52 protein-coding genes, 1 tRNA gene and 2 pseudogenes (1 of these 55 running past the window's edge) are annotated in these 57,671 nt (G+C 68.2%); 33 read left to right on the top strand and 22 right to left on the bottom strand.

All coding sequences use genetic code 11. The features are described from left to right. Together A5659_RS25950 and A5659_RS25945 are read right to left on the bottom strand one after the other, a co-directional pair. On the bottom strand, positions 1-874 hold the 5' portion of the coding sequence (locus A5659_RS25950) for an acyl-CoA dehydrogenase family protein (protein ID WP_067185265.1). The gene continues 275 nt to the left of window position 1, outside the view; only the first 874 of its 1,149 coding nucleotides appear in the window; the start codon lies at positions 872-874; the stop codon falls past the left edge of the window. Continuing rightward, positions 871-2,601, bottom strand: a complete 1,731-nt coding sequence (locus A5659_RS25945) for an acyclic terpene utilization AtuA family protein (RefSeq protein ID WP_067185261.1) — start codon at positions 2,599-2,601, stop codon at positions 871-873. Before A5659_RS25945 ends, A5659_RS25950 begins: the two co-directional genes overlap by 4 nt. Positions 2,602-2,887: 286 nt before the next feature. Between A5659_RS25945 and rpmF the strand changes: the two genes are divergently transcribed. The 5 genes from rpmF to A5659_RS25920 all read left to right on the top strand — a co-directional run bounded on the left by rpmF (position 2,888) and on the right by A5659_RS25920 (position 7,609). Further along, complete coding sequence (rpmF, locus tag A5659_RS25940) at positions 2,888-3,061, top strand: 50S ribosomal protein L32 (RefSeq protein WP_003872812.1); 174 nt, start codon at positions 2,888-2,890, stop codon at positions 3,059-3,061. A gap of 115 nt (positions 3,062-3,176) precedes the next feature. Beyond that, positions 3,177-3,863 (top strand): two-component system response regulator MprA, encoded by a 687-nt coding sequence (gene mprA / locus A5659_RS25935; RefSeq protein ID WP_067185258.1) that lies wholly within the window; start codon positions 3,177-3,179, stop codon positions 3,861-3,863. 16 nt (positions 3,864-3,879) lie between these two features. After that, positions 3,880-5,448: a HAMP domain-containing sensor histidine kinase gene (locus A5659_RS25930; protein ID WP_067185253.1), complete on the top strand. Its 1,569-nt coding sequence runs from the start codon at positions 3,880-3,882 to the stop codon at positions 5,446-5,448. A gap of 71 nt (positions 5,449-5,519) precedes the next feature. Continuing rightward, the gene (locus tag A5659_RS25925; protein ID WP_067185249.1) at positions 5,520-7,052 is read left to right on the top strand and encodes a S1C family serine protease; all 1,533 of its coding nucleotides are present in this window, start codon (positions 5,520-5,522) and stop codon (positions 7,050-7,052) included. 59 nt (positions 7,053-7,111) lie between these two features. Continuing rightward, on the top strand, positions 7,112-7,609 hold the full coding sequence (locus A5659_RS25920) for a molybdenum cofactor biosynthesis protein B (protein ID WP_044487196.1): 498 nt from the start codon (positions 7,112-7,114) through the stop codon (positions 7,607-7,609). A 34-nt stretch (positions 7,610-7,643) separates the two neighbouring features. On the opposite strand, the gene mscL is transcribed toward A5659_RS25920, so the two are convergent. The 4 genes from mscL to A5659_RS25900 form a co-directional block, all read right to left on the bottom strand. Then, entirely contained in the window at positions 7,644-8,102 is a 459-nt protein-coding gene (gene mscL / locus A5659_RS25915) for a large-conductance mechanosensitive channel protein MscL (protein WP_066871946.1), read from the bottom strand. Between the two features lie 66 nt (positions 8,103-8,168). Next, complete coding sequence (locus tag A5659_RS25910; RefSeq protein ID WP_067140216.1) at positions 8,169-8,849, bottom strand: SAF domain-containing protein; 681 nt, start codon at positions 8,847-8,849, stop codon at positions 8,169-8,171. A 64-nt stretch (positions 8,850-8,913) separates the two neighbouring features. Beyond that, positions 8,914-9,252 carry an FmdB family zinc ribbon protein gene (locus A5659_RS27505; RefSeq protein WP_082976187.1) on the bottom strand — a complete coding sequence of 113 codons (339 nt, stop codon included), beginning with the start codon at positions 9,250-9,252 and terminating at the stop codon, positions 8,914-8,916. A gap of 88 nt (positions 9,253-9,340) precedes the next feature. Then, positions 9,341-9,940: a 5-formyltetrahydrofolate cyclo-ligase gene (locus A5659_RS25900; RefSeq protein WP_067020403.1), complete on the bottom strand. Its 600-nt coding sequence runs from the start codon at positions 9,938-9,940 to the stop codon at positions 9,341-9,343. 76 nt (positions 9,941-10,016) lie between these two features. Here A5659_RS25900 and A5659_RS25895 point away from each other — a divergent pair, with 76 nt between their 5' ends. The 5 genes from A5659_RS25895 (at position 10,017) to A5659_RS25875 (ending at position 14,435) form a co-directional block, all read left to right on the top strand. Continuing rightward, positions 10,017-10,928 (top strand): UTP--glucose-1-phosphate uridylyltransferase, encoded by a 912-nt coding sequence (locus tag A5659_RS25895; RefSeq protein ID WP_066877816.1) that lies wholly within the window; start codon positions 10,017-10,019, stop codon positions 10,926-10,928. 134 nt (positions 10,929-11,062) lie between these two features. Beyond that, a complete protein-coding gene (gene glp, locus A5659_RS25890; RefSeq protein WP_066871932.1) occupies positions 11,063-12,352 on the top strand; it encodes a gephyrin-like molybdotransferase Glp in 1,290 nt (429 codons plus the stop codon). A gap of 20 nt (positions 12,353-12,372) precedes the next feature. After that, a complete protein-coding gene (locus A5659_RS25885) occupies positions 12,373-13,026 on the top strand; it encodes a GNAT family N-acetyltransferase (RefSeq protein WP_197498223.1) in 654 nt (217 codons plus the stop codon). A 223-nt stretch (positions 13,027-13,249) separates the two neighbouring features. Beyond that, positions 13,250-14,311 (top strand): gephyrin-like molybdotransferase receptor GlpR, encoded by a 1,062-nt coding sequence (glpR, locus tag A5659_RS25880; protein WP_067185242.1) that lies wholly within the window; start codon positions 13,250-13,252, stop codon positions 14,309-14,311. Positions 14,312-14,362: 51 nt separating this feature from the next. Next, positions 14,363-14,435, top strand: a tRNA-Ala gene (locus tag A5659_RS25875). A gap of 163 nt (positions 14,436-14,598) precedes the next feature. Here A5659_RS25875 and A5659_RS25870 read toward each other — a convergent pair. Then, a complete protein-coding gene (locus tag A5659_RS25870; protein WP_067140194.1) occupies positions 14,599-15,201 on the bottom strand; it encodes a TetR/AcrR family transcriptional regulator in 603 nt (200 codons plus the stop codon). A 189-nt stretch (positions 15,202-15,390) separates the two neighbouring features. Between A5659_RS25870 and A5659_RS25865 the strand changes: the two genes are divergently transcribed. Next, complete coding sequence (locus A5659_RS25865; protein ID WP_066871922.1) at positions 15,391-16,152, top strand: hypothetical protein; 762 nt, start codon at positions 15,391-15,393, stop codon at positions 16,150-16,152. 113 nt (positions 16,153-16,265) lie between these two features. Next, entirely contained in the window at positions 16,266-17,075 is an 810-nt protein-coding gene (locus tag A5659_RS25860) for a DUF1906 domain-containing protein (RefSeq protein ID WP_067140191.1), read from the top strand. A gap of 411 nt (positions 17,076-17,486) precedes the next feature. Here A5659_RS25860 and A5659_RS25855 read toward each other — a convergent pair whose 3' ends face one another. Then, entirely contained in the window at positions 17,487-18,095 is a 609-nt protein-coding gene (locus A5659_RS25855) for a TetR/AcrR family transcriptional regulator (protein WP_067140225.1), read from the bottom strand. A gap of 58 nt (positions 18,096-18,153) precedes the next feature. Here A5659_RS25855 and A5659_RS25850 point away from each other — a divergent pair, with 58 nt between their 5' ends. The 8 genes from A5659_RS25850 to A5659_RS25815 all read left to right on the top strand — a co-directional run bounded on the left by A5659_RS25850 (position 18,154) and on the right by A5659_RS25815 (position 25,591). Continuing rightward, positions 18,154-19,356: an aromatic ring-hydroxylating dioxygenase subunit alpha gene (locus tag A5659_RS25850; RefSeq protein ID WP_067185238.1), complete on the top strand. Its 1,203-nt coding sequence runs from the start codon at positions 18,154-18,156 to the stop codon at positions 19,354-19,356. 74 nt (positions 19,357-19,430) lie between these two features. Then, on the top strand, positions 19,431-20,564 hold the full coding sequence (locus A5659_RS25845; protein ID WP_067185234.1) for a M42 family metallopeptidase: 1,134 nt from the start codon (positions 19,431-19,433) through the stop codon (positions 20,562-20,564). A 141-nt stretch (positions 20,565-20,705) separates the two neighbouring features. Further along, positions 20,706-21,722, top strand: a complete 1,017-nt coding sequence (locus tag A5659_RS25840; RefSeq protein WP_066871909.1) for a GHMP kinase — start codon at positions 20,706-20,708, stop codon at positions 21,720-21,722. Further along, positions 21,710-22,327, top strand: coding sequence for an SIS domain-containing protein (locus A5659_RS25835; protein WP_197498222.1), 618 nt, complete (start codon positions 21,710-21,712; stop codon positions 22,325-22,327). The genes A5659_RS25840 and A5659_RS25835 overlap by 13 nt, the downstream gene beginning before the upstream one ends. A gap of 8 nt (positions 22,328-22,335) precedes the next feature. After that, positions 22,336-22,890: an HAD-IIIA family hydrolase gene (locus tag A5659_RS25830; protein WP_067185231.1), complete on the top strand. Its 555-nt coding sequence runs from the start codon at positions 22,336-22,338 to the stop codon at positions 22,888-22,890. A gap of 227 nt (positions 22,891-23,117) precedes the next feature. Then, a complete protein-coding gene (locus A5659_RS25825; RefSeq protein ID WP_156749379.1) occupies positions 23,118-24,068 on the top strand; it encodes a GNAT family N-acetyltransferase in 951 nt (316 codons plus the stop codon). Positions 24,069-24,223: 155 nt separating this feature from the next. After that, positions 24,224-24,913: a DUF5642 family protein gene (locus A5659_RS25820; RefSeq protein WP_067185311.1), complete on the top strand. Its 690-nt coding sequence runs from the start codon at positions 24,224-24,226 to the stop codon at positions 24,911-24,913. Between the two features lie 27 nt (positions 24,914-24,940). Further along, a complete protein-coding gene (locus tag A5659_RS25815) occupies positions 24,941-25,591 on the top strand; it encodes a DUF5642 family protein (protein WP_067185223.1) in 651 nt (216 codons plus the stop codon). Positions 25,592-25,652: 61 nt separating this feature from the next. Here the strand turns inward: A5659_RS25815 and A5659_RS25810 are convergent, their stop codons facing one another. Beyond that, positions 25,653-26,249 carry an alpha-ketoglutarate-dependent dioxygenase AlkB gene (locus A5659_RS25810; protein WP_197498220.1) on the bottom strand — a complete coding sequence of 199 codons (597 nt, stop codon included), beginning with the start codon at positions 26,247-26,249 and terminating at the stop codon, positions 25,653-25,655. 93 nt (positions 26,250-26,342) lie between these two features. On the opposite strand from A5659_RS25810, the gene arcA reads away from it, so the two are divergent. After that, the gene (gene arcA, locus A5659_RS25805; RefSeq protein ID WP_067185220.1) at positions 26,343-27,554 is read left to right on the top strand and encodes an arginine deiminase; all 1,212 of its coding nucleotides are present in this window, start codon (positions 26,343-26,345) and stop codon (positions 27,552-27,554) included. An 8-nt stretch (positions 27,555-27,562) separates the two neighbouring features. Here arcA and A5659_RS25800 read toward each other — a convergent pair whose 3' ends face one another. Then, a complete protein-coding gene (locus tag A5659_RS25800) occupies positions 27,563-29,107 on the bottom strand; it encodes a dolichyl-phosphate-mannose--protein mannosyltransferase (RefSeq protein WP_197498230.1) in 1,545 nt (514 codons plus the stop codon). Between the two features lie 82 nt (positions 29,108-29,189). Here A5659_RS25800 and rsmI point away from each other — a divergent pair, with 82 nt between their 5' ends. Then, entirely contained in the window at positions 29,190-30,026 is an 837-nt protein-coding gene (gene rsmI / locus A5659_RS25795) for a 16S rRNA (cytidine(1402)-2'-O)-methyltransferase (RefSeq protein WP_066872014.1), read from the top strand. Here rsmI and A5659_RS25790 read toward each other — a convergent pair. Genes A5659_RS25790 through A5659_RS25780 form a run of 3 tightly spaced genes read right to left on the bottom strand, consistent with a single transcriptional unit; the run spans position 30,023 to position 33,422 of the window. Next, entirely contained in the window at positions 30,023-31,273 is a 1,251-nt protein-coding gene (locus A5659_RS25790; protein WP_067185212.1) for an aminodeoxychorismate synthase component I, read from the bottom strand. The two genes, rsmI and A5659_RS25790, sit on opposite strands and share 4 nt — an antisense overlap. 59 nt (positions 31,274-31,332) lie before the next feature. Then, positions 31,333-32,244: an RNA polymerase sigma-70 factor gene (locus tag A5659_RS25785; protein ID WP_066882357.1), complete on the bottom strand. Its 912-nt coding sequence runs from the start codon at positions 32,242-32,244 to the stop codon at positions 31,333-31,335. Next, the gene (locus A5659_RS25780) at positions 32,241-33,422 is read right to left on the bottom strand and encodes an NAD(P)/FAD-dependent oxidoreductase (RefSeq protein WP_067185209.1); all 1,182 of its coding nucleotides are present in this window, start codon (positions 33,420-33,422) and stop codon (positions 32,241-32,243) included. The genes A5659_RS25785 and A5659_RS25780 overlap by 4 nt, the downstream gene beginning before the upstream one ends. 392 nt (positions 33,423-33,814) lie before the next feature. Between A5659_RS25780 and A5659_RS25775 the strand changes: the two genes are divergently transcribed. Further along, a complete protein-coding gene (locus A5659_RS25775; RefSeq protein WP_067185307.1) occupies positions 33,815-35,488 on the top strand; it encodes a hypothetical protein in 1,674 nt (557 codons plus the stop codon). A 205-nt stretch (positions 35,489-35,693) separates the two neighbouring features. Then, complete coding sequence (locus A5659_RS25770; RefSeq protein WP_067185205.1) at positions 35,694-37,559, top strand: bifunctional diguanylate cyclase/phosphodiesterase; 1,866 nt, start codon at positions 35,694-35,696, stop codon at positions 37,557-37,559. A 7-nt stretch (positions 37,560-37,566) separates the two neighbouring features. Here the strand turns inward: A5659_RS25770 and A5659_RS25765 are convergent, their stop codons facing one another. Then, complete coding sequence (locus tag A5659_RS25765) at positions 37,567-38,361, bottom strand: FkbM family methyltransferase (protein ID WP_067141819.1); 795 nt, start codon at positions 38,359-38,361, stop codon at positions 37,567-37,569. 318 nt (positions 38,362-38,679) lie between these two features. Between A5659_RS25765 and A5659_RS25760 the strand changes: the two genes are divergently transcribed. The 6 genes from A5659_RS25760 to A5659_RS25735 all read left to right on the top strand — a co-directional run bounded on the left by A5659_RS25760 (position 38,680) and on the right by A5659_RS25735 (position 47,140). Continuing rightward, positions 38,680-40,359 carry a hypothetical protein gene (locus A5659_RS25760; protein ID WP_231998017.1) on the top strand — a complete coding sequence of 560 codons (1,680 nt, stop codon included), beginning with the start codon at positions 38,680-38,682 and terminating at the stop codon, positions 40,357-40,359. Between the two features lie 140 nt (positions 40,360-40,499). After that, the gene (locus tag A5659_RS25755) at positions 40,500-41,963 is read left to right on the top strand and encodes a polysaccharide biosynthesis tyrosine autokinase (RefSeq protein ID WP_066882366.1); all 1,464 of its coding nucleotides are present in this window, start codon (positions 40,500-40,502) and stop codon (positions 41,961-41,963) included. A gap of 53 nt (positions 41,964-42,016) precedes the next feature. Continuing rightward, on the top strand, positions 42,017-43,456 hold the full coding sequence (locus A5659_RS25750; protein WP_231998018.1) for an O-antigen ligase: 1,440 nt from the start codon (positions 42,017-42,019) through the stop codon (positions 43,454-43,456). A 21-nt stretch (positions 43,457-43,477) separates the two neighbouring features. Next, positions 43,478-44,494: a glycosyltransferase family 4 protein gene (locus A5659_RS25745; RefSeq protein WP_067185194.1), complete on the top strand. Its 1,017-nt coding sequence runs from the start codon at positions 43,478-43,480 to the stop codon at positions 44,492-44,494. 16 nt (positions 44,495-44,510) lie between these two features. Beyond that, a complete protein-coding gene (locus tag A5659_RS25740; protein WP_067185303.1) occupies positions 44,511-45,437 on the top strand; it encodes an aldo/keto reductase in 927 nt (308 codons plus the stop codon). Beyond that, positions 45,434-47,140 carry an FAD-dependent oxidoreductase gene (locus tag A5659_RS25735; protein WP_067185191.1) on the top strand — a complete coding sequence of 569 codons (1,707 nt, stop codon included), beginning with the start codon at positions 45,434-45,436 and terminating at the stop codon, positions 47,138-47,140. Before A5659_RS25740 ends, A5659_RS25735 begins: the two co-directional genes overlap by 4 nt. Here A5659_RS25735 and A5659_RS25730 read toward each other — a convergent pair. Beyond that, a complete protein-coding gene (locus tag A5659_RS25730; protein WP_067185187.1) occupies positions 47,109-47,984 on the bottom strand; it encodes a hypothetical protein in 876 nt (291 codons plus the stop codon). The two genes, A5659_RS25735 and A5659_RS25730, sit on opposite strands and share 32 nt — an antisense overlap. Beyond that, entirely contained in the window at positions 47,981-49,096 is a 1,116-nt protein-coding gene (locus tag A5659_RS25725) for a Gfo/Idh/MocA family protein (RefSeq protein WP_066871852.1), read from the bottom strand. Before A5659_RS25725 ends, A5659_RS25730 begins: the two co-directional genes overlap by 4 nt. A 476-nt stretch (positions 49,097-49,572) precedes the next feature. Here A5659_RS25725 and A5659_RS25720 point away from each other — a divergent pair, with 476 nt between their 5' ends. Further along, positions 49,573-50,028: a polysaccharide biosynthesis protein gene (locus A5659_RS25720; protein ID WP_066871850.1), complete on the top strand. Its 456-nt coding sequence runs from the start codon at positions 49,573-49,575 to the stop codon at positions 50,026-50,028. Continuing rightward, complete coding sequence (locus A5659_RS25715; RefSeq protein ID WP_066882378.1) at positions 50,025-50,510, top strand: glycosyltransferase; 486 nt, start codon at positions 50,025-50,027, stop codon at positions 50,508-50,510. The genes A5659_RS25720 and A5659_RS25715 overlap by 4 nt, the downstream gene beginning before the upstream one ends. A 10-nt stretch (positions 50,511-50,520) precedes the next feature. Here the strand turns inward: A5659_RS25715 and A5659_RS25710 are convergent, their stop codons facing one another. The 6 genes and pseudogenes from A5659_RS25710 to A5659_RS28895 form a co-directional block, all read right to left on the bottom strand. Then, positions 50,521-51,567 (bottom strand): glycosyltransferase, encoded by a 1,047-nt coding sequence (locus A5659_RS25710; RefSeq protein ID WP_067185300.1) that lies wholly within the window; start codon positions 51,565-51,567, stop codon positions 50,521-50,523. Between the two features lie 11 nt (positions 51,568-51,578). Further along, on the bottom strand, positions 51,579-53,438 hold the full coding sequence (locus tag A5659_RS25705) for a glycosyltransferase (RefSeq protein WP_067185184.1): 1,860 nt from the start codon (positions 53,436-53,438) through the stop codon (positions 51,579-51,581). After that, complete coding sequence (locus tag A5659_RS25700) at positions 53,435-54,898, bottom strand: oligosaccharide flippase family protein (RefSeq protein ID WP_067185181.1); 1,464 nt, start codon at positions 54,896-54,898, stop codon at positions 53,435-53,437. The genes A5659_RS25705 and A5659_RS25700 overlap by 4 nt, the downstream gene beginning before the upstream one ends. An 11-nt stretch (positions 54,899-54,909) precedes the next feature. Further along, a complete protein-coding gene (locus A5659_RS25695) occupies positions 54,910-56,493 on the bottom strand; it encodes a sugar transferase (RefSeq protein ID WP_066871838.1) in 1,584 nt (527 codons plus the stop codon). Then, a complete protein-coding gene (locus A5659_RS25690) occupies positions 56,478-57,050 on the bottom strand; it encodes a dTDP-4-dehydrorhamnose 3,5-epimerase family protein (protein WP_067022337.1) in 573 nt (190 codons plus the stop codon). Before A5659_RS25690 ends, A5659_RS25695 begins: the two co-directional genes overlap by 16 nt. 55 nt (positions 57,051-57,105) lie before the next feature. Next, a pseudogene (locus A5659_RS28895) lies at positions 57,106-57,228 on the bottom strand (PPE family protein); the annotation flags it as partial. On the opposite strand from A5659_RS28895, the pseudogene A5659_RS27500 reads away from it, so the two are divergent. Then, a pseudogene (locus A5659_RS27500) lies at positions 57,224-57,671 on the top strand (PE/PPE C-terminal domain-containing protein); the annotation flags it as partial. The pseudogenes A5659_RS28895 and A5659_RS27500 sit on opposite strands and share 5 nt — an antisense overlap.

Raw genomic sequence — 57,671 nt, 5'->3', positions numbered from 1 at the left:
TGCGACGCGCCATCTCGGCCAACGTGTTTTGCACCGACTGCCGCGATATCAGTGGGCGGCCGAATGTTTCGCGGTCGCGACACCATTGGACCGTCAGATCCAGGCAGCGCTGGGCGCTCGAATAGGCCTGTGCGGCAAGGCCGATGCGCTCGGAGACGAAGGCCTGGGCGATCTGGGCGAACCCGCTGTTCTCAGGGCCGACCAGGTTGGTGACCGGCACGCGGACGTCGGTGTAGGACAGCTCGGCCGTGTCCGAGGAACGCCAACCCATCTTGTCCAGCTTGCGGCTCACCTCGAAGCCGGGCGTCCCCTTCTCGACCACCAGCAGCGAAACCCCGCCCGCCCCAGGGCCTCCGGTGCGTACCGCGGTTACCACGTAGTCGGCGCGGACCCCGGAGGTGATGTAGGTCTTGGCGCCGTTGACGATGTAGTGGTCACCATCGCGCACCGCGGAGGTGCGCAGGTGCCCGACGTCGGAACCGCCGCCCGGCTCGGTGATGGCCAGCGAGCCGATCTTCTCGCCGGCCAGTGTCGGCCGGACGAACTCCTCGATGAGCCGCTGATCGCCCGAGGCGATCATGTGCGGCACCGCGATGCCGCAGGTGAACAACGACGCGAACACGCCGCCCGGGGCCCCGGCCTGATGCATCTCCTCGCAGATGATCACCGCGTCGGCGCCGTCGCCGCCACCGCCGCCAACCGATTCGGGGAAGCCCGCACCCAGCAGCCCGGCGTCCCCGGCGCTGCGGTGCAATTCGCGCGGCAGCTCGCCGCTGCACTCCCACTCGTCGACGCGGGGCAGGATCTCGCGTTCCGCGAACGAGCGCACCGTCTTTCGCAGCTGTTCGCGCTCGGGTGTGGTCCAAAGGTTCACAGCAGACTCTCCGGGATGTCGAGGTAGCGGCCGCGGAGCCATTCGCCCAGCCCCTTGGCCTGGGGGTCGAATCGGGCCTGGTAGGCGACGCCCTGGCCGAGGATGCCGTCGATGACGAAGTTGACCGCTCGCAGATTCGGCAGCAGGTGACGCGTCACGCCGAAGTCGGCCGCTTCCGGCAGCAGTTCTCCGAGCAGCTCGACGGTCAACGTGTTGGCCAGCCATCGGAATTGCTCGTCGGTGCGTACCCACACCCCGATGTTGGCGGAGCCGCCCTTGTCGCCGCTGCGCGCGCCGGCGATGCGGCCCAGCGGCACGCGCCGGGTCGGCCCGTCCGGCAGGGGTTCGGGAAGCGGTGGCTCAGCGGCGGGGGAGAGCTCCAAAGTGTCCGTGGCGCAAGGGATGTGGACGCGGGTGCCGTCGGCGTGTACCGCAACGTGCGGTACCTGATCGGCGGCGACGTAGCCCGGGGTGAACACGCCGTAGACCTGGCCGTCAGCCGGGGGTGCGGTGACGTGGAATCCCGGATAGCTGGCCAACGCCAATTCGACGGCAGCCGAAGAGAATTGGCGTCCCACGTTGGCGGGGTCGGGGTCGCGCACGACGCAGTGCAGCAGCGCACTGGCGGCTTCCTCGGTGTCGGCGTCCGGGTGGTCGGTGCGTGCCAAAGTCCACTGCAGTTCGGCGGGCTTGACGGTGAGCGCGGCGTCGAGTTGTTGGCGCACCAGGTCGGCCTTGGCCTCGATATCCAGGCCGGTCAGCACGAACGTCATCGAGTTGCGGAACCCGCCGATGCTGTTCATCGACACTTTGTAGGTGGGCGGCGGGGCCTCGCCACGCGCACCGCTGATGCGCACCCGATCCGGCCCGTCGGACGACAGCTCGACGCTGTCCATCCGGGCGGTCACGTCGGGGTTGGCGTAGCGCGCCCCGGTGATCTCGTAGAGCAGCTGCGCGGTGACGGTGTCGACGCTGACCAGGCCGCCGGTGCCCGGGTGCTTGGTGATCACCGAGGATCCGTCGGCGTGGACCTCGGCGAGCGGGAAGCCGGCGTGGGTCAACTCGGGAACCTCGGTGAAGAACGAGTAGTTACCGCCGGTGGCCTGGACCCCGCACTCGATGACATGGCCCGCGACCACCGCGCCGGCGAGCGCGCCGTAGTCGGTGCGACCCCACCCGAAGTGCGCAGCGGCCGCCCCGACGATCACCGAGGCGTCGGTGACGCGGCCGGTGACGACGACGTCGGCGCCGTCGACCAGGCAGTCGACGATGCCCCAGGCGCCCAGGTAGGCGTTCGCCGTCAACGGACTGCCCAGGCCGAGGTCGGCGGCACGTGACAACAGGTCGTCACCCTCCACGTGGCCGACCCGCGCGTCGATGCCCAGCCGCTGCGCCAGCGCGCGTATCGCGTCGGCCAGCCCGGATGGATTGAGGCCGCCGGCGTTGGCGACGATGCGGACCCCCCGGTCGCGGGCCTCGCCCAGGCAGTCCTCGAGCTGGGTCAGAAAGGTCTTGGCATAGCCGCGCTCGGGATGCTTCATCCGGTCGCGGCCCAGGATCAGCATGGTGAGTTCGGCGAGGTAGTCGCCGGTCAGGTAGTCGACTTCGCCGCCGGTGAGCATCTCGCGCATGGCCGACAGCCGGTCGCCGTAGAAGCCCGAGCAGTTCGCAATCCGGACGGCGCCGGAGCTGCCCAGGGCGCCAGCGGCGCCGGAAGCAGAGGCCATGCCTGTCCTCCATTCGGGGATTCACCGGGTCGGACCTACCAACCAACCGGTAGGTTAGCGGGTGCCGTCGGTGTCACGTCAAGGATCCCACTTTGGAGGCGCCCGCCCTGGCGCGCCCAGCGGGCGGCCACTCGGCGGGCGGGCGTGCATTTTGGCCACAAGCGGACCAGCGACTATCCTGATGTGCGATCGTCGCCCGTTCGGCTCACCAGCCACGCCGCGCGACATGCCGAACTGCAAGTCCCACGTCGAATTACCGAAGCAACACGAGGAGTTAGGCCCGACCATGGCCGTACCCAAGCGCAGAATGTCGCGCGCGAACACCCGTAGCCGGCGCGCGCAGTGGAAGGCCGAGAAGACCGAACTCGTCGGTGTCACGGTCGCAGGTCAGCGCCACAAGGTGCCCCGGCGGCTGCTCAAGGCGGCCCGCCTCGGTCTGATCGACCTCGACCGCCGCTAGCCCAAATGGCGGCGGCCCACGGCGCCCGGCTTCGCCGCGCTTGTGACCGCCGCTTGCCCCGAACGGCGGCGCGCCTCTCAGGTCCGTCTCAGGCGGTGGGACGAAACTAGGGGTCGTGCGAATACTGGTCGTCGACGACGATCGCGCTGTGCGCGAATCGCTGCGTCGGTCCTTGTCCTTCAACGGCTACTCCGTCGAGCTGGCCCATGACGGGGTCGAGGCCCTCGAAAGGATCGCCAGCGATCGTCCCGACGCGCTCGTCCTCGATGTGATGATGCCGCGCCTGGACGGCCTCGAGGTGTGCCGTCAGCTCCGCAGCACCGGTGACGATCTCCCCATCCTCGTGCTCACCGCCCGCGATTCGGTGTCCGAGCGGGTCGCCGGGCTCGACGCAGGCGCCGATGACTATCTGCCGAAGCCGTTCGCCCTGGAAGAACTGCTAGCCCGGATGCGTGCACTGCTGCGCCGGACCAAGCCGGAGGACGACGCCGAATCCGTGGCGATGACGTTCTCCGACCTGACGCTGGACCCGATGACCCGCGAGGTCACCCGCGGCCTGCGCCGAATCAGCCTGACCCGCACCGAGTTCGCGCTGCTGGAGATGCTGATCGCCAATCCGCGCCGAGTGCTCACCCGCAGCCGCATCCTCGAAGAGGTGTGGGGATTCGACTTTCCCACTTCGGGCAACGCGCTGGAGGTCTATGTCGGCTACCTGCGGCGCAAGACCGAAGCCGATGGTGAGCCGCGGCTGATCCACACCGTGCGCGGGGTTGGATACGTCCTGCGGGAGACGCCACCGTGACGATGCGGGTCCACCGATGATCCGGTTCCCCCGGCCCCAGCGTCCGCCGCTGCGCCCGCCGTTGCGCGCGACACCCTCATTGTCGCTGCGGTGGCGGGTGATGCTGCTGGCAATGTCGATGGTGGCCATGGTGGTGGTGCTGATGGCCTTCGCCGTCTACGCCGTGATCTCCGCCGCGCTGTACAGCGACATCGACAACCAACTGCAGAGCCGCGCACAGCTGTTGATCGCCAGCGGCTCGCTGGCCGCCGACCCGGGCAAAGCCATCGAGGGCACCGCCTACTCCGACGTCAACGCGATGCTGGTGAACCCGGGGCACGCGATCTACACCGCCCAGCAGCCGGGCCAGACCCTACCGGTGGGCGCGCCGGAGAAGGCGGTCATCCACGGCGATCTGTTCATGTCGCGGCGCACCGCCGGTGACCAACGGATCCTGGCCGTGCACCTACAGAACGGCACGTCGCTGCTGATCTCCAAGAGCCTCAAGCCCACCGAAGCGGTGATGAACAGGCTGCGCTGGGTGCTGCTGATCGTCGGTGGGGTCGGGGTGGCGGTCGCGGCCGTGGCGGGCGGCATGGTCACCCGGGCCGGGCTGCGCCCGGTGGCACGCCTGACCGAGGCGGCCGAGCGGGTGGCGCGTACCGATGACCTCAGGCCCATCCCCGTGTTCGGCAGCGACGAATTGGCCAGGCTCACCGAGTCGTTCAACCTGATGCTGCGCGCACTCGCCGAGTCCCGGGAGCGGCAGGCTCGGCTGGTCACCGACGCCGGCCACGAGTTGCGCACCCCGCTGACCTCCCTGCGCACCAACGTCGAGTTGCTGATGGCGTCGATGGAGCCGGGAGCGCCGCGCCTGCCCGAGCAGGAGATGGTGGATCTGCGCGCCGATGTCGTCGCGCAGATCGAGGAATTGTCCACGCTGGTAGGCGATTTGGTGGATCTGACCCGTGACGACGCCGGCCAGGTGGTGCACGAGCCCGTCGACATGGCCGAGGTGGTCGATCGCAGCCTGGAGCGAGTCAGGCGGCGGCGCAACGACATTCACTTCGACGTCGACGTCACACCCTGGCAGATGTACGGCGACGCCGCCGGGCTGTCGCGTGCCGTGCTGAACCTGCTGGACAACGCCGCCAAGTGGAGCCCGCCCGGGGGCCATGTCGGTGTCACCATGCGCCAGCTCGATCCGTCGCACGCGGAGCTGGTGATCGCCGATCACGGCCCCGGCATTCCGCCGCAGGAGCGCCGGCTGGTGTTCGAACGGTTCTACCGGTCGACGACGGCGCGGGCGATGCCCGGCTCCGGGCTCGGGCTGGCGATCGTCAAGAAGGTCGTGCTCAACCACGGCGGACTGCTACGCGTCGAGGACACCGTTCCGGGCGGCCAACCCCCGGGTACCTCCTTCTATGTGCTGCTGCCCGGCCGGCCCATGGCCGCCTCGACGTACTCCACCGCCGCCGGCGAGCCGCAGACCGACCAGGTAGACGCCGCGGCCGACCACGCCACGGCGCCGGGTGGCGACCAGGCGAACTCTCGGGAATCGGCGAACGTAATCTCAGTGGACTCTCAGTCCGCGCGGGCAAGGTAGGTCTGCGGCTACTGTTGAACCAGCCGTCGACTTGCCGAAACACTGAGATAGAGGAAGAGCGACTTAGCGACATGACGAATGACCCGAGGTATTCGCCACCGCCGCAGCAGCCGGGATACCCGCCCGCGCCGAATCAGCCTGCGCCCGTCCCGAGCCATGCGGGGTCCTCCGGCTATGCCCCGGGACAACAGCAGCCGTACAACCAGCAGTACGACTGGCGCTATCGGTCGCAGCCCTCATCGTCGCCGACGACGCAGTTCCGTCCGCCTTACGAGCCCTTCAGCAACACCGGTCCGGGCCGGATTCCCGGCGGAACCGGGGTGGGCCCGATTCCGGGCGGCACCGGCAGCGGCCCGATTCCCGGCATGCTGCCCGGGATGCCCGGCCCGCCGGAACCCCAAAAGCGTTCTCGCACAGGACTATTGGTGGTCGGTGCGTTGGCCATCGCGGTGGTGTCGGCCGGTATCGGCGGTGCCGCCGCGACGGCCGTCGAGCTCGGCACCCACACCACGGGGAACGGCGGCGGCCGCGTCATCGGGGCGGCGCCCAGCGTCCCGGCCGCCAACATGCCACCGGGCAGCGTCGAGGGAGTCGCCTCCAAGGTGGTGCCCAGCGTCGTCATGCTCGAGACCGACATCGGGCGACAGTCCGAGGAGGGCTCGGGCATCATCCTGTCCACCGACGGGCTCATCCTGACCAACAACCACGTGATCGCCGCCGCGGCGGGACCGCCCAAGGGTCCCGCCGCCCCGCCGGGAGCTCCGCCTGGGGCCCCCGTGCCGCCGAGCCCGCCGGGCGGACCGGGCGGCCCGGGCGGCGGCGGTGCCGGCGCGCCGACGGCGAAGACCACGGTGACCTTCTCTGACGGTCGCACTGCACCATTCACGGTGGTCGGCGCCGACCCCACCAGCGACATCGCCGTCATACGCGTGCAGGGCATGTCCGGGCTCACGCCCATCTCGCTGGGCTCCTCGTCGGACCTGCGCGTCGGCCAGCCCGTCGTCGCGATCGGCTCGCCGCTGGGCCTGTCGGGCACCGTGACCACCGGCATCGTCAGCGCGCTGAACCGGCCGGTGTCCACCACCGGTGAGTCGGGCAACCAGAACACCGTGCTGGACGCGATCCAGACCGACGCCGCGATCAACCCCGGTAACTCCGGGGGCGCCCTGGTCAACATGAACGGCCAACTGGTGGGCGTCAACTCGGCCATCGCCACCCTGGGCGCCGACTCGCCGGACGCCCAGAGCGGGTCGATCGGTCTGGGCTTCGCGATCCCGGTCGACCAGGCCAAGCGCATCGCCGACGAACTGATCGCCACCGGCAAGGCATCACACGCCTCGCTCGGCGTTCAGGTGACCAACGACAAGGGCACCCCCGGCGCCAAGGTGGTCGACGTCGTCGCGGGTGGTGCGGCCGCATCGGCCGGCGTCCCCAAGAACGTCGTCGTCACGAAGGTCGACGACCGGCCGATCAACAGCGCCGACGCGCTGGTCGCGGCCGTGCGGTCCAAAGCACCCGGCGACAAGATAACGCTGACATTCCAGGATGCCGCCGGTGGCGGCAGCCGCACCGTGCCGGTCACCCTCGGGAAGGCGGATCAGTAGTGAGAGTGGACGAACCCTCGGCGACGGGATTGTCTGAGCTCGGATATACGGTTGCACCCATGGAAACGGGTGCGGAATTGGTAGTTGGCCGGGCTCTGGTTGTGGTGGTCGACGATCGCACCGCGCACGGGGACGAGGACCATAGCGGTCCGCTGGTGACCGAGCTGTTGACGGAGGCGGGCTTCGTCGTCGACGGTGTGGTCGCGGTCGCCGCGGACGAGATCGAGATCCGCAACGCGCTGAACACCGCGGTGATCGGCGGGGTGGACCTGGTGGTCTCGGTCGGCGGGACGGGCGTCACCCCGCGCGACGTCACCCCGGAGGCCACCCGCGAGATCCTGGATCGCGAAATCCTCGGCATCGCCGAGGCCATCCGCGGCTCGGGGCTGTCGGCGGGGATCATCGACGCCGGCTTGTCCCGCGGTCTGGCCGGGGTGTCCGGCAGCACGCTGGTGGTCAACCTGGCCGGGTCCCGCTATGCGGTGCGCGACGGGATGGCGACGCTGAATCCGTTGGCGGCCCAGATCATCGGGCAGTTGTCGAGCCTGGAGATTTAAACCCGGGTCGCGGGCCAAGCCCCGAATTGGCGGGCTATTTCGATTCGGCTTCCGCGCGGGGTCCGTACTCCGGTGGGGGCGTGGTGGCCACACTGCCGTGCTTGCCCGACGAATCGCCGTTGGTCTGCGCGAGTAGGTCCCGGATCTCCTTGAGCAGCACGACCTGCGCGTCGTCGGCCGGCTCGACCTCGCCCCGCTTGCGTAGCGTCGTGTAGGGCAACACGACCAGGAAGTACACCACCGCGGCGATGATCACGAAGTTGATGGCGGCTGACAGCACGTTGTTCAGGTCAATGGTCTGACCGCCGCCGATGCTGATGCGCAGGATGCCGATATCGGACTTCTGGTTGACGCCGATGCGGTTGATCAACGGCTTGATGATGCTGTCGGTGAATGTGGTGACCAGGGCGGTGAAAGCAGTACCGATGACGACCGCGGTGGACAGGTCGATGATGTTGCCCCGCGAGAGAAACTCCTTGAACCCTTTGAGCATTGGGATGGCCTTTCTGGGACTGGACAGAGTTTGCCGTCGGCCAGCAGACGAACAACGGCCAGGCACTCAGTGCAGGGTGAGCGTCACGGTCTGGCCCAGCGCCGACCCTGCCACCGTGTTCGCCACACGAGCCGGCAGCGCAACCAACACTACGCGGTCGCTATCGGCGGCCTGAGCCTTTTCTTTGGCCGATACCAGCACCACCACGGCGTCGGTGGCCACCACCTTCGGGGCCGCGTGCGAATTGTCCGGCGCACCGCTGGCCGGCGCCGCCAGCACGTCGACCACGTCGCCTACCCGCACCAGGTCGATCAGGGCGCCGTCCGCCAGATGCAGCGGCACGATGCGGGCATCCGGGCCCGCCTTCGACCCGATGGCGGCCTCCGCCAACCGGCTGCCCAGCAGCCGGACGTCGGTGAGCACCTCACCGCGGCGCGCCGGGCCGGCCAGCGTCGACCCCACCACCGTATCCAGGTCGGCTCGTGCCCCGTCGGGAACCGTTGCGGCCAAACGCTTTTCGAGCCGAACGTCGGCGGGGGTCAGCGCGGCGCCGGGCCGTAGGTCGTGGTCGGCGACCACCACCTGCGCATAGTCATCGGCGGGGTTGGACCGCAGCGTGGCGATTCCGGCCAGCACGACGAGCCCGCCCGCGGCGACGCGGCGCGCCAGCACGGTACGAGTCCAGTCCGGGCGCAGCCATAGCGACAGCCGACTCAAAGGGCTTGGGTTCAGCGATGATTCGCCCACGCCGCAACGGTAGGCGCAACCCGGTGGACAGGCCGCCCGCCGGCATCGCCGGTGTGGATAACCGTCAGTTGGTCGCGGCGGCGGAAGTCGCGGAGCTGCTCGACTTGTCGCTCGAGCTGGACTTCTCACTGGAGCTGGAGCCGGACTTTTCGCTGGAGCTCGAGGAGCTCGACCCGGAATCACTCGACGAGGAGCCGTTGGTCGAACTCGGCGACTTCTTGCCGGACTCGCGGCTGTCGGTGCGGTAGAAGCCGCTGCCCTTGAACACCACGCCGACGGAGTTGAAGCGCTTGCGCAGCCGCCCGGAGCAGCGTTTGCAGGTGGTCAGCGCGTCGTCGGTGAAGGCCTGCACGATGTCGAAGCGATCGTCGCACTCGGTGCACTGATAGCTGTAAGTCGGCACGAAAACCTCCGGGTGATTGCAAACCTGGTTAGCACTCTAGCGTCTCAAGTGCTAGAACCGCCACGTGACATGTCTCATTCCCGACATGTCAGCGCCCGACGAGCTCGACCAATCCCTGCCGGGGCGTGAGCGCATGGGTCATGGGGACGTCGTGCGGATCGGCCGGTAGCTCGTCGAGCAGTTCGGCGTCGCGGACGACCGCGATCAGCCGCGCCTGCGGGTCGCGCCCGCCCAGCGAGCGGTCGTAGAAACCCCGGCCCCGCCCCAGCCGCACCCCGCGGCGGTCCACCGCCAGCGCCGGGACCAGCACCACCGCGGCTTCGGCCAGGGCCGACGGCGGCAGCCACGGTTGCGGCGGTTCCAGCAATCCCCAGCGCCCGGTGGTCAGCGTGCCGGGCCGGTATTCGCCCCAGGACAACGGCGTGGGCGTGTTGTCCGCGGTGGTGCGCGCGACCGGCAGCAGCACCCGTGCGGTGCGCCGCAGCAACGCGTCCAGCATCGCGGCCGAGCCCGGCTCGGTGCCCACCGGAACGTAGGCGCACACGGTGCTGCCGCTGGTCACAACGCTTTCGGAGGCTTCCAGCCGCTCGCACAGGTGCTGGGCCTCGGCGGCGCGAACGTCGTCGGCAACCCGGCGCCGGGCGGCAAGCAGCTGGTCACGCAGTGCGGCTTTGCTGGCGGTCGCCATGGCTCAACGATGACAGCCAGGTGTTTCCCCGCGCCACATCGACTCGGCATAGTGGATGCGGGTTATCGTGTGAACAATGTCAAGCCCAAACGTGGTGGTGCCACGCACTGCGGTCGTGCCCGCCGCCGGTCTCGGGACGCGCTTCTTGCCGGCGACCAAAACGGTCCCCAAGGAGCTGTTGCCGGTCGTCGATACGCCGGGCATCGAGCTGGTTGCCGCCGAGGCGGCCGAGGCCGGTGCCGAGCGCCTGGTGATCATCACCTCGGAGGGCAAGGACGGCGTCGTCGCGCACTTCGTCGAGGACCTCGTGCTGGAGAGCACGCTGGAGGAGCGCGGCAAGACCGCGATGCTGGACAAGGTCCGGCGCGCCCCGCAGCTGATCAAGGTCGAGTCCGTGGTGCAGAGCGAGCCGCTGGGCCTGGGGCACGCGATCGGCTGCGTCGAGTCGCGGCTGGCCGACGACGAGGACGCCGTGGCGGTGCTGCTGCCCGACGACCTGGTGCTGCCCACCGGTGTGCTCGGGACGATGTCGAAGGTGCGGGCGCACTACGGCGGCACGGTGTTGTGTGCCATCGAGGTAACGCCCGAAGAGGTCAGCGCCTACGGGGTTTTCGACGTCGAGCCGATCCCCGACGACGACAACCCGGACGTGCTCAGGGTCAACGGCATGGTCGAGAAGCCGAGGGCGCAGGACGCCCCGTCGCTGTTCGCCGCGGCCGGTCGCTACGTGCTCGACCGGGCCATCTTCGATGCGTTGCGCCGCATCGAGCGTGGGGCGGGCGGCGAGGTACAGCTCACCGACGGCATCGCGTTGCTGATAGCGGAGGGCCATCCGGTGCACGTGGTCGTGCATCGCGGATCTCGACACGACTTGGGAAATCCTGGCGGCTACCTCAAGGCTGCGGTTGACTTTGCATTGGATCGTGACGACTACGGCCCGGATTTGCGGCAGTGGTTGGTGGCGCGATTGGGCCTGGCCGAGCAGTAGCCCGGCGGTGACCCGGCTGGCGGACGACGGCGGGCCGGGAACGCGTAGCGGTCCCGGGCGGGGATGACCCGCCTGCGCAGTGAGCGGGTCGCCTACGGCGGCGCCCGCCGGGTTTGAGGGCAGAGAGGCGCGCTGTGCGTTCGGTGGAAGAGCAGCAGGCCCGGATCACCGCGGCCGCGGTGGCCCCGCGACCGATACGTGTGGCGATCGCCGAGGCACAGGGACTGATGTGCGCCGAGGAAGTGGTGACGGAGCGCCCGATGCCCGGCTTCGATCAGGCCGCGATCGACGGCTATGCGGTGCGCAGCGTGGACGTCCTCGGCGTGGGCGAGGTGGGCAGCGACAGCCTTCCCGAGCCGTTCGATGACTCCGGCGAGAACGACCGCCGCGAGGGCCTGGTGCTGCCGGTGATGGGCACCGTCGAGGCCGGCTCGCGTACCCCCAGCCGGCTGCAGCCGCGCCAGGCCGTGCGCGTGCAAACCGGGGCCCCGCTGCCCACGTTGGCCGACGCGGTGCTGCCGTTGCGGTGGACCGACGGCGGGACGCAGCGGGTGCGGATCCTGCGGGGCGCCCCGTCGGGCGCCTACGTGCGCCGCGCCGGCGACGACGTCCAGCCCGGCGACGTCGCGGTGCGCTCCGGGACGGTGATCGGTGCGGCGCAGGTCGGGCTGCTGGCCGCGGTCGGCCGCGAACGGGTGCTGGTCCACCCGCGCCCGCGGGTGACGATCATGGCGCTGGGTGGCGAGCTGGTCGACATCTCGCGCACCCCGGGCAACGGGCAGGTCTATGACGTCAACTCCTATGCGCTGGCGGCTGCGGCCCGCGACGCCGGTGCGGAGGTCAACCGCGTCGGTATCGTCGGCGGCGGCCCCCGCGAGCTCCGCGAGATCGTCGAGGGCCAGATCAACCGGGCCGAGGTGATCGTGATCGCCGGCGCGGTCGGGGGCGCCGCGGCCGAGGCGGTGCGGCGGGTCCTGTCCGAGCTCGGCGAGATCGAGGTCGTGCGGGTGGCCATGCATCCGGGCTCCATCCAGGGTTTCGGGCAGCTTGGCCGGGAGGGCGTCCCGACGTTCCTGTTGCCGGCCAACCCGGTGAGCGCGCTGGTGGTGTTCGAGGTGATGGTCCGTCCGCTGATCCGGCTGTCGCTGGGCAAGCGTCAGCCGATGCGCCGGATCGTGCAGGCGCGCACGCTGTCGCCCATTACGTCGGTGGCCGGGCGCAAGGGTTTCCTGCGCGGGCAGCTGATGCGCGACCAGGAGAGCGGGGAGTATCTGGTGCAGGCGCTCGGCGGCGCGCCCGGCGCCTCGTCGCACCTGCTGGCCACCCTCGCCGAAGCGAACTGTCTGGTGGTGGTGCCCAGCGGCGCCGAGCAGATTCGTACCGGCGAGATCGTCGACGTCGCCTTCCTGGCCCAGCGCGGCTGAGCGAAACGACTGCACGCACGGTGAACCTGTTGCGCTCCAATTCCCGCCATCCAGGATGGCCCATGAGCGTTGGGCCGCTCCGGGTTCCGGCCGGCGTCGTCCGGTTGCGGGCGGTGCGGCTGCGCGACGGCGCGCAGTGGAGCCGCATCCGGCTGACCGATCGTGCGCACCTGGAACCGTGGGAGCCCAGCTCCGAGGGCGACTGGACGGCCCGGCACGCGGTGGCCGCCTGGCCGGCGCTGTGTTCCGGGCTGCGCGCCGAGGCGCGGCAGGGCCGCATGCTGCCCTACGTCATCGAACTCGACGGCCGGTTCTGCGGCCAGCTGACCATCGGCAACGTCACCCACGGCGCGTTGCGGTCGGCGTGGATCGGCTACTGGGTGCCGCGGTCGGCCACCGGAGGCGGCGTGGCCACCGCGGCGCTGGCGCTGGGCCTCGACCACTGCTTCGGCCCGGTCATGCTGCATCGGGTGGAGGCCACCGTGCGTCCGGAAAACGCCGCCAGCCGGGCCGTGCTGGCAAAAGTGGGATTCCGCCAGGAGGGCCTGTTGCAGCGCTATCTGGAGGTCGACAAGGCGTGGCGCGATCACCTGCTGATGGCCATCACCGTCGAAGAGGTCAGCGGATCGGTGGCCTCGACGCTGGTCCGCGCCGGAAACGCCAGCTGGGTGTGACCGACTCTCGCTAGGTCGGCCGGCTTTCGTCGTCCGCTTCAGTGATCCGCGGCGGCTCGCCGGGAGTCCGGATCGTTGCCATTCTGGGACTAGCGCGACACGAGTGACTCGTGGTGCTTGTGAGAGGCAAATTACAGGTGTGTAATTGTCCTGGTCGTACGACCGGGCCGCGTTGGCCACCAGTGGCTTCGCGGGGGATGGACACCGAAGAGAGCAGGTCATCATGCCAAGCATCCCGCAGTCATTGTTGTGGATATCGCTCGTGGTGCTATGGCTGTTCGTCTTGGTGCCGATGCTCGTCAGCAAACGCGACGCGGTGCGGCGCACCAGCGACGTGGCCCTGGCGACCCGGGTGCTCAACGGCGGGGGCAACTCCCGGCTGGTCAAGCGCAGCGGCCCGGCCGCCGGTCACCGCAGCGATCCGAACTGGACGCCGCCGCAAGGCTCGACCGACCTCGACGACGAACACGACCTCGCCGACGATGACGACCACGAATCCGACGACGACCCCGAGACCGACGAGCTGAGCCGCCGGCGCCCGGTGGTGATGAGAATGGCCGTCGCCGAGGCAGGCGAGCCCTCCGAGCCCGACTACCTCGACGTCGACGTCGTCGAGGATTCCCACGTCCTTCCGGTAGGGGCCAGCGAGTCTGCCGGCGAGGCGGAGATCGCCGACACCGAGCCCGTCGAAGACGGCGAGGTCGACACCGAGGCCGTCGCCAAAACCGACGATGCCGACGAGGACGGCTACGAGTACGTCGAGGACTCGTCCGGCCTGGAGCCCGCCGCCGAGAGCGACGAGCCCGACGACTCCGACGCGCCGGCACCGCTGCCGCGCAACGCCTCGCGGCGGCGCCGGTTCGACAACAAGACCGCCGCCGCCGTCAGCGCCCGCAAGTACGCCTTCCGCAAGAAGGTCCTGATGGTGATGGCGGTCGTCCTGGTCGGCTCGGCCACCGCGGCCTTCAAGATCTCGCCGAGCGCCTGGTGGTTGTGCGGCACCGCCACCGCGATCACCCTGCTCTACCTGGGGTACCTGCGGCGCCAGACGCGCATCGAGGAGAAGGTGCGCCACCGGAGGATGAAGCGGATGGCGCGGGCGCGGCTCGGCGTGGAGAACGCTTACGACCGCGGCTACGACGTCGTCCCGTCGCGGCTGCGGCGCCCGGGCGCGGTGGTTCTGGAGATCGACGATGAGGACCCCGTGTTCGAGCACCTGGACTACGCGATGGCCATGCGGACCTTCGGTTGGCCCAGGGACTTGCCGCGCGCCGTCGGCGAGTAGTGCTGGCAGTTCGGTAGTTGGTGCCGCGACTGGTAGCCTGCTTAGCGATCAGGGGCTATGGCGCAGTTGGTAGCGCGACTCGTTCGCATCGAGTAGGTCAGGGGTTCGATTCCCCTTAGCTCCACAACGTTTGGCAGGTAACGGCTTGAGTGCTGTTAGCCGGCATCGGCGGCTGGAACGTGCCGCCGGTAGCGGTCTCGGCACACCAGAAATGTGACGGGTTGCAGCGGCTAGCCGACGCGGCGACGAAGCTCATCTTCCGCCGAGTGGTCGCCGGAACCAATGGCTTAGCCAAGTTCTTCGAGCAGTTTGACCATTGCCTTCTGGGCATCTTTGGTGGTTAGCGGAGGCGTGGCGAACATTTCGGCGAGCATCATCGCTACCGGTGTTGTCCACAGCAGCATGCCTAAAGCGATGGCATGTTCACGGTCGGCCACGGTGTTCAGACGGGCGACCAACGCCGCCAGGGCCGCACCGAGACGTTGCATCTGTTGTCCACCAAGACTGCCGCGCAGGTCCTTGGCCGCAATAAGAATCTCCAAGCCTGCCATGGCCTTTGGGTTGGCGAATGCGTCCCACGTTGCCCGCACCAAGTGTTCGGTGTCCATTGCCCGGTCAGGATCGGCCAGCACCTCAAGTGAGGCGACGAGGCGGTCAACGGCATCATCTATGACCGCTGTCAACAGGCCGTCGCGATCCCCGAAGTGATGCTGAATGACGCCCCAACTCACGCCGGCGCGTTCAATGATGTGCCGAGCACTAGCTGCGGAGAAGCCTTCTTCGCGAACGCAGCGAACCGTCTCGTCGATCAGCAGTTCTCGGGTCCGGTCGCCGCGCTGTTGTCGACCAGCGACCGGGCGACGCGGAGCGGTGCGTCTGCTCGCCGTCACAGCCGCAATCCGCCCTGCTCACCGGGTTGCTTCATCAAAATTAGCTTAAGGCACTCGTCGAAGTTCCCGGGTCGTCAGCACAGCGGGCGCTCGCTCTCGCGTTTACCGCTTAGCGACCCTTGCTACAAAAACATGGCGCGTGCCATGCTTTTGGCATGCAGCTAACCGTTCCCGCTGAAAGCCAACTCCATGACTGAGACGATCAGTGCCGACGACCGGCAGGTTTCCTCGGCGAAGCCCGGACTCTCGTCACTGCAAAAGTCGCTGTTCGGCGTTCTTGCGTTCTTCTTCGTCATCCACGTTGTGTTCTGGTACCTCGAATTTCATGCCGGGGTTTCCCACGTCGTCGCGTCGACCACGCTGGTCGCCTTCGTCGTGGGCTGTTTTGTGACCGCACTCGCGCTGCCGTGGCTACCGCTTCCCGGCCAACGTGACCGCACCAAGGCGGAACGGCTCAGTGCAATGGTCATCGTCTGGGTCTTTATTGCCCTGATCCCACGATTCATCTGGGAACTACCGTGGCTTTTGTTCTTCGACCAGATCAAGACCGGCGTCCACCACGGCGCGCTCTGGACGTACATGTGGTCGCCCATCCTGCTCGGCGGCGACGCCCGCTACCTCAACGGCGACCCGCTCATCGTCGTCCTTGAGTGGGTCGCCTTCTTCATCGGACTCTTCGAGGCGTATGCGATGGTCCAGTTCTTCCGCAACGGCAAGCGGTTTACCAACACCCAACTCTCTTTCATCATGGGCGGGATGATCGTCGAGGTGACGCTGCCAGCGGTCTACTTCGGGGTAGAGATAGCCAACAACCTGCAAAGCATGACCAGCCCAGTCGAGATGTGGATCAAGTTCGTAGTCCTGAACCTGTTGTGGTGCACCATGCCATTCGTCACCTATTTCTGGGGGGTTCGTAGGCTGGCCCACCAAAACCTCGCGGTGAAGTTCTAACCGTCGTCACCGCTTCAGCCGTTGACTCAGGTCGGTGAACCGTAAAGACCGATTTGATATCGAATACTTCACGTCACTTCTACTAGCAAAGTCCACAAATTTAACATCACGCGATGCAGGAATTGTCGGGAAATGTGCGCCTCCCGCGATCACGCACCATGCACCGGCGCGACGTATTCCGTTACGCCATCGCCATGTCTGTGCTGCCAGGGCTATATGCGGCATCGGCAAATGTCACCGTTCCTGCGACGGCTGCCGCCACTCCCAGATTGATCGACTTCGCCATGCGCCAAGTTCCAGCGGAGCAGATTCGAGCTGCCGGCTACTCGGGCGTCATCAATTACGTGTCGCTATCGCGTCCCGGCTCGTCCATGGGCGCCAAACCGATCACCCGGCGTTACGCCGAGCAGCTGACCGCTGCCGGGCTGATGATCGTCAGCAATTACCAGTACGGCAAGCCGGGCGGGACGGCGCCATCGGACTTCAGGCGCGGGTTCGAGGGCGGCGTCTCCGATGCGCGCACCGCCTGGGCGCTGCATTCCGCGGCTGGCGGCGGTCAGAGTGCCCCGATTTTCTTCAGCGTCGACGAGGACATAAACCGCGACACCTGGACCAATTTGGCGCTCAAATGGTTTCGCGGAATCAATTCGGTGCTGGGAGTACAGCGCACCGGAGTCTATGGCGGTAGCGATGTCTGCAAATGGGCCGCCGACGACGGCGTCATCGGAAATTCACGGACCCCCGGCCACCGGTGGGCGTGGCAAACGCGGTCCTGGTCCCACGGGCGCATCGAGCCCACCGCGGTTCTCTACCAACGCGTGGTGAGCACGGCGTCGAATCCGGGCCCGGTGGTGGGGGGACTCGAAGTGGACGTCAACGACGTCCTTGCCGAGGATTGCGGTCAGTGGAACCTGCATCCCTGAGCTTGGGGCCAATCGCCCTGAGGTGACCAACGCTATGGGGCTAAGGGGAATCGAACCCCTGACCTACTTGATGCGAACGAGTCAACGTGGGTGTTTGTAATCGCCTACCGTTCTGGCGGAGCGTGAACGTCGGAGCTAATGCGGTTGGGCGCGTTGATAGATGGCGAGGGCTGTCGGATCTACTGCGACGGACTACGGACGCAAAGTTCTCCAGAGCAAGAGTGGGCGCTGGGTTGCAAGGCGGCGAGTAAACACGACAGGGGCCACCCCCGCCCCCTCATTCCCTGCCGGACCGCACCGTCAAGCGGGCTTCCTGTCGGTTCAGCGTTCGAGGTGGTTCGCTCCGCTGACCCAAAAGAAGGGCGGGCCGCCTTCGCCGCCAAACGCGAATCGCAATTCACGGGCCGGTAATCAGCGCTCAACGGCGGCATGCGCGCGCACCGACGGCGCGATCCAGTCCGTCAAAAAGCGTCGTAGCTCCGGTCCGGTGCGCGTCGGCCGGCCGGGATCCACGATCAATGACTGCAGCATCCGCAGCATGACCTCGACCAGTTCGTCGAGCCTGCGTTCGACGAATCCCGCTGCGGCCCAATCGACATCGAATCGTTGCAGGATCGTTCGGCCGAACGAAATGGCCTGATCTGAGGTGACCCCCGCGGTGAACGCGCTGGCCTTGCCGGGCTGGAATACCAAACTCAGGTACTTGTCATGCGCGAGTTGCTCGAACGTGTAGGCGATGCCCTCGACCACCGCTTCGGTGGGATCGGTGATCGAACCCAGATGCGCCGCAAGGCGATCCAAGAACCCGTCGACGGACGCTAGCGCCGTGGCGCCCATCAGTGCCTCATGGGTGGGGAAGTACCGGTAGATCGTCTGCCGCGTCACGCCGAGCGTCGAGGCGACCTCGGAAACGCTCACGGTCCCGCGCGCGTCGATGGCCGCCCGCGTCGCCGTCAGGATGCGCGCGACGGCCTCGTCGTCGTCGGCCGGGATGTCACCCGACCAGCCATGCCGGCGCATTGCGTGATCGTCGCACACGCCGGCCCCGGGCCTTGACAATACAAACGATAGTGATTGTATGGTCCAAAGTGTTGGACCGAAGGAGGCCAGGGTGACGACGATCGACCGACCGGTGCCCGGCACCGACGCGACGCTGACGCGGCGCGGCCTGCGTCATGCCCTGGACAAGACGACCGACCTGGCCGAGCGCGAACTGCGGGTGCCGCTGCACTACTACCGCGATCCCAAGATCACCGAGATCGAGGAATCGCAGATCCTGCGCCGGGTGCCGCTGGCCATCGTCCCGTCGGCGCAGGTGCCGAACAAAAACGACTACGTGGTGCGCTCGGTGCTGGGGGATTCGCTGCTGGTCACCCGCGATCGCACCGGCGCCAGCCACGTGTTGCTCAACTACTGCCGGCACCGCGGCGCGATGCCGGCCTGCGGCTCGGGCAACGCCTCGCGGTTCGTCTGCCCGTATCACGCCTGGACCTACCGCAACACCGGCGAATTGTTAACCGTCCCGGGCAAGGCCGGCTTCGACTCGATGGACACCAAGGACTACGGCCTGGTGGAGCTGCCCTCCGAGGAGCGGTACGGCTTCATCTGGGCGGTGCTGACCGCCGACGCGACCATCGACCTCGACGCACACCTGGGCGAGTTCGGTGCCGAACTGGAGCTGTGGAACTACGCGGCCTACGGCTATCACACCCAGCGCGAATTCACCTCCGACGTGTCCTGGAAGGGCGCCCTGGAGGCGTTCGCCGAGGGCTACCACTTCCCGTACGTGCACGGCGAGAGCCTCATCGGGCAGAACACCCTGGCCAACACGATGGTCTACGACGAGTTCGGCAAGCATCACCGGATCGGCTTCCCGTTCACCTGGATCACCAACGCCGACACCGATTCCACGGCGTCACTGGACCCGGTGGCGAACATGGGAGTGATCTATTGGGTGTATCCGAACCTCATCCTGGCCAACAGCCCGGTGGGCGTGGAGATCATCGACATGTTGCCCGCCGGTGAGCCGACCCGCTGCACGGTCCGCCACAGTTGGATGGGCCGCATCCCGGCCACCAACGACGCGATGAGGGCCGCGTACGACGCGGTCTTCGAGGGCGTCCATGCGGCCGTGCGCGACGAGGACTTCGCGATGCTGCCGCAATGCGGCGAGGGCGTCCGGCACGGCCAGCACGACCACATGATCGTCGGGCGCAACGAAATCGCCGTACAACACATGATCAGGGTGTTCGCCCAGGAACTGGGCGTGGCGCTGAGCTGACATATTCGGGCTTTCGGCGTAGTCGCAGGCCGGGGCGGGTACTGATCCTCTGACCCCACGATGGAGAGGATCTGATGGCGCATCGCGACCGCGATTCCACCGACGAGTTGTTGCAAGAGCTGTTGTTGACCTACGGGCCGTGCGGGCAGGAGGACGCCGTTCGCGAAGTCATCGCCCGTGAACTGCAACCGGTGGTCGACGACATGTGGGCCGACGACGCCGGCAACCTGATCGGATACGTCGCCGCGGATCCGTCCGCCGCCGACAGTGGGGCACCCAACCACCGCCACCGCACCGAGGCCATCCCCGGCACCGCGACACGCGTCATGGCGCACATGGACGAACTGTCCATGATCGTCAAGCGCGTAGAACCCGACGGCACACTGCATTTGACGCAGCTGGGCACCATGTACCCGGGAAACTTCGGACTGGGCCCGGTCTCCGTCCTCGGCGACAACGAAACCCTCACGGCCGTACTGACTCTCGGCTCCGAGCACACCACCCAGGAAAGCTCGCGGATCTGGGAGACCAAGCCCGACCAGGGCGACCGCGCGCTGGACTGGGATCACGTCTACGTTTTCACCGGCCGCACCGCCGACGAGCTGACTGCCGCCGGGGTGCACCCAGGCACCCGAGTCTGCATGGACCGCAGCAAGAGATCGATGGTCGAGATCGGCGACTACGTCGGCGCCTATTTCCTCGACGACCGCGCCGCGGTGACCGCGCTGCTGAAGGCCGCGCGGCTGCTGCGCGAGCGCCAACAACGGCCCGCCGACGACGTCTACCTGGTGTTCACCACCAACGAAGAGATCGGCGGGGTGGGCGGCACCTACGCCAGCGCCACCCTGCCCGGCGACCTCACCCTCGCGCTGGAGGTCGGCCCCACCGAACGCGAATACACCACCAGCGTGACGGGCGGCCCGATCATCGGCTACAGCGACGCGCTGTGCGTATACGACAAGAGCGTCGCCGACCGGCTTCTGAAAATCGCCACCGACCGCGAACTGTCACCGCAGGCCGCCGCGCTGGGCGCCTTCGAATCCGACGCCTCGCACTCGAAGGCCAGCGGGCTGACCGCGCGCGCCGGCCTGCTGTGCCTGCCCACGCTGAGCACCCACGGCTATGAAGTCATCGCCCGCCGCGCGATCGACGACATCGCCGCGATCGTCGTCGATTTCGTGCTGGAGCCCAGTCGGAAGAAGTCCTGAAAACCCGCCGATCGCGCTGGTCAGCCTGTTAGGCTGGCGACGCTTCACTGTCCCCGGATGATGGGATTAGCACGTGGCGGGCGTGGCCTCTCGGAAATCGCTATCCGGTTGGTTGAGTGAACCAATCGAAGGCCAATCCCCGTGACGCGTCCCCGAATTCGCGCACGAGCGCCGCTGCGGATCTCGTTCGCCGGGGGCGGCACCGACGTGCCGCCGTTCCCGACGACCGAAGGCGGCTGCGTCCTTTCGGCGACCATCGACCGCTACGCCCAGGGATCGCTGGTGCCCCGCACCGACCGCCGGGTCAGCATCGAATCGGTGGACTTCAAGACCACCCACGAGATGACGCTCGACAGCGAAATCCTCTACGACGGCAGCCTCGATCTGATCAAGGCCGCGGTGCGCAGATTCGGCCGCGACGGCACGGACGGCTACGACCTGGTGCTGCGTTCCAGCGCACCCCCCGGCTCCGGGCTGGGTTCGTCGTCGACGATGATGGTCGCCCTGACCGGCCTGCTGGCCGAGCATTACCGGGTCCCGATGGGCGAGTACGAGACCGCCCAACTGGCGTGTGCCATCGAGCGCGAAGACCTGGGCATCGCGGGCGGCATGCAGGACATGTACGCCGCGACGTTCGGCGGATTCAACTTCATCGAGTTCACCGACCGCGTGATCGTGAATCCCCTGCGGATCCGGGACGAGACCGCCTTCGAGCTCGAACTGAGCCTGCTGCTGTGCTACACCGGCATCACCCGTGACTCCGCGCGGGTGATCGAGGACCAAACCCGGCGCGCCACAACGGGTTCGGATGACACCCTGGCCGGCCTTCGGGCCCAGAAGGACCTGGCGGTGGCGATGAAGGCGGCGCTGCTGACCGGAAAGCTCAACGATTTCGGTGCTCTGCTCGGCGAAGCCTGGACCCACAAGAAACGGATGTCGCCCTACATCACCAACGAGCGCATCGACGACCTCTACGATCTCGCGCTCAAGAACGGCGCGCTGGGCGGCAAGCTCACCGGCGCCGGCGGCGGGGGATACATTTTGCTGTTCTGCGACTTCGCCAAGAAACACCGTCTCATCGAGGCCCTCGAGGGTGCCGGGGCCACCGTCACCGAATTCGCCTTTGAGAGCAAGGGATTGACAACATGGTCGGCATGACCGGGCCGGACGTCGTGTCACCGAGCGTCGAGCTGGTCCAGCGGCGGCTGGCCGAGACCATCGCGGTCAAGCAACAAATGCAGCAGGGCGACTTCGCCGCACGGACCGTCGAAGTGGCGCGGGTGATCATCGCCTCGCTGCGCGCCGGCGGCAAGGTGATCTTCTTCGGCAACGGCGGCTCTGCGCAAGATGCCGGACACCTGGCGGCGGAACTCATGGGCCGCTTCGCTTTTGACCGCCCCGGACTCGCGGCGATCAGCCTTCCCGACGCCACCGCGGCCATGACGGCGATCGGCAACGACTACTCCTATGACGAGGTGTTCGCCCGCCAGGTCCTGGCCGCCGGGCGCCCCGGCGACGTGGTGGTCGGCCTGACGACATCGGGCAACTCGCCCAACGTCGTTCGTGCGCTCGAGGTCGCCGGCCAGGCGGGGATGACGACCGTCACGCTCACCGGCGCGCACGGCGGCGAGGTGGCCGACGTCGCCAAGATCTGCATCCGGGTGCCCAGCCACGACACCGGGCGAATCCAGGAAGCATGCCTGCACCTGGGCCACTCCATCTGCGAAATGGTCGAGGCGGCATTGTTTCCCAGGCCCTCCTGACTCCGACGATGGCCGCACCCGATCTGAGCAACGTGCGCACCGTCTTTCTGGACCGGGACGGCACCATCAATGTCAAGGCCGCCGACGGCGAGTACATCCGATCGCCGGACGAGTTGGTGCTGCTGCCGGGCGCGGCCAAGGCGGTGGCCGCCCTGAACGCCGCCGATCTGCGGACGGTGCTGGTGACCAACCAGCGATGGCTCTCGGAAACGCCCGCCGAGCCAGGGTGTTTCACGACCATCCAGCAGCGGCTGCACCAACTGCTGGCGAACGACGGCGCCCGGCTCGATGCCGTCTACCACTGTCCGCACGCGGCGAACAGCTGTGAGTGCCGCAAGCCCCTCGCCGGGATGTTGGTGCGCGCGGCGCAAGAGCACGGTTTCGAGCTGGCCGAGTCGGTCATGATCGGCGACGGCGACACCGACATGATGGCGGGCCGGACGGCGGGGACGGCGACCATCCTGCTGCGCCCGGGTGGCCACCGGACCGTCGATGCGGACTTCGTCGTCGACGACCTGGCCGGTGCGGTGCAACTGGTCTTGAGCGCCCGAGCGTCGCTTTAGGTCGGTTCAAGAACACGCCGCGCATCCTTGCCGCCGTCGCCACCGGCTCATAACCTGGGCAACATCCGACCGCAGCCGGGTTCCTCGGGCCGGCGCGGTAGACGACGGCAAGCAGGCGGGCAGGTCATGGCATCACCGCGACGCACCCAGTGGTGTCGCGGTGCTGCGGGCGGCGGTCCGTAGCGGTGGCCGGACTGACCGGCGCCCGGGTGGACGAGCTGGCGACGATGGACATCTTCCAGGGATGTTCCGCCGAAGACCTCGCCCCGCTGGCGGGCCGCCTGCAGCCCCTGCGCGCCGCGCCCGGCCAGGTGCTGATGCGCCAGGGCGAGCAGGCCGTCTCCTTTTTGCTGATCTCCTCGGGTACCGCCGAGATCAAACACGTCGGCGACGACGGTGTCGTGATCGTCGAGCACGCGTCCCCGGGCATGATCGTCGGCGAGATCGCCCTGCTGCGCGACATCCCCCGCACCGCGACGGTGACCACCGCCGAACCGCTGACCGGTTGGATCGGTGACACCAGAGCCTTCGCCAGCTTGGCGCACATCCCCGGCATCACGCCGCGGCTGCTGCGCACCGTGCGCCAGCGTCTCGCCGCGTTCATCACGCCGATCCCGATCCGCGTTCGGGACGGCACGCTGCTCCTGCTGCGCCCGGTGTTGCCCGGCGACAGCGAGCGCACCGTGCACGGCCACATCTACTTCTCCAGCGACACGCTGTATCGGCGCTTCATGACCCCGCGATTGCCGACCCCGGCTTTGATGCACTACCTGTCGGAGGTCGACTACGTCGATCACTTCGTGTGGGTGGTTACCGACGGCAGCGACCCGGTGGCCGATGCGCGCTTCGTGCGCGACGCCAACGACCCGACGGTCGCCGAGATCGCCTTCACCGTCGCCGACGCCTACCAGGGCCGCGGCATCGGCACCTATTTGATCAGCGCGCTAGCCATCGCCGCCGACGTGGACGGCATCGAAAGGTTCTCGGCGCGAATGCTTTCCGACAATGGGCCGATGCGCGCGATCATGGATCGCTACGGCGCCGTCTGGCAACGCGAGGACATCGGCGTCATCACCACCGTGATCGACGTTCCCCATCCGCGTCACCTGCCGTTCCGGCGTGACGAGGCCGAGCAGATCAAGCGCGTCGCCCGCCAGGTGATCGAGGCCGTCGGCTAAGACGGCGAAGTGCTTCGAACCGGGCGCCTGTCTCCGGACCATGAGGTGACTTCCAAATCCGCTGGCGCATGCGCTCGCACGTTTGGCAATTCCGACCGGACCCGGCGCTGGCGTGGGGCAGCCGGTATGGCGCTCTGCTGTGCTATCAACTCCTCATGCGGCCGTTCGGGATTGGCCCGGCGGTGACCACAGCGCTCGCGTTGGCCGTCGCCGGGTGCGCTCACCCACCCGCGCCCAAACCGCCGCCCGTTGCGGCGAAATCGCCGCCGAGCACCACCGCGGCCGTCAATCCCGCCAACATCAAACGGGTCGTTCGCGACCTGCCGCCCGGTTACGAGGTGACCACCGGTATCCCCAGCGCGGCCTCCCCGAGGGTGATCTGGAGCCTGGGGGACGATCTGCAGGCCAAGCCGGCCAGGTGCGGGGCGCTGGCCGACCCCGGGAACGGGCGCGACCAATCGGCGCAGGGCGTGTCGGGCTCAGGCAGTGGCGGCATCGTCAACGCGGTGGTGGTGGCTTTGCCGGGACCGGTCGATTTCCCCGACGAGCTGGTCGCGGCGTGCGCCCAGTGGTCGGAGACCGCCGGGAACACCGTGGCGCATGTCCACCTCACCGACGCGCCGCACGTCGAAGGCGTCCAAACCGTCGGCATGGTGGCCGACGTCAAGTCATCGGTCGAGTCCGGCACCGAAATAGATTCGCGCATTTATACTTTCACCGCCTACCTGGGCAGCTACTACGCGTTCACCACGCTGACCACCGATCCGGGCTCGGCGCTTCCGGTGCTGCCGCCGCAATTCGCCGCGGACCTGCTCGCCAAAACGGTGTCCACGTTGCGCAGCTGAGCTCTCCGCTTGGGTAGATTGGCCACGATGTCCAAGATGTTGCTCGCGGTTGCGGCCGTCTGCGTTTTGGCCGGCTGCTCATCGCCCACTCACCCGGCGAAGGTCGACATCAACAAGGTCGTCGACGTGAAGTCCAGCTTCGGAGCCGACTACCAGGTCAGCGACATCAGCGAACGGGGAATAGACCCCAAGCTGCTGGCCGGCCGCAAACTGCCCGACGGGTTGACGTTCGACCCGGCGAACTGCGCGAAAGTGGCGGCCGGGCCGGACATGCCGGCCGATCTGCAGGGCAACATGTCCGCGGTCACCGCCGAGGGCCGCGGCAACCGGTTCGTGGTGATCGCGCTGGAGACCTCAAAAGCGTTGCCCCTCAACGATCCCGGGAAGGACTGCGCCAAGGTGACCTTCGCCGGCCCGCAGCTGCGCGGCGGCGTTCAGGTGGTCGAGGCGCCGCAGATCGCCAGCACCCGCACGCTGGGTGTGCATCGCGTGATGCAGGCGTTGACGCCGGGCGGTCCGCGCACCGGTGAGCTGTACGACTATTCGGCCGCATTCGGCGACTACCAGGTGATCGTCATCGCCAACCCGCTGGTGATCCCGGATCAGCCCGTCGCCCCCGTCGACACCCAACGCGCGCGCGACCTGCTGGTCAAAGCGGTGTCGGCGGTGCGCGCCTAAACCGCTCAGCTTGATGTCGGCGGCCCGCCGCGCCCGGCTCCGCCGCGCTTGCGGCCGCCGCTCAGCGCACGCCGCGCGGCCGGAACTGAATGCTGACCCGCGGACCCACGGCCGCCGTCGTCTTAGGCACGGAGTGCTCCCAGGTGCGCTGGCACGATCCACCCATCACCAGCAGATCGCCGTGCGCCTGCGGCAACCGCAGCGACGGGCCGCCGCCGCGGCGGCGCATCGCGAAGGCGCGGGTGGCGCCCAGGCTCACGATCGCCACCATGGTGTCCTCGGAGCTGCTGCGGCCGATGGTGTCGCCGTGCCAGGCGACGCTGTCCGAGCCGTCGCGATAGCAGCACAACCCCACCGTGGTAAAGGGCTCACCGAGTTCACCGGCGTAGATGTCGTTGAGCCGGCGGCGCAGCCGGGCCAGCTCAGGGTGCGGCGGCTCGTCGACCGCGAGGTCGTGAAAGCTCACCAGCCGCGGCACGTCGACCACCCGGTCGTACATCTGCCGGCGCTCCTCGCGCCACGGCACCGTCGACAGCAAGGCCTCCAGCAGGTCATCGGCGTCGGTGAGCCAGCCGGCACGGATCTCGATGAACGCGCCGTCACCGAGTTCTCGGCGCTCGGTGTGCTGGAACAGGGAGCCTTGGACCGCGATCTCCACGCCACCGAGTTTATCGCACATCCGTTCGATGACACGGGGCGCGCGCTGCGCGTGTGGCGGGACGGTACGCCCCGGCGCCGCTACGGTTGAGCTGTGGGTGTTGTCGAGCTGGGCACCAATTCCGAGGTCGGCGCGCTGCGCGTGGTCATCCTGCACCGCCCCGGTGCCGAGCTGCTCCGGCTGAACCCGCGCAACGTCGACCAGCTGCTGTTCGATGGCCTGCCGTGGGTCGCTCGCGCGCAAGACGAGCACGACCAGTTCGCGGCGCTGTTGCGGTCCCGCGGCGTCGAGGTGCTGCTGATGTCGGATCTGCTCACCGAGGCGCTGACACACAGCGGTGCCGCGCGGATGCAGGGCGTCGCGGCTGCCGTTGACGCGCGACGGCTCGGACTGCCGTTGGCGCAAGAACTTTCGGCATACCTGCGGGGGCTCGAGCCGGCCCGGCTGGCCCAGGTGCTGATGGCCGGGATGACGTTCAACGAGTTACCCGCCGACACCCGGACCGACGTCTCGCTGGTGCTGCGCATGCACCACGGCGGTGACTTCGTCATCGACCCGCTGCCCAATCTGGTGTTCACCCGCGACTCATCGATCTGGATCGGGCGGCGGGTGGTGATCCCGACGCTGGCGCTGCGCGCCCGCGGCCGCGAGGCGTCGCTGACCGATCTCATCTACGCCCACCACCCGCGGTTCACCGGCGTGCGCCGGGCCTACGAGTCGCGCACCGCCCCCGTCGAGGGTGGTGACGTGCTGCTGCTGGCGCCCGGCGTGGTCGCCGTCGGGGTGGGGGAGCGGACCACCCCCGCCGGCGCGGAAGCCCTGGCCCGCAGCCTGTTTGACGACGACCTGGCGAACACCGTGCTGGCGGTGCCGATCGCGCAGCGGCGTGCCCAGATGCACCTGGACACGGTGTGCACGATGGTCGACACCGACACGGTGGTGATGTACGCCAACATCGTGGACTCGTTGTCGGCGTTCACCATTGCGCGCACGCCCGACGGGGTGGCCATCAGCGACGAAGCCCCCTTCTTGGAGGCGGCGGCCAAGGCGATGGAGATCGACAAGCTGCGGGTCATCGACACGGGGCTGGATCCCGTTGTCGCCGAACGCGAACAGTGGGACGACGGCAACAACACGCTGGCGCTGGCGCCGGGTGTGGTGGTCGCCTACGAGCGCAACGCCCAGACCAATACCCGCTTGCAGGACGCCGGCATCGAGGTGCTGACCATCGCCGGATCGGAACTGGGCACCGGCCGCGGCGGCCCGCGGTGTATGTCCTGCCCGGTCGCCCGCGACCTGTTGTAAGTAGCGCGCTACCGCCAGCTGGGCAACCAGATCTCCATGTTCCACGTCTGCTGCGAAATCGGCAGGCCGGTGAGCACCGGGAACAGCCACGCGAAATTCGTCACCACCAGCGCCACGTAACAGCACACGGCGATCAACCCCAGCGTGCGTCGCTCCGAATTCGCCTGCAGCTGCAGCCGCAGCCGCCGGGGTGGCGCGCCGGGGGTGTAGAGCACGTCGCCGCAAATCAGCGCGATGGCCATCACCAAAAAGGGAGCCATCGTCGCCGCGTAGAAGAAGTACATCTGCCGGTCGATGTCGGCGAACCAGGGCAGCCAGCCCGCGCAGTAGCCGACCAGCACCGCGGCGTAGCGCCAGTCGCGGCGGACCAGCATGCGCCACAACGCGAAAACGAGCACCGGCACCGCCAGCCACCACATCGCCGGCGTGCCCACCAGCATCTCGGCCTTGACGCAGGACTGGGCGCCGCACCCGGGGACGTTCTGCTCGTCGATGGCGTAGAGCACCGGCCGCAACGACATCGGCCAGCTCCACGGTTTCGATTCCCAGGGGTGGTAGTTGCCCGCGGAATTCGTCAGGCCCGCATGGAATTGGAACGCCTTGGCGGTGTAGTGCCACAGCGACCGGATGGCATCCGGCAGCGGCACCAGCGAGCGGGGGCCGATCGTCTGGCCCACCTCGTGCCGGTCGATGGCGGTCTCGGAGGCGAACCACGGTGCGTAGCTGGCCAGATACACCAACACCGGAATGACGCCCAGCGCATAGGCGGTGGGGATGAGGTCGCGGCGCAAGGTTCCCAGCCAGGGCCGGGTGACCTGGTACTGGCGCCGCGCGGCCACGTCGAACGCCAGCGACATGGCCCCGAAGAACAGCACGAAATACAGGCCGGACCACTTTGTGCCACAAGCCAATCCGAGCAGGATCCCGGCGCCGAACCGCCACCACCGCACGCCCAGCCGCGGCCCCCACACCGTGTCGGCGTGGCGGCCGTCGGCCAGCGCGGCGTGCATCCGCTGCCGAACCTGGTCGCGGTCGACGACCAGCGCGCCGAACGCCGCGACCACGAAGAAGGTGAGTATGCCGTCGAGCAAGGCGGTCCGCGCGGCGACGAAGCTGACGCCGTCGCAGATCACCAGCACGCCGGCGATCGCGCCGATCAACGTCGAGCGGCTGATCCGCCGGACGATCCGCATCACCAGCGCCACCATCACCACGCCGAGCAACGCGCCGGTGAACCGCCAGCCGATGCCGCTGTAGCCGAAGACCGCCTCGCCGAGGGCGATCAGTTGCTTGCCGACCGGCGGATGCACGACCAGGCCGAACCCGGGGTTGTCCTCCACGCCGTGGTTGTGCAGCACCTGCCAGGCCTGCGGGGCGTAATGCTTTTCGTCGAAGACCGGGGTGCCGCCGTCGGTAGGTGAGCCGAGGTTCAGGAAGCGGGTGATCGCCGCCACCAGCGCGATGATCCCGGTCACCACCCAGCCGCGGACCTGATCGGTCGGGCCGAAGTCGGCCACCGGCACCAACGGTCCGGGGCTGACGACGGGCACCACACGTTGCGTCTCGGCACCCTCGATGGTCGGGGGGGATTCGCGGGGCGGGGCGGTCATCGGTGTCGATCGTAGGCTGTCGGTCATGACCACCGGCCGCCTGTTGCTGGGCGCGACCCCGCTGGGCCAGCCGTCGGATGCCTCACCCCGCCTGCTGGACGCCCTGGCCCGAGCCGAGGTGGTGGCCGCCGAGGACACCCGGCGGGTGCGCACTTTGGCCAAGGCCCTCGACGTACGCATCACCGGCCGGGTGATCAGCATGTTCGACCAGGTCGAGAGCTCCCGGGTGGATTCGCTGGTCGAGGCGATCCGCGCTGGCGCGACGGTGCTGGTGGTCAGCGACGCCGGTATGCCGCTGATCAGCGACCCCGGCTATCGGCTGGTGACGGCCTGCGTGGAGGCCGACCTGCCGGTGCGCTGCCTGCCGGGCCCGTCGGCGGTGACGACCGCGCTGGCCGTGTCCGGTCTGCCGGCCGAGAGGTTCTGCTTCGAGGGATTTGCGCCGCGCAAGAAGGGGGCGCGGCGGAGCTGGCTGGATTCGCTGGCCGACGAGCGGCGCACCTGCGTGTTCTTCGAATCCCCGCGGCGGTTGGCGGCGTGTCTGCAGGACGCCGTCGAGCGGCTCGGCGGTGCACGCCGCGCGGCGATCTGCCGGGAGCTGACCAAGGTGCACGAGGAAGTGGTGCGCGGCTCGCTCGACGAGCTGGCGGCCTGGGCGGCCGACGGGGTGCTCGGTGAAATCACCGTGGTGCTGGCCGGCGCCACCCCGCGCGCCGACCTGCCGGCGCTGGTCGCCGAGGTCGAGGAGCTGGTCGCCGGCGGCGCCCGCATCAAGGACGCCTGCGGCGAGGTGGCCGGCATGCATCCGGGGGTGCGTTCGCGCCAGCTCTACGACGCGGTGCTGCAGTCCCGCCGCGACTAGCCCGCCGCGCTGGCGGCGGCGATCGGCGGCAGCCCGACGACCGGGGACGCCTTGTGCAGGCATTCTTTCCATTCGGCGTCCGGGTCGGAGTCGGCGGTGATGCCGCCGCCGACGCCCAGCACCGCGCCACCCGCGGCGTCGAATTCGACGGTGCGGATCGCGACGTTCAACTCGCAGCCCGCCACGGGTGAGGCCAATCCGATTGTCCCGCAATATATTCCGCGGCGGTTGGGTTCCCACTGCGAGAGCAGTTGGCGGGCACGGTGTTTGGGGGTGCCGGTGACCGAGGCGGGCGGGAAGGTGGCGTCCAGCAGCGCCGAAGTCGGCAGCTCGGTGGGGACCTGCGCGGACACCGTCGAGACCAGGTGCCACACGCCCGGCGCCCGGCGCACCACCAACAACTCGGGCACGGTCACCGTGCCGACGATCGCCACCCGGCCAAGGTCGTTGCGGACCAGGTCCACGATCATGATGTTCTCGGCGACCTCTTTGGCCGACGCGCGCAGCGCCGACGGCCACGCAGCCAGCGGCAGCGTGCCCTTGATCGGGCTGGACGCCACCACCGTCCCGCGCCGCCGCAAGAACAGCTCCGGGGACAGCGACGCCACCGCACCCCAGGCGCCGGCGACGTAGGCCGCCCGGGCGGGGGAGGTGCGGGCGACACCGTCGATGAAGAAGTCCAGCGGGGCGCCGGTGACGGCACCGGTGAACTGCGTGCACACGCAGGCCTGGTACACCTCGCCGGCGCGGATCGCCTCCAGGCAGGCCAGCACGCCGTCGCGATGCGCCGCCCGGTCGGCGATGCCCCACTCGATGTGGCACTCGCGCGCGGCGGCCCTCGGTCTGGTCAGCGCGGTGGTCAGCCAGTCCGGCATCGGCGCACCGGAGAGGCTCTCGTACCACCAGTGGCCGTCGCGGTCGCGGCGCAGCACGCAGTCGGTCCAGCCGCCGGCGGCCTCGGGAATCCGGTGGGGCTGTGCGTCGGCGCCGGCGTCCGGATACGACAGGTAACCGATCCAGCCGCCGCCCACCGCGCGCGGCTCCGGCGTCCGCGATACCGGGACCGCGAAGACGTCGTCGACGTGCACCGGGTGCACCGACAGGCTCGGCGCGATCACCGCCAGGGCGCCGAACCACTCACCGGTCAGCGCGGCGGGCGGGGGCAGGCCGAGCCGGCCGGTGGCGTCACCCACTGCGCGCAGCACCTGAGGTGCGGCGCCAAGATCGCCGAGCCGGTCGATGCGCACCGCTCTAGCTTGTCAGAGCGGCGGCGTTTCGCATCCCCCGCGGCACCGGGCGGATGGGCTCACCCGCGGCTGATGTCGCGGGCGGTGGCCAGCGCCGCCAGCTTCTGCGGGTTGCGCATCACGTAGAAGTTGGTGATCTTGTCGCCGGTGATCTCGAGCGTGATCACGCCTTCGAGCTGGTCGCCGAGGTATAGCAGCACCGCCGGGGCACCGTTGCAGGTCACCATTTCCACCCGCGTCGCGCCCATGGTGGCAGCCCGGCGCATTAGGCCGACGATGGCGCGGGCCACCTTCTGGGCGCCGACCACCGGTCGGCGGGCGGCGCTCACCACACCGCCGCTGTCGGCGGTCCAGGTGGCATCGGGGGCGAGCATGGACATCAGCGCCTCCACGTCGCCGCCGGCCGCGGTGGCCAGGAACTGCGCGGTGATCTCGGCGTTGCGTTCGGGGTCCACCGTGTCGAACCGCTTGCGCCGGGCGCGGACATGTTCGCGTGCCCGGTGGGCGACCTGCCGGACGGTGGGCGCCGGCCTGCCCACCGCCGCGGCGATCTCGCCGTAGTCGAAACCGAACACCTCGCGCAGCACGAACACGGCCCGCTCGTCGGGACTCAGCGTTTCCAGCACCACCAGCATCGCCATCGAAATCGACTCCGCCAGAACGACATCGGCGGCGGGATCCTGCTCCTCGAGCAACAGCGGCTCGGGCAACCACGGCCCCACGTAGTCCTCACGCCGGCGCGCACCGGCCCGCAGCGAGTTCAGCGCCTGGCGGGTTACCAGCTGGGCCAGGTACGACTTGGTGTCGCGGACCGTCGCCAAGTCGACCGCCGCCCACCGCAGATAGCTGTCCTGCAAGACGTCGTCGGCCTCGGTCGCCGAACCCAGCATCTCGTAGGCGATGGTGAACAGCAGTGGCCGCAGCATGGTGAACCGTTCGGCGTGCTCGCTGCCGGTCGGTGCCTGCGTCATCGCGCGGCGACCTCCTCGGGTGACTGTGCGGGCCGCTTGCCGCCCTTGATCCAGCGATACGAACCGGGCTTGGCGGCCTCGCGCCGGATCGACCACAGCGTGCCCTTGCAGATCGCTTCCTTGAGCGACGCCGCCGCCCGGCCACCGAGGTACATGTTCACCGGGGTGTCATCGGTGCGCGCCATCTGGAACGTGGCGTGCGTGCGGCCCAGGCTGATGCACTGCCCGACGAACGCCTGGCTCAGCGCCGCGGGGACCTCGCCCGCGATGCGGCTGAGCACGGTGTTGGCGGCCTGGGCACCCAGCGGGCCGGCGGCCTGGCAGCTCATCCGCAACGGCTGACCCGACGGCGCGGCGGCGTCCCCGGCGGCGACGATGCGCTCGTCGTCGATGCTGGTGAGCGTCTCGTCGGTGAGCAACCGGCCGATCGGGTCGGTGTGCAGGCCGCTGCGCGTGGCCAGGTCCGGCACCGCGAACCCGGCCGTCCAGATGGTCGCAGCGCTGGGCAGCACCACGCCGTCGCTGAGCACCACGGCATCCCAGCGCACCTCTTCCACGGCCACCGATTCCAGCACATTGACCCCCAGGCGGCGCAGCCGCTTGGCCACCGAGCGCCGGCCCCGCTTGCTCAGCGACGGACCGAGGACGGGACCGCACACCAGGGTCACCGGGCGTCCGCCCTCGGCCAGCTCGGAGGCGGTCTCGATGCCGGTCAGCCCGCCACCGACCACCGTGATCGGCGCGGGCAGCGGCAGATCGGTGAGCGCGTAGTGCAGCCGCTGCGCGCTTTCCAGGTCGGCGACCGAATGCGCGTATTCCGTGTAGCCGGGCACCGTCGACCCTGGCGCGCCCGTGCTTCCCACGGCGTAAATCAGGTAGTCGTAGTCCAGCTCGGCGCCCGAGGTCAGCAGCACCCGGCGGTCGGCGGCCTGGATGACCTCGACGCTGTCGACGATCAACCGGATGCCCTCGCCGAGCAGCGTCGCGTAGTCGGCGGTCGCCGTGCCGGTGTCGGCAACCAGCTGGTGCAGCCGGATGCGCTCGACGAAGACCGGTCGGGGGTTGACCACGGTGATGTCGATGTCCGGGCGTTGGCGCAGATGGTTGGCGGCGAGGGTGCCGGCGTATCCGGCGCCGACAACGACGACATGGGTTCGTTCGGGGACCGACTCGGTCATGGCTGTCTCCTATTCGTGAGGACCTGTGCCCTTGAGACACCGCAGACCCGACGAGCGTGACAGGCTCGCCCGCAATTGTGACCCGTCTCACTGCCCGTCATCGGCGCCACCGGTCAACCGACCGCCCGAACCCCGCTGAGCTGCGACGACGCCACGCCGACAGGCGCGTGATACGCTGCGCTACGCCAATTCGTGGCCTGCCCCGGACCGGATGCACGCACCACTGGAAAGCGCGAAATTTGGGGCCACTTACCCGCGCACGGGTGTGTATTGGGGGAAGCAACCTTGACGACGACCTTCGCTGTGACTGGGCCCGGCGCCGCGCCGGCACCGGCTCAGTCGCGCAGCCCTCGCGGGCCTTTGTCGTCGGTCGCGATCTGACGCCGGTGGCCATCGTGTGCTCATTGAGGAAACGCGCGCTGGCCGCTGTCGCGTGCGCGGTGGTGGTGCTCGGCGGCTGCGGCGACAAGAGCGATCCCGGACCGCTGTCGGCGATGGTCAGTCCGGCCATCCCGCCCACCGCGCAGGAGATCCCCAACCCGCTGCGCGGCCAGTACGAGCAGATGCTGAATCCGCTTTTCCCGCAAGGCAACCCGGCTCAGCAGCGCTACTCGGCATGGCCCGCGTCGTACGACGCCAGCCTGCGCGTCTCCTGGCGGCAGTTGCAGCCCGTCGATCCGCGCACGTTGCTCCCCGATGCGCCCGACGACCGCAAGTTCGATTTCAGCTCGATCGACGACGCGCTGACCAAGCTCGGTAGCCGCAACATGCGTCTGACCCTGGGCGTGTACGTCTACAAGTCCTGCTGCAACGACTCGTATTCGGACAACACCAACATCGCGATTCCGGACTGGCTGCGCCCCTCGGCCGCCAGTTATCCCGCGCCGCCGACCGGTTCGGCCCCGGGCGTCACCCATGTGGTGCCCAACTTCAACGACCCCGACTACCTCAACGGCGTCAGCCAGCTGCTGGCCGCGCTCGGTCGTCGTTACGACGGCGACGAGCGCCTGTCGGTGTTCGAGTTCTCCGGGTACGGCGACTTCGGTGAGAACCAACTGGGCTACCTGCGCGATTCGCTGAGCGCGCCGGGCCCCACTCCCGACGAAAGCGCCGCAAAGCTGGGCTATTACAGCCAGTTTCGCGATCAGAGCATCACCAAGGCCTCGATCGCGCAGTTGGTCACGGCCAACGTCAACGCCTTCCCGCACACCCAGCTGGTCGTCGCTCCGCAGAATCCGGAGATCGTCCGCGAACTGTTCGCCGACGACGTCACCAAGAAATTGTCCGCGCCGGTCGGGATCCGCGCGGATTGCCTCGGCGTGCAGGCGCCCTTGCCGGAATGGGCCGAGGCCAACGACTCGCACTACGTCCGCTCCAACGACGCGGTCGTCAACGCCATCAAGCAGCGGCTGATGACGGCGCTGGTGATCAGCCAGTGGTGCCGACTGCCGAGCGGGGCCGACGCCCGGTCGTATTACGAGAAGGGCCTGCACGACGTCATCCGGTATCACGTGTCGATGACGTCGAGTGCGGATTTCCCGGACCGCGATGCGACGTCGGCGATGGATCCCAAGCTGTTCCAGGTATGGGCCCAGGCCAATACCGCTGCCGGTTACCGGTATTCGGTCGAGGCGAAGCCGGGATCGCAATCGATCCAGGACAAGGTGGCGACCATCTCGGTGGTGTGGACCAACTATGGCTCGGCGGCGGCCACCGAACGCTGGGCGCCCGGCTACAAGCTGGTGGACTTCTCCGGCGCGGTGGTTCGCACACTGTCGGCCACGGTCAATCTCAAGACGCTGGTCCACGACGAGTCCAGCCAATCGCGTGAGGAACCGGTTGCGGAGTCGGCCAGCGAGTCGGTGCATGTCGACGTGACCGGCCTCGCGCCCGGGCATTACACGCTGCGCGCCTCCGTCGAATGGCAACAGCACACGCCGGGCGCCTCACACGTGGTGAACTATGCGCCCATGGCCCTGGCCCGCGACGGGCGAGACGGCTCCGGGCTGTATCCGATTGCCACACTTGACATCCCGAGCGACGCGGCCTCAGCAAACGGTCAGTGACCCGCCGCGGGGCACGCCGTGCACCGCCCACCGGCATCTCGTCGTAAGACCCGATGGAGCCGGATCTGCGTGTTACCGTTTCCAGACGGATTTCGGCCGCGCCGCGGCGCGGTTCGAAATGCAACCAGCAAACAACCGAGCGAACTATCGGACCCCTTCGACGGGTACTCGAACGGGTCGCCGTGTGCCCCGTATCGGAGGACCCGTGCCGCGCAGCTTGAACCTGGTGGTCACCTCCGTCGCCACCCAGCTGATGGAGGCCACGGCGTCCACGGCGACCCGGGTCAGCGAAAGGGTCCTCGCGCAGCTCGTCGAGCAATTCGATGTGGACGCCAGCTTCCTGCGTCACCACGAGCCCGACGCCGCCGCCTCGGTGTTGGTGGCCGAGTGGCCGCGACGAGCCGGCGCCGCCGATCCGGATCCGATGGCCGATCTCGAGTTGGACGGCGCCGAGTCGGTGCTCGCTCGATGCGAACGCGACAGGAAGCCGGTGGTGACCCGCCCGAACCAGTCCGCCGGCGGGCTTCGCCGCTGGCTCAACCAGCGCACGGCACCGGTCACGCCCTCGCTGGCCGTCGCGCCGCTGGTGTCCGCCGACGCGACGACCGGTGTGCTCGGCTTCGTCAAGTTCGGCGCCCGCCGGTGGAAACAAGAGGAGATCAACACGCTCGAGGCGGTCGCCGCCCTGTTCGCTCAGTTGCAAGCGCGCATCGCCGCCGAAGAACGGCTCCGCTATCTCGCCGAACACGACGACCTGACCGGCGTCTACAACCGTCGGGCGCTGGTCGCGCACCTGACCGAACGGCTCGCGGCCGACAGCCCCGGGCCCGTCGCGGTCTTCTACCTCGACCTGGACCGGCTCAAGCCGATCAACGATTACCTCGGCCACACCGCGGGCGACTGGTTCATCCGCATGTTCGCCCAACGCATCGAGGAGTGCGCGGGCAGCGAGAGCATGATCGCCCGGCTGGGCGGCGACGAGTTCGTGGTCATCCCGGACCGGCCGATGTCGTCGGAGGATGCCGAGGCGTTCGCGCGTCGCCTGTCGGCGATGCTGTGCGACCGATTGACCATCGGCGGGCACGTGATCAGCCGCACCGTCAGCATCGGGCTGGCGATGGGCGCGCCGGGAACCGACAACTGCGCCGATCTGCTCCGGCGAGCCGACGAGGCCGTGCTGACGGCCAAGCGCGCCGGCGGTAACCAGACCGCGGTGTCCACCGACGACATGTCGCTGAAACGCGCCTTCCGCAACGACATCGAGCTGCACCTGCAGGGCGATATCGAAAGCGAAGGCCTGATCCTGCACTACCTGCCCGAGGTGGACCTGTGGACCGGCGCCGTCGTGGGCGCCGAGGCGCTGGTGCGCTGGCGCCATCCGGTCTGGGGGCTGCTGTTGCCCGACGCGTTCATCGGGGTGGCCGAATCGACCAACCTGGCCGCGGAGCTGGGCAGCTGGGTGATGCGCAGCGCCTGCGCCGAATTCAGCGGGTGGCGCGCCATCGGCGTCGGCCAAGGCGCCATGTTGCGCATCAACGTGTCACCCATTCAGCTGATCAGCCGCGGCTTCGTGGAAAGCGTCGCCGACACCATCGGCGAGTTCGGGATCGATGCCGAATCGGTGTGCCTGGAGATCACCGAGCGCGCGGTGGTGCACGACATCGACACCACGCGAAAGACCTTGGCGGAGCTCAAGGACGTGGGCGTGCAGATCGCCATCGACGACTTCGGCACCGGCTACGCCGTCCTGTCACACCTGAAGTCGCTGCCGGTCGACATGCTCAAGATCGATGCCGGCTTCGTGCGCGACGTCGGCACCAACGCCGGCGACCTGGCCATCGTGCGCGCGATCATCGGGCTGGCCGAGGCCTTCGGCCTCGAAGTGGTGGCCGAAGGGGTCGAGACGCCCGCTGCCGCACTGACTTTGATGCAACACGGGTGCCACCGGGCGCAGGGCTTTTTGCTCTCGCGTCCGCTGCCGGGTGACGCGATGGAAGCGCTGCTGTCCGCGCGGTGGATGCCGATGCCGTTTCTCGCCGATCGCGAGTCGTCGTCGATGGGGTCGCTGTAGCAGCCCCTCAGGCGCCCTCGGGCACGAAGACGAAGTTGTTGACATAGACGCCGCGACCCGCCCAACCGTCTTCCTGGCTGCCAACGTTGGCCGGATCCTGATGCTGGGCCGGGTCGAACTCCGCGATCGGCCGTCGAACGCCATCGAGATCGAAGTAACCCGCGTAGCCCAGTCCCTGCAGCAGTCCGGTGATCTCGGCGACCGAATTGGGATGATGGCGTTCCTCGGCCTCCACCACGATGACCGGGCGCTGCTGTGTGAGTGTCTTTGTGGCGCCGTGCAACACGGCGAGCTCGTGGCCTTCGACGTCGATCTTGATCAGGCCGATGTCGGTGAGGCCGAGATCATCGAGGCGTCGGACCGGCACCTCGATGCTGCGAATCGTGCCGTCGCTGACGTCGCCCAGTGCGTTGCCGGCCTCGATTGTGCTGCGGCCCGGCTCGGACGCGACCACCCGCATGGTCATCACGCCGGGCTCATCCGACAACGCCACCGCTTCGACTTGCACCGCGGCGCCGACCGCGTCGAACATCGATGCCAGATCGCGGGCCTGGGCCGGTCGCGGTTCGAACGCGATCACCGATCGCGACGAGGCCAGCATCGCGATGGTGAACTCGCCGAGGTCGGCCCCGATGTCCAAGGAGATCCGGCGCGGATCGCACAACGACGCCACCAGCTGGATGTCCGGGCGGGATTGCCCGAGGCTCTGCAGGATGCGGAATTTGCGCCGCCAGAACCGGCGCGGTGCGAGTTTCTGTGCCGCAGGTGCGAGCCAACGTTTGACCGAGCGTGCGACAGCCATCTTCGGTGATCTCCTGCCCGATTCGCGGAGCCATCAGCTTAGTCGACCCGCCGGCGGCCCCGGGTGCGGTGAACGAACTGACCACCCGGATTTGCCGGTGCGCTCCGGGTGTGGGCTATAGCCTGTTGTAACCCTTGACATCCCACACCACCATGCGACGTCAGCCAACGGGTCAACGACGGTAGCGAAACGCGAACCACCAGAGAGGTAGCAGTCGATGCGTTTGATCCAGACGGTGCATGCCGGCCGGTGCATGCCGATGTCGTTGCTCGCCTACCGCGAGCCGTTGTCGCCCGACGCGGTTTAGCGAAAGACATCATGGTCCGGACAAATCGACACCGGAAGATCCTTGTCGTCGCCGTGTGCCTGGGGTTGGTGCTGAGCGGATGCGGACGCGGCGGTGACCCTTCGCCGCTGACCGCGATTGGCAGTCCCGCCATACCGTTGTCGGTACAGGACGTATCGAATCCGCTGCGCGGCCAGTATGAGGATCTCTTGCAACCGCTGTTCCCGCAAGGCAATCGCGCGCAGCATCGGTATCCGGCGTGGCCCGCATCGTTCGACGCCAGCTTGCGGGTGCCGTGGCGACAGTTGCAGCCCACCGACCCGAGCACGTTGCCGCCCGACGCTCCCGACGAGCGCAGGTTCGATTTCAGCGTGATCGATGACGCGCTGGCCAAGCTGGCCGGCCGCAACATGCGGTTGACCCTGCGGGTGGTCGCCTACAACTCGTGTTGCGACAACACCTATGCGAACAACACCAACATCGCCATGCCGGACTGGCTGCGCTCGGCGGCCACCAATTACACCGGTCCACAACGCTATTGGTGGACGCCCGGAGTCACGCATGTCGTTCCGAATTGGAACGACCCGAACTACCTCAACGCATTCGGTCAGTTGCTGGCGGCGCTGGGCCGCCGCTACGACGGGGACGAGCGGCTGTCCGTTTTCGAGTTCTCCGGCTACGGCGATTTCAGCGAGAACCACATCTCGTATCTGCGTGACACGTTGGGTGCGCCCGGCCCGGCACCCGACGAGAGCGTCGCCAAGCTCGGCTATTACAGCCAGTTCCGTGACCAGAACATCACCGCCGGCTCCATTCAACAGTTGGTCGCCGCCACCGTAAACGCCTTTCCGCACACACAATTGGTGACGACGGCGCTGAACCCGGAAATCGTGCGCCAACTGCTCGCCGACGATGTCACGAAGAAACTGTCCGCGCCGGTGGGTATCCGTGCTGATTGCCTCGGGGTCCAGCCACCGCTGCCCGCCTGGGCGGAAAAGGACGGCTCGCACTATGTGCAGTCGAAGGATCCGCTGGTTGGCGCACTGAGAAACCGGATGGCCTCGGCCCTGGTGATCACCGAATGGTGTCAACTGCCTGACGGGACCGATCCACGCACCTATTACGAAAAGGGCCTCGACGACGTCGTCAAGTACCACGTGTCGATGACATCCAGTTACAACTTCCCGGCCGTGGACGCCACCGCTCCGATGGACCCCCGGTTGTACCTGCTGTGGGCGCAAGCCAACGTCGTCGCCGGATACCGATATTCGGTGGAGGCGGGCCAGGGATCGCAATCGGTGAACGACGGCAAGGCGACACTGACCGTCACCTGGACGAATTACGGCGCCGCCGCGGCCACCGAGAACTGGGTGCCCGGCTACCGGCTGGTCGATTTCTCTGGGGCGGTGGTCCGTTCGATTCCCGCGACGGTGCCGCTCAAGACGCTGATCCAATCCCAACTCGGGGATGGCTCACGCAGGGAGCCCGTCCCGACGTCTGCCACCGAGTCCGTGCACGTCGACCTTTCGGGCTTGGCGCCGGGGCACTACACGTTGTGCGCGGCGGTGGATTGGCAACAACACAAGCCGGGAGCCACCCATGTGGTGAACTATCCGCCCATGCGGCTGGCTCGCGACGGGCGCGACGGTGCAGGTTGCTATGCGCTTGCGACGCTCGACCTGCCGCGGGATGCGCAGACTCGCGCGAATTGATGCACCGGCAAGGCGCGGCTGGCGATTTCGGCAATGCGAACGTGACGATGCTGCATAATCTGCAGTGGGTAAGCGCGGCCGGTGCTAGAAATCGCGAGCGACGCAATTCGCGCCTGAGGTTTTAGGGAGGTTATCAGCCGATGGATTTCCGCACCTTTGTCCGGATTCTCGGCCTGCATTGGAAACTCGCACTCACCGCCTTATTGGCCTGTACCGTCGGCGCCGCATTCGTTACGGCATTGCAGACGAAGCACTACCAGTCGTCGGCCACGGTCCTGATTTCGTTTTCGGGTGCGACCGACCTGAACGAGTTGTACAGCGGCACAGAGGCGGCACAAGAACGGTTGTCGTCGTATGCCCAGATCGCCGGCGGCCGCATTGTGGCCGAGCGCGCGATCCGCCAGCTTCAGCTTCCCCTGAGCACCGACGAGGTGCTGAGCCAAACGCAGGTGAAATACACTGCGAAATCGGTGCTCTTCACGATCAGCGTCAAAGACACCGATCCGGCCCGGGCCGCCGCGCTGGCGGGCGCGATGGCCAATCAGTTCGGCGTGATCGTCCCGACGCTCGGTCAGGCCCCGGTCCCCAACGGCGTCAGCGGTCCGGTGACCCCGGTGCAGCGCCCCGAGCCGGCTGAAACGACCGCGCCGCCGACCCCGTCGCCGGACGTGCCGGCAACGACGGGCCCCACCGGGAAACCATGGCCGGCGGCCCGAGCGACGGTGGTCGAGCCGCCCCGGGTGCCCACCGTTCCGGTCTCGCCGGTGCCGATGCGCAACATGGTGATCGGGTTCATCGCCGGTGTCCTTCTGGCCATCGCGGTCGCGCTGACCCGCGAGGCCAGCGACCGCACCATTCGCACCCGCGAGAAGCTGGAAGGCGTTTCAGGCCTGCCGATTTTGGCGGAGCTGCCCGGAAAGCGCGGCACCGTTCCGCGCTTCGGCACCGACGCGGCATCCGACGATGCCGTCCGTGGCCTGCGCACCCGGCTGCTCAGGGCGGTAGGACCGGAGGCCCGCCGGGTGCTGGTGACCGGGCCGTTCGGCGGCGAAGGCACGACGACGACGGCGATGAACCTCGCGCTCGCGCTCGCCGAAATGGGCGAAGACACACTGCTTGTCGAGGGCGACAGTCGCCGGCATGTGCTGGCGGGCCTGCTGCGGGTCGAATCCGGCGAGGGACTGGGCAACGCGTTGGCCAACCCCGCCATCGCCGCGGAAGCCGTGAAGCCGACGCCGATTTCGCGGCTGTTCATCCTGGCGTCGCGGTCCGCGCGCCGCGAGAGTTTGCCCGCCAGTGCCTATTTGCCGGAAGTGCTCGACCGGGTCCTGCAGGAATTGTCGTCGCGCTTTGATCGAATCGTGGTCGACGGTCCCCCGGTCCTGGCGACGGCCGACGCCGGGCTGCTGGCCGGTGCCGTCAACGCGACGGTGTTGGTGGTGCGGGCGCGGCGCACCACGGCCGACGAGCTCAACGATGCGCTGACCGCTCTGCGTGCCGCCGGCGCGCACGTCGTCGGGACCGTGTTGGTCGATGCGCGCCAATCCCTGCACATCAGGGCGGCGGACCGCGCCTACCGATCGAAGGCCAGCGGGTCGGCGTGAACCTCTACCTGCGGGCTCGTCATCGCCTGGCGGTGGAGGGAACGCTGCTGGCGATGTTCGTGTTCGGGTGTTTCGCGTTCGGCGTGTTCTCGGTCCGCCGAACCACCGAGGGAGTGCTGCTGACCGCCGCGTTGTTCTGCGTGGTCGTCTACTGGGTGAAACCCGAAGGAATGGTGGCGGTCACGCTCTTCGGTGCCTTCGCGGCGCTGCCCGAAGGCCTGCACGTCGGCAAAGTCATTGGCCCCGTGACCATCTACGCCTACCACGTGGCCGCGGTGCTCGCGATCTGCTACCTGATCCCGACCGTGCGTCCGCGGGCCCATGATTTCTTGTTGCCGGGGCTGTTGGTGCTCACCGTGGTCTGGTCCACCGTCACCGGGTTCGAAACCGGCCATGCCGACCTGGTGGTGATGCGCGAATCGACCACCATGATCGAAATGGCCATCGGATTCGTGTTGGCGTTGTTCGTCGTCTACGGCGGTCACGTCAAATTCTCGATCCGGGTGATGATCGTGATCCTGTGGTTTTCCGCGGGCATGGCGATTGTGAGTTCGCTGTTCGCCATCCGGCTGGCCGGCCGCGCGGAAAGCCTGGAGGGCGCCACGGGTGCCGGCCAGGCCGTGCGCATCATCCTGTCCACCCAAACGCCGGCCACCGCCATCTTGTCCGCCCTGGTCGCTGCCCCGATCGTCGGACGAGTAAGGCCCGCAATGTATTTCGCACTCGGCCCGCCGGCGCTGAGCATCTCGCTGTTATCCTTCTCCCGCAACACGCTGATCTCCATGGGGGTGGCGGCCGGCGTGGCGTTGGTCGGCAGCCTGAGCTGGGCGGCGGTGCGGCGCACGATCACCACCGCCACGGTCGGATTGGCCATGATCGCGGTGACGGTGCCCGGGTCGCTGTTCTTGCTGCAACGCTCGAAAACCGGGGCGTGGCTCAGCGATCAATACGCCGCCTTCAATCAGCGGGTGCTCGGCGGGGTGACGTCCAGCGCACTGGCAGTGGACGATTCGGCGTTGGAACGATTACGGGAAATCAATCTGCTCAAGGAGACCATCGCCCAGGCCCCGGTGTTCGGCCATGGCCTGGGCTACGTCTATCAGCCACCAACCGGGGACGACGAGTTCCACCTGTACCTCTATCCCGCCTACTCCCACAACTTCTACCTGTGGTGGCTTGCCAAGGCAGGAGCGGTGGGCATGGCGGTGTTCGCGATATTCGCGCTCACACCCGTGATCCTGGCGCTGCGCTGCGCGCCGGCCGCGGCGAAAATCAGCGCGGCGGTCGCCGCCGGACTCCTTGCGATATCCGCCGTCTGGCCGCTGCCGGAGATGCCGATGGACGCGCTGGGCCTGGGTGTGGCCTTGGGCGCCGCAATGGGATACGCCGGCCTGCGGCGCAGGAGCGGTGACGCGGCCCCGACCGACGCCGACCCCGCGCCGACGTCCGGTCCGATCGATCATGGCAATGCCGGCATCGCCACGGCCCGCTGACGGCGCCCGCGCGGGCCGAACATGATCGCGGTGACGCACGTGGGGCCCGACATGTACAGCATCGGCGGGACGCAGTCGGTGATCCGGGTGATCCGCGACAACAGGATCGGCGCCGACGAGATCCGGGTCCTGTCCACGTGGGCGGGCCCGCACCACCACGTCAGGAGCCTATTGCTCACCGCCCGTGCGGGGTTGGTGCTGTCGCGAGCACCCCGCGCTACCATCGTGCACTTTCACATCTCCAACGGCGGCGCGTGGTTGCGGGAGGGATCCCTGATCCGCCTGGCCAGAGCGCGCGGCCTCCGGGTGATCGTCACGGTCCACGGCTCGGACTTTCCCGAGTTCGCCCAAGCGAATCCGCGGTTTGTGGGCGCCACGTTGCGCCAGGCGGACCATGTCATCACCCTGTCGCAGGACGCGGCCGCCGCGGTTGCCGGGGTGGCGCCCAGTACGGCAACCACCATCGTGGCGAACCCGATCGTCGTTGATCGGGACGCCCCCGGGGCCGGCTCCACGCCGCCCGTGGTGCTTTTCGCCGGCGCCGTCGGGCGGCGTAAAGGAGTCGACAAACTCGTCGCGGCGTGGCGGCTGCTGCTCGCCGAGGGGATCGAAGGGCGTTGTCGCATAGTCGGTCCCATCGACGACTACACGCCGCCGCAGACGGAGCGGCTGACCGTCGAAGGCCCGGTGCATCCCGACGCCGTCCGTGAGCTGCTCCGCTCGGTTCGCGTGGTCGCGTTGCCGTCGTCCGCCGAGGGCATGCCGATGATCCTGACCGAGGCCCTCGCCGGGGCGCGACCGTTTGTGGCAACTCCCGTCGGCGGGACGGCGCAGATCGCCCCGGATCCGAGCATGATCGTCCCGCTCAACGACGTGCCCGCACTGGCCGCGGCGATCGGACGCTATTTGCGCGACCCGGATTTGGCCGAGCGCGACGGGCGGCGCGGACAGCAGCACATCGCGGCCACCCGGAGCCCCGCGGTCATCGACGCGCGGCTGCGCCAGATCTACGAGGGCTGTGGCGTTGCGGCGGGTTGAACTTCAGGGACCGCAATTGGCGGTCAGCGCAATCGGTTTCGGATGCGGCTCGTTGATGCAGTCGCCCTCGCGGAAGCAGCGGATGGCCGTGCTGGCCAGCGCGCTGGCCGCCGGCATCACCCATTTCGACACCGCGCGGATGTACGGCCTGGGCAGGGCGGAGGCCGAGCTGGGAGCGTTCCTGCGCACGGTCGACCGCGACACCGTGACCGTCGCGACCAAGTTCGGCATCGACGTGGGCGGCACGGCGCGCCGCCTCGCCCGATTCCAAAGTCCCGCACGGGCTTTGCTCCGGAAGGCGCCCGCGCTGCGCCGCTCCGTCAAGCGGCGCCAGGCGCCATCGCAGACCGCCCGCGTGTACGACGCGGCCATCGCGGCGCGCAGCCTGGACCAGAGCCTCGCGGCGCTCGGCGTCGACTACGTCGACATCCTGTTCGTGCACGCCCCGCGGCCCGGCGACACGGTGGCCGGCGACGAACTCCGCGAATTCTTCGAACGCGCCCGCCGGCAGGGCAAGATCCGCGCCTGGGGCGTCTCGCAGGACGAGGGGCTCGACACGGACTTTGCCCGGACCTTCGCCCCCGACGGGGTGAGCCAGCTGCGCAGCGACCTGCTCAACCCGGCGCCGCGACCCGCCGACCTCGCCTTCGGCGTCCTGAGCGCGCCGTACCGACAACTCACGGCAGCGTTGCGGGCCGACCCGGATTTGGCGGGACGCTGGCGCGAAGCCCTGCAGACCGATCCGCTGGCTCCCGGCACGCTTTCGACGCTGATCCTCGGATCGGCCGCGGCCGCAACCGGGTGCCCGGCGATTCTCTACAGCAGCACCAGGCCCCGCCGCGTCGCCGAGGCGGCGACGGCCGTCTCGTCGCCGCCGGACGCGCAGACCGTGTCGCGATTCCTGGCTCTGGTCAAGGAGTTTCGTGCGGGGGCGGCCGCGTGATCCGCGGCGTGGCCCACTTCGCGCCCGGCATCGCCATCGAGACCGACGTGGCGATCGTTGGGGCCGGCCCGATCGGCATCGCGACCGCGCTCGAGCTGGCGGCGGCGGGCGTGCAGGTGACGCTCATCGAAAGTGGCCTCGAGCGCATGGACCGGGCGGCGCAGGAATTGTCGAGCTTCGATTCGCGCCAGGACGACTACTTCCATTCGCGCAGCGAACTCACGGTCCGCCGGCAGGTCGGAGGGACCTCGGCGCTGTGGGGCGGGCGCTGTGTCAAGTTCGACCCCATTGATTTCGCGGATCGGCCCCTCACCGCGCAGGCGCCCTGGCCGATCGGGCACGACGACGTCGAGCCGTATCTGCAACGCGCCTGCGATTGGGCGGCCTGCGGCCGGGCGGCTTTCAACGCGCGCGATATCCCCGAAATCGCGCACCGCGACATGATCGGTGGACTGCCCGACGGCCGGGTGCGCACGACGGACCTCGAACGCTGGGCCCTGCCAACGCGTTTCGGTCGCGAATACCGCACCGCACTGCGGGACGCTCCCGGTTTGACGTTGTGGACCGGTCTCACCTGCACCGAAATCGTGACGCCGCCGTCCGGTGACCGCGTCGATCATCTGGTGGTCAAGACGCTCGACGGCCGGCAGGGCACAGTGGTCGCGACGGACTACATCGTTGCGACCGGCGGCTTGGAGGCCACCCGTCTGCTGCTGGCGTCGGACCGCCATCATCCCGGCGGGCTGGGAAATGCGGGCGGGCACCTGGGTCGGTGGTACATGGCTCACGTCGAGAGCCGGGTGGCGCGTGTGCAGTTCAACACCGACCAGATCCTCTATGGGTACGAACGCGACAACGACGGTGTCTACGTTCGCCGGCGCTTCACCTTCGACCCGCACCTGCTGCGTGAATCCGGAATGCCCAATGCCGCAGTCTGGCTGGTCAATCCGCCGATCAGCGATCCAGGCCACGGAAGCGGCATTCTGTCGGGGGTTTATCTGACCCTCATCTCGCCGCTCGGCCGGTTCCTGCTCGCCGGCGCCATTCGTGAGGCACACACGAAGACGGACGGACCGCCGCGCATCGTCGCGCACCTGCGCAACATCGTGCGAGACCTGATCGGATCGATCCGCTTCGCGTTCGAGTTCTGTTACGCCCGGTTCCTGCGCAAGGGCAGGAAGGCACCGGGATTCTTCGTCAAGAGCGCCGACAACCACTACCTGCTGCAATACCACGGCGAGCACCTTCCGCACTGGGAAAGTCGCGTCGAGCTGACCGACGAGCGAGATGCCCTGGGCATGAGGCGGATTCGCACCCATATGCACTTCTCCGAGGCCGACTACCAGAGCGTGCGCAAGGCGATCGTCGCGATCGACGAGCACCTACGTCGCCACGGCGCGGGCTACGTGGAGTGGCTGACCGACGACGTCGAGGCGTCGGTGCGTGCCTACATGGCGAAGCGGACCGGCTTCCACCAGGCGGGAACCACCAGGATGTCGGATTCGCCGCAGGACGGCGTCGTGGACCCGCAACTGCAGGTGCACGGCGTCCGCGGCCTACATGTGGCCAGCACGTCGGTGCTGCCGACGTCCAGTCAAGCCAATCCGACACTCGTCGGGATCGCGTTGGGCGTCCGCCTTGCCCGGCGCCTTGCGGACGCTCGCGGCGCGGTCACGTCGCCGTTGCCCAGATGTCGTCGATGAGGGACTTCGTCTGCGCGATGTTGGCGCGGCTGGACGCGCCGAACACGATCGACCGGATCTGCGGCTGGCTACAGACGTACTCGATCGCCTCGCGCGGCGGGATCGCGCCCGAGGCGAGGACGGACATCGCGATCAGCCGGCACCGGCGTTCGCGGACGGTCTTCTCGTAAAGCTCCACACCGCCGCACATCCGGAAGCCGATCTTGTTGAAATTGGCGCACACGATCGGGTTTTCGATGCCCTGCCTGTCGAGCGCATCGAGGAGCCTGGGCAGGTTCATCGTGATGAAGCCCGGCTCGGCGTCGTACTTGAGCCTGACATGGTCGGAGAACAGCCGGAAGGCCTCGTCCATTCCGAGCCCGAGCAGCAGGTCGGTCACCACGTTCTGGATGAAGATGACGGGCGTCGACAGTCCGGCGAACATCTTCATCTCGGCATCGACCAGGAGTTGCATCAAGGGCTCGACGTCCTTGCTGGCGATCGCGACGCCGCCCTTGAACATCGATCTGACGGCGCCGTTGTCGGGCAAGAACTTCCGCAGCGCCTCAACGATGCCGAATTCGGTCACGGCGTTGGCGTATTTGTGCGCGTACGGCATGCACGGGTAGAAGACGTAGTCGGGGTATTCGGTACGGTTGGCGCGGAAGTGATCACAGATCTCACCGACCCGATCGTGGCTGGTGCAGACGAAGGTGCGGATGCCCTCCCGATAGGCGTCGTCCAGCGTCGCGAGCACGGCGGGCAGATGCTGGAAGCGTATCGCCTGTGCCCGTGCCTTGTCCTCGGACATGTGATTGACACCGAAGAACTGGTTGTCTCCGAAAAGCACGCGGTCCATGGTCACGATGCCTTCGAGGTGGCGAGTCTCTTGATGCGCGCGACGATCTCGCGCCGCAAGGCGCCGCGCGGGGATCCGTTCACCGCATCCTGCGGCGGCGCCACGGAGGCCGGATTGCCGGTGATCATGCCGACCACCCGATCGACGTCGAGCGCCGAGCGAAACGTGTTCTCGCCGTCCACCCGGTTCTGTTTGACGCTGTTGGCGAAGTAGTCGATCTGCGCCGAATACTCCTCGCCGCGAAGGTAATACCACACCTGTTCGGTGAGGTCGGTCGTGTACCGGATGGTCCAGCCCTTGCCGAACTCGGGGAGCCGGGGGTGCGCCTCACGCAGGTAGATCTGGCACTCCTGGCGGTCGGCGGTGATGCGGCCGTTGGTTCCCCACACCGAGACCTTCGTCGACATCTTGCGGAAGCTCTCGTCACTCCAGTTCACGCACAGCTGCCCGGTCGCGCCGTCGGGATAGCGCATGGTGCAGTAGACCTCGTCGTCGACGTCGCGCGAGAACACGCTCTGGCGGACCACCCCGTCGACCGAATGCGGCACGCCGGCCACGAAGTTGATCAGATCGATGGCGTGACAGGCGTAGTCGTAGAGGGCGCCGCCACCCTCGGCCTTCACGCCCCGCCAGGTGCTGCCCTTTTCCCGGAGCACCACCGGACCGTACGCTTCGGCGCGGACATGGTGGATGCGCCCCAGCGCGCCGGAGGCGACGATCCGCGCCGCCTCCCGGAAGGAGCCGATGAAGCGGCAGTGATAGCCCACCTGGGTGACGAGCCCCCGCGTCTCCGCCAGGGTCACCAGCCGCTCGCCATCCGTGACATCGAGCACGAACGGCTTCTCGCAGAAGACGTGTGCCCCAGCCGTTAGCGCCTTTTCGACGATCGGTGCGTGCAGCCTGGAGGGGACGGCGACCACGACCGCTTCGGCGTCGGTCGCCGCCAGCATCCGGTCGAAGTCGTCATAACAGTTCAGGCCGGTGTATTTGGACAGGACGTCGCGCACATAGCCGGCCGAATCACAGATGCCCACCACGTCCAGGTCTGGATGCGTGCGCAGGATCGCGAGATGCGACAGCCCCATCTTTCCGAGACCGACCAGGGCCGTACGAATCATCGTGTGCGCCTTTCACTCTTCGTTCGAGTCCCGCGGCGACGTGTGCGGCGAAGGTGTCGAGCCGCAGGGGCGGGAGGGGTTCCACTTTGCTCGGATGATGGCGCCCGGTGCACGGATGCAGCACGGCCGCCGCGCAGTCGATCGCTGCGCCGACGCCTATCAAGACATACGGGCATCCCTGTCCTCGTACGCAGTGAGATCGCCTGCTCTAGGGGCGCTCAACGCAACGATGATGACGTTAGCATCGGTGGGTTGCCGATTTCGGCGATCTCGTCGATCTCGTCGCCCGCCGCCCGTCGGCGGCGTACATCCACCCGGTGCCGGCCGAGTTTCGTTGGTATATGCCAGAACGCGATTGAGGCGAGGCCGGGTTCATTACCATTGAGCTGCCACCGCGCCTCGTGCGGTGAGGGCGGGAGCGAAAGCTCTTGTCGTGCGGCCGCGTTTGGTCGCGAGCGCCTGAGATGAGGGAGGACATGGGCCGCCTGCTCCTCATCGCGTCCTCCGGCGGGCACATCTACGAAATGTTCTGCCTGCGGGAGTTCTGGCAGGACAAAGATCGGTTCTGGGTGAGTTTTCCCACCGCCGACGCCCGGTACCTGCTGCGCGACGAGAAGGAGATCTACTGGGCGGCGCACCCCACCGTCCGCAATGTTCCCAACCTGCTGCGCAATCTGGTGTTGGCGCTGCGGCTGCTGATCCGCCACCGGCCCGCGATGATCCTGACCACCGGATCGGGCGTGGCCGCCCCGTTCCTCTGGCTGGCCTGGCTGCTGCGAATCCCCACCGTCTTCGTCGAGTCGATCACCCGCATCACCGAGCTGTCCCTCACCGCCCGGATGGTAAAGCCTTTCGCCTCCCGGTTTCTGGTGCAGTGGCCCGAGTTGGTCGACCGCATTCCCCGCACCGAATATCACGGGAGGATCGTGTGATCTTCGTGATCATGGGGATGGAGGTGCACCCGTTCGACCGGCTGGCCCGCGCGGTCGACGAGCTGGCCCGGGCGGGCACGGCCGGGGAGGACTTTTTCGTGCAGCTCGGCACCTGCCGCTACGAACCGCGCCACGCGAAGTTCGAACGCTTCCTGTCCTTCGGGGACGTCTGTGACCAGATCCGGTCCGCATCGGTGGCCATCAGCCACGCCGGCGCCGGATCGGCCTTGCTGTGCATCGAGCAGGGCAAGCATCCAGTGGTGGTGCCCCGTCGCTCGCGGCTCGGTGAACACGTCGACGAGCACCAGCTGCCGTTCGCCGAGAAGCTGGAGGCGGGCGGCCTGGCCACCGTGGTCCGGCAGATGGAGGAGCTTCCAGCGGCGATCGCGGCGACGCGGTCTCGGGTGGCACCCGCCGATGCGCTGGGCCGGGCCCGCGAGCTGACCGGATGGCTCGAGACATTCTGGCGTGGACTGGCCTGAGCGTTTCAGGTCAGCGCCGCCGGGCCGTCGTCACCGCGGCGATAACCTCCAGCAAGCGGTCCGCGACCAGCTCGACCGAGCACCGCAGTGCGTAATGGCGTGCGGCCTCGGCCCCTTGCGCCGCGGCGACGTCGGGGTCGGCCAGGGCGTCGAATGCGGCGGCGAGCCCGGCCACGTCGTCGATGCCGACCGGGGGACAACCCGGTGGCTGGTACTCGGGCAGGGCACCGGCGGTGGACACGATCGGCATCACGCCCAATTGCATCGAGAGCACTTGCACGCCGCTTTGCGAAGCACGCCGGTAATGGGCGATCGAACCCTTCGCGGCGGCCAGCGCCGGGATGACGTCGGCGTAACGGAAGCTGCCGTTGCGCCAGCGCGCGTGTTTGGGCAGGGCGGTCGCCTCGAGTGACCCGCCGCCGATGAGCACCAGATCGTCTCCGCGCCAGGCGCCCCCGAGCACATGTCGCTGCCAGGCCTGCAGCACGACGTCGACGTTCTTGTACGGGTTGAGGCGGCCGAACATCACGAAATCGCGGCGCCCTTGCGGCCCGACGAACGCCGGCAGCCGGTCCAGGTCGAGGTCGCTGGCCAGCGGCACGACATGCACGGGCGTGCCGGCGATGTCGCGGCGCGCGGCGACGGCGGTCGCGACGTAATCGCTGTAGGTGAGGGTGGCCGCCGAACGGGCGCCCCAGCGGTCGAAGACCGCACGTTCGTAGGCCGGCGTCAGTTCGTCGGGATCGTGTGGCCGATCGTCGTGCACCACCTGGATGCGTGGGACCCGTCCGGCCAGCGCGATCCAGCGGGGATCTCTGACCAGTTCGGCGATCACCACGTCCGGCCGGTACTCGCGGATGCGGCGCCAGGCCCGCAGTGTCGGGAGCCACGTTGCGCCGCTGCGGAATCGCGGGTCGAGCACCAACTCGTAATCGCGCGCGGCGTCGGACTCCGGGTGCTGGTCGGAGGTCACCAATAACACGTCGGCGCCGTGGCGCAGCAGCGCTTCGGCCTGCACGCGCACCGCCGGCCGTGTCCACGGCGAAAGCCAAAGCACCCGGGGCGAATTCACAGCACGGCCCCGATCGCATCGAGGTAGGCATCGGCCATCGCCTCGACCGTGTAGTGCTTGCGCATGCGCTCGTAGCCACGTTGCCCCACCGACGGCAACGCGCCCGGGTCGGCCAAGATCCGGGACAGCTGTTCTCGCCAGCCCGAGACCGACACGGGCTCGACGAGGAATCCGGCCCGGCCGAAGTCCAGCATCTCCGGGACAGCGCAAACCGCCGACGCCGCAACCGGTATGGCGCGCGACATCGCCTCGAGGATCACCACCGGGAAGGCCTCGGAGCGGCTCGGCACGCACAGCAGATCCGCGTCGGCCAGGGCCGGGCCGGGCCCCGCCGACCAGCCGCGCCACTGCACCCGCTCGCCCAGGCCGGCGGGGGTGGCCGCCTGCAGCCTCTCCCGGTCGGGTCCGTCGCCGAAAATGGATAACCGCCAGGGCATCCCGTCGAGCCCGCTCAGCGCCTCGATCAGCAGGTGGGGGTTCTTGTGTTCGACGATGCGGGACAGCATCACCAAATGCAGCGGCTCGCCGCCAGGTCGCTGCCGGGGGCTCGGCTCGCCGATGTCCGCGACACCGTTGGGTGCGATGAATCGCCGTCCCCGCAGCCGATGCTGGGCGACCAGCATGTCCCAATGCCGGTGCGCCAACACGATGAATCCGTCGGCACGCCGCATCGCCGCCATCAACGGCCGCGAATAGATGGGCCGGTCCTCCGCGGGGGGGACGTGCGGCGCAACCAGCCAGCGCCGCTTTCGGCCGGCCGCGCGCCACAAACTACCAAAGCCCACCTCGGTGTTGGTGTCGCCGGTGACGACCACCGCCGGACCCTCGGCGACGTCGACCATCGGCGCCCACCAGGGTTGGCGCACGACGCGCACGGCGTCCGGAATCTCCGAGATCAGGGGGCCGAGCCGCTGAACGCAGACGATGGTGACCGGGAAGCCGCGACGGACCAATTCCGTTGCCAGCAACGCCTTTTGCCGCTCGGCCCCGCCGTAGACCAGGCGGTTGGTGGTGATCACGACCGTCGGCAGCGGCGTGCGGCGGCTTCGGGCGGCCCCACGCGCGACCCGCGGTGGCCGCCGCAACCGGTCCAGCAGGGCGGCGCCGGCCAGATACGCGTCGGCGAGGTGCACATTCTTTTGGTGCTCGAGCAGCAGCGCGGCGTTGGCCCGGCGCAGGTCCTGATCGCGGCCCGCATCGCCGTCAGCGGGCGGCGCGGTGGCGCGTTCGGCGCCGAGCTCGTCAACCGACAGAACGCGCCATCCCGCAGCGCGGGCCCGGGCCTGCCAGTCGGCGGCCTCGCCGGAGCCGAAGAATTCCTCGTCGAAACCGCCGATGGCGTTCCAGGCAGCGCGGTTGATCGCCAGCACGGTCGCGCCCGCAACGGGTCTCGGCCGTATCGTTGCGAGGTCCCGTGGTGCCCAACCGGTTTCGGCGGCCCGCACAATCGGTGAAACCGCCGCCACCCGAGGCTCGCGAAGTAACTCCCGGGTGCGGGTGAGCGGGCCCAGCAGCCGGGCGTCGGGATCGAGCACCAACAGGTCGGCGTCGGCGGGGGCGTGGTCCACCAGCGCGTTGCACGCCGCGGCGAAGCCGACATTGCCCGGTTTCGACACCCATTGCACCGCAGGGTATTCCGCGGTCAGCTCGGCTCGTCCGGGAAGTTCCTCGTCGCTGTTGTGGTAGACGTAGACCGCCGCCGCGGTCAGCTGCTCGGCGACACTGGCCAGGCAGCGCTGTAGCGACTCGTGGCTGCGACGGTGCGCGATGAGCACCGCCAGCGAGCGGACGGTGGGCAGGTCGGTCGGCTCGCCGACCGGACGCTTCAGATACGCCCGATCCGTTGTGCGTTTCATGCCGCCAGCTGATTGCGGCGCAGGGAGGTCAGGCTCGACCAGCCGAGCGGGCCCGCGACGGCGCTGGTGGCCAGGTAGGCCGCCGCGGCGGCGAGCAGGACCACGACGACGTGATGCCCCGAAAGTAGCAGCGCCACAGCCACACTCGCTGCCGTCGGGATCAGCAACCGCAGCACGAACAGCACCGGCGTGCGGTAGCCGCAGTGACGGCGCAACCACCAGGTGCTGACCATCATGTTGAAGAACTCCGTGCACACCAGCGCGACGCCCGGCCCGACCGCACCGTACCGCCCCGCAAGGCTGAGGTTGAGTGCGACGTTGAGCACCAGGGTGGCCATCGTCAACCAGAACAGGATCCGCTGATGATGACTGGCGACCAATCCCTGGCCAAGGGTGCCGCCGACGAAACGCAGGGCCGCCGCGACGAACAGCAGCGCCAGCGTCGGCGTGCCGCGCTCGACGAACGCCTTGTCGCCGAAGAACTCGATCAACGGCCCGGCCAGCAGCGCGCCGACAACGGCGACGGGGACCGCCACGAAATACATCAGCTCGACGCTGCGGCGCAGAAAGCCGGCGAACGCGGCGACGTCACGCGCAAACAGCTCGGTGGCCGTCGACAGCGTCGACTTGTGAAAGATCAGCGAGACCACGATGGTGTTGAACGCGACCGTGAAGGCCAGCCCGTACACCCCGACTTCGGAATGCGTGCTCAGCAAGGACAGGATCACACCGTCGGCGCGGCAGTACAGCAGGCCGACCACCAGGAAACCGATCAGCGGCAGGCTTTCCCGTAACAGGTCGGCCGCCTCCCGCGGTGCGAAGATCGGGCGCACCGAGATATGCCGCGTCGCCGCGGCGCCCTGGATCAGCAGCTGCACGGCAGGCGGGATCAGCTGCGCGACGGCGAACCAGATGACGTCCGACCGCATCGCAACCAGGCAGGCGACCATGGCCAGCGTGCCCGTTCGGGCGGCGACGTCGGAGATGGCCACCGCCGAGAATCGGACGGTGGCAAGAAATACCGGCTCGAAACGGGTCACCATGGTCTGCATCAGCAACGCTCCCGAGAGCACGACGAGCATCACTCGCACCTCGGGGTCGTGATAGATGAGCAATCCGGAGACGGCGGCCAGCACCGCCAGTGGCACGCAATAGATCAGGGCCAGGCCGCTGTTGATGCGCACCAGGCGCTCCAGATCGCCGCGGCCGGAGGTCACCCGGCGCACGATCACCGTTGCGATGCCGAGATCGGCCAGGCTGGTCCACATGGCGATGAAAAGCACCGCGATGGAGAGTTGGCCGTAACGCCCGGGCCCCAGATAGCGAGCGGTCATGGCCACCGAGACCACCGAGGCCAGCATGCCCAGAGCGCGGCAGATCAACTGGATCGAGAACGCGTGCGCCATCCGGGTGAGCGGCACCGACGGCACCACCGCATCGGCTGCCGTCGGCTCGGTCATGGCTCGCGAGCCTAGTAGGCTCCGTGGCTTGTGAGTACCGCTTTCACCGTCTTGGCGATAATCACCAGATCGCCTGACATCGACCAGTTGTCGACGTAGGACTGATCCAGCCGCACCGACTCTTCCCAGGAAAGGTCCGAACGGCCGCTCACTTGCCACAGTCCGCTGACTCCGGGCTTGACCAGCAACCGGCGCTTCACGTCGTTTTCGTAGTTGTCGACCTCGCGCCGCAACGGAGGCCGCGGCCCGACGACGCTCATGTCGCCTTTGAGGACGTTGATGAACTGGGGCAGCTCGTCGATGCTGTAGCGGCGAAGGATCTTGCCGATGGGGGTGACCCGGGGGTCGTCGCGCATCTTGAACAGCATGCCGCCGGCGCCCTCGTTGAGTGACAGCAGTTGCTCGAGCTGGGTGTCCGCCCCGTCGGTCATGGTGCGGAACTTCAGCATCGTGAAGGGCTTTCCGTCGACGCCGATGCGTTCCGACGGGTAGAAGACGGGTCCCCTGCTGGTCAGCTTGATGGCGATGGCAGCAGCGATGAGAATGGGCGCGGTGGCGACCAGCGCCGCCAGCGAGAACAGGAAGTCGAAGGCCTGCTTCTGAAAGCGGTGTGCCCCTTCGTATTGCGGCTTGTCGACGTGCAGCAGGGGCAGGCCCGCGGTGAGGCGCAGCGTCAGGCGCGCCGCGGTCACGTCCATCACACCGGGGGACACCACCAGGTCGACGTCCATCGTCTCGAGCTGCCACATCAGCTCCCGGATCCCGTGCATCCCAAAGTGATCCGTCTGCGTCAGCGCCACCGTGTCCGCGCCGCAGCTGGCGATAGCGGTGGCCGCATGGGTCTGGTCGCCCAGGATCGGGATTTCCCGGCCGCCGATGGTCAGCGTGTTGCCGCGGCCCGGACCATAACCGGGGATGCAGACACCGACCACGATGCAGCCGGCCAGCGGATTGCGGGCCAGTTCGTGCGCGAGGTGGGTCACCGCCTGGCGGTCGCCGATCGCCAAAACCCGGGTCTGGCAATGGCCGTCGGCCCGCTTGCGGTTGACGTGCTTGCGCCACCCGCTGCGGCTTCCCAACAACGCCAGCGTCCCGACGGGCAGCGCGATGGCCAGATAGCCGCGGGCCAGATCGACCTTGGCAAGCAGCGTGACCATCGCGATGATCCCGAATGTCCAGAAGGATGCCGTGCCGATCCGCCGGTACTCCTCGATGCCCGCCCCGATGATCCGGCTCGAGCGCGTCTGGAACACCGCGAGGGCCGACAGCCACAGTGCCGCGAAGAGGAAGGAGAACAGCGTCATCGTCGGGTCCGAGTAACCCGAGGTGTTCGCGATCTCCCCGAACCGGACATACTGAGCCAACAGCACCGACGCGCAGACGATCACCGAGTCGCTGATCCGCAGGTACTGCGAGTACTGATCCTGCCAGCGCCGCAACGCGTTGCCGCCGGCCGAGGACGCCGGAGCGGCGGTTGCCGGGGAGCCGTTGGTGTCGCCGCGGCGCACCGCGGTCGTGTCCGCGGGCCAGGGCTTAACCGGTCGCCGGCTGGGCATGATGTCCACGGTGTTGCGAATCATTACCGACTGATGCATGTCGCCACCTGCTCCACTGGAACCAATCTGGGTTTGCGTGCGGGCCAGCTCGCGTCCTGCTCCGAGATGACCGTGACCGGAATGGGCCACGAGATGCCGAATTCGGGGTCATCCCAACGGATCCCCTGCTCGTCGGTCATCGCGTAGTCCCCGCTGACCTGGTAGCTGACCTCGGTGTCGTCGACCTGAGTCTGGAAGCCGTGCGCAACGTAGGGCGGCAGGTACAGCGTCCGGTGGTCGTCGGCGCTCAAGTCGACCATCACGTGGTCGCCATAGGTCAGCGAGTCGGGACGGACGTCGACCGCGACGGCGGCGATGGCGCCGCGCGTGCAGCGGACGAGCTTGGCCTCGGCGTGTGGCGGCACCTGACGGTACAGCCCACGCACGGTGCCCCGGGTGTAGTTGAAGACGATATTCGTCTGCGAGACATCGAAATTCAGCCCGTGATTGGTGAAGTCCCTGGCGCAGAACGTCCGTGAGGAGAACCCGCGATGGTCACGGTGGATTTCTAAATCGATGATTGTCACCCCGGCGACCTTGGTGGGCGTGTATTTCACTTACCGCTCCTTCTTGACTACCGGGCCTGGAAAACCGTTGCGCTCATGCGTGGGTTTACGCGTATCCGGCGGCCGGCGGGCGGGTCATCACGGTCGGGATAACGCCGTATCGGGGTCCGAGCGATTTGCCCGTCGCGGCCGCCAGGCGCGGCAACGACCCCATGACGCTGGGGAGCACGGCGACCGACTCGTCGATCATGACGGGCCTCGCGTCGGGCATACCCGGCGCCATTCCCAGCGCGTTCTCGGCGGCGGCCACCCCGCTGTATGGGATGTCCTCCATCCTCGGCATGGCCCAAACCGCACAGGGCTTGGCGAATGCCGCCAGCAGCGGGGCCGCGGCCGCGGCGTCGGGGGCAGCCAGCGCGGCGAGCTCCGGCGCGGGCGCGCTCGGCTCGCTCGGCTCGGGTGTCTTCGGCAGCCTCGGCAGCGCCGCGTCGCTGGGCCCGCTGGCCGTGCCGGCGAGCTGGACGAGCGTGATCCCGGCCGCCAACAGCGCCGTCTCCGCGCTGCCCGCCATCAACCTCGCCGGCGCGAACGTGCCCCCCAGCGTCATGGGGTCGTTGCCGCGCCTGGCGGCCGCGACGGGCAAATCGCTCGGACCCCGATACGGCGTTATCC

Source organism: Mycobacterium sp. 1165196.3, assembly GCF_001673415.1.
Classification (GTDB): domain Bacteria; phylum Actinomycetota; class Actinomycetes; order Mycobacteriales; family Mycobacteriaceae; genus Mycobacterium; species Mycobacterium europaeum_A.
Note: the sequence above shows the minus strand (reverse complement) of the source record. Positions and strands in the feature narration are given on the sequence as shown.

Excerpts from the sequence above, each read along its gene's own strand:
- A5659_RS25925 (WP_067185249.1), top strand. The coding sequence starts at position 5,520 with ATGACGAATGACCCGAGGTATTCGCCACCGCCGCAGCAGCCGGGATAC.
- A5659_RS25920 (WP_044487196.1), top strand. The coding sequence starts at position 7,112 with ATGGAAACGGGTGCGGAATTGGTAGTTGGCCGGGCTCTGGTTGTGGTG.
- A5659_RS25895 (WP_066877816.1), top strand. The coding sequence starts at position 10,017 with ATGTCAAGCCCAAACGTGGTGGTGCCACGCACTGCGGTCGTGCCCGCC.
- rpmF (WP_003872812.1), top strand. The coding sequence starts at position 2,888 with ATGGCCGTACCCAAGCGCAGAATGTCGCGCGCGAACACCCGTAGCCGG.
- A5659_RS25755 (WP_066882366.1), top strand. The coding sequence starts at position 40,500 with ATGGATTTCCGCACCTTTGTCCGGATTCTCGGCCTGCATTGGAAACTC.
- A5659_RS25720 (WP_066871850.1), top strand. The coding sequence starts at position 49,573 with ATGGGCCGCCTGCTCCTCATCGCGTCCTCCGGCGGGCACATCTACGAA.
- A5659_RS25865 (WP_066871922.1), top strand. The coding sequence starts at position 15,391 with ATGACTGAGACGATCAGTGCCGACGACCGGCAGGTTTCCTCGGCGAAG.
- A5659_RS25705 (WP_067185184.1), bottom strand. The coding sequence starts at position 53,438 with ATGAAACGCACAACGGATCGGGCGTATCTGAAGCGTCCGGTCGGCGAG.
- A5659_RS25815 (WP_067185223.1), top strand. The coding sequence starts at position 24,941 with ATGTCCAAGATGTTGCTCGCGGTTGCGGCCGTCTGCGTTTTGGCCGGC.
- A5659_RS25900 (WP_067020403.1), bottom strand. The coding sequence starts at position 9,940 with ATGGCGACCGCCAGCAAAGCCGCACTGCGTGACCAGCTGCTTGCCGCC.
- A5659_RS25750 (WP_231998018.1), top strand. The coding sequence starts at position 42,017 with ATGTTCGTGTTCGGGTGTTTCGCGTTCGGCGTGTTCTCGGTCCGCCGA.
- A5659_RS25945 (WP_067185261.1), bottom strand. The coding sequence starts at position 2,601 with ATGGCCTCTGCTTCCGGCGCCGCTGGCGCCCTGGGCAGCTCCGGCGCC.
- rsmI (WP_066872014.1), top strand. The coding sequence starts at position 29,190 with ATGACCACCGGCCGCCTGTTGCTGGGCGCGACCCCGCTGGGCCAGCCG.
- A5659_RS25765 (WP_067141819.1), bottom strand. The coding sequence starts at position 38,361 with ATGGCTGTCGCACGCTCGGTCAAACGTTGGCTCGCACCTGCGGCACAG.
- A5659_RS25845 (WP_067185234.1), top strand. The coding sequence starts at position 19,431 with ATGGCGCATCGCGACCGCGATTCCACCGACGAGTTGTTGCAAGAGCTG.
- A5659_RS25930 (WP_067185253.1), top strand. The coding sequence starts at position 3,880 with ATGATCCGGTTCCCCCGGCCCCAGCGTCCGCCGCTGCGCCCGCCGTTG.
- A5659_RS25700 (WP_067185181.1), bottom strand. The coding sequence starts at position 54,898 with ATGACCGAGCCGACGGCAGCCGATGCGGTGGTGCCGTCGGTGCCGCTC.
- A5659_RS25860 (WP_067140191.1), top strand. The coding sequence starts at position 16,266 with ATGCAGGAATTGTCGGGAAATGTGCGCCTCCCGCGATCACGCACCATG.
- glpR (WP_067185242.1), top strand. The coding sequence starts at position 13,250 with ATGCCAAGCATCCCGCAGTCATTGTTGTGGATATCGCTCGTGGTGCTA.
- A5659_RS25780 (WP_067185209.1), bottom strand. The coding sequence starts at position 33,422 with ATGACCGAGTCGGTCCCCGAACGAACCCATGTCGTCGTTGTCGGCGCC.
- A5659_RS25785 (WP_066882357.1), bottom strand. The coding sequence starts at position 32,244 with ATGACGCAGGCACCGACCGGCAGCGAGCACGCCGAACGGTTCACCATG.
- A5659_RS25855 (WP_067140225.1), bottom strand. The coding sequence starts at position 18,095 with ATGCGCCGGCATGGCTGGTCGGGTGACATCCCGGCCGACGACGACGAG.
- A5659_RS25725 (WP_066871852.1), bottom strand. The coding sequence starts at position 49,096 with ATGATTCGTACGGCCCTGGTCGGTCTCGGAAAGATGGGGCTGTCGCAT.
- A5659_RS25835 (WP_197498222.1), top strand. The coding sequence starts at position 21,710 with ATGGTCGGCATGACCGGGCCGGACGTCGTGTCACCGAGCGTCGAGCTG.
- A5659_RS25695 (WP_066871838.1), bottom strand. The coding sequence starts at position 56,493 with ATGCATCAGTCGGTAATGATTCGCAACACCGTGGACATCATGCCCAGC.
- mscL (WP_066871946.1), bottom strand. The coding sequence starts at position 8,102 with ATGCTCAAAGGGTTCAAGGAGTTTCTCTCGCGGGGCAACATCATCGAC.
- A5659_RS25760 (WP_231998017.1), top strand. The coding sequence starts at position 38,680 with ATGGTCCGGACAAATCGACACCGGAAGATCCTTGTCGTCGCCGTGTGC.
- A5659_RS25830 (WP_067185231.1), top strand. The coding sequence starts at position 22,336 with ATGGCCGCACCCGATCTGAGCAACGTGCGCACCGTCTTTCTGGACCGG.
- A5659_RS25850 (WP_067185238.1), top strand. The coding sequence starts at position 18,154 with ATGGTCCAAAGTGTTGGACCGAAGGAGGCCAGGGTGACGACGATCGAC.
- A5659_RS25820 (WP_067185311.1), top strand. The coding sequence starts at position 24,224 with ATGCGGCCGTTCGGGATTGGCCCGGCGGTGACCACAGCGCTCGCGTTG.
- A5659_RS25745 (WP_067185194.1), top strand. The coding sequence starts at position 43,478 with ATGATCGCGGTGACGCACGTGGGGCCCGACATGTACAGCATCGGCGGG.
- A5659_RS25825 (WP_156749379.1), top strand. The coding sequence starts at position 23,118 with ATGGACATCTTCCAGGGATGTTCCGCCGAAGACCTCGCCCCGCTGGCG.